46 protein-coding genes and 3 tRNA genes (2 of these 49 cut by a window edge) are annotated in these 57,461 nt (G+C 72.4%); 26 read left to right on the top strand and 23 right to left on the bottom strand.

Annotation, left to right across the window (positions count from 1 at the left end; all coding sequences use genetic code 11):
• The 5 genes from ACF08F_RS16160 to ACF08F_RS16140 all read left to right on the top strand — a co-directional run.
• A protein-coding gene (locus tag ACF08F_RS16160) for a hypothetical protein (RefSeq protein ID WP_392299101.1) crosses the window boundary here: on the top strand, positions 1–509 show its final stretch. The gene continues 703 nt to the left of window position 1, outside the view; only the last 509 of its 1,212 coding nucleotides appear in the window; its start codon lies off the left edge, out of view; the stop codon is at positions 507–509.
• On the top strand, positions 506–1,639 hold the full coding sequence (locus tag ACF08F_RS16155) for a caspase family protein (RefSeq protein WP_392299100.1): 1,134 nt from the start codon (positions 506–508) through the stop codon (positions 1,637–1,639). The genes ACF08F_RS16160 and ACF08F_RS16155 overlap by 4 nt, the downstream gene beginning before the upstream one ends.
• 83 nt (positions 1,640–1,722) lie before the next feature.
• Positions 1,723–1,905: a hypothetical protein gene (locus ACF08F_RS16150; RefSeq protein WP_392299099.1), complete on the top strand. Its 183-nt coding sequence runs from the start codon at positions 1,723–1,725 to the stop codon at positions 1,903–1,905.
• Between the two features lie 21 nt (positions 1,906–1,926).
• Entirely contained in the window at positions 1,927–3,924 is a 1,998-nt protein-coding gene (locus ACF08F_RS16145) for an aKG-HExxH-type peptide beta-hydroxylase (RefSeq protein ID WP_392299098.1), read from the top strand.
• Between the two features lie 191 nt (positions 3,925–4,115).
• A complete protein-coding gene (locus tag ACF08F_RS16140; RefSeq protein WP_392299097.1) occupies positions 4,116–6,173 on the top strand; it encodes a phosphocholine-specific phospholipase C in 2,058 nt (685 codons plus the stop codon).
• Between the two features lie 240 nt (positions 6,174–6,413).
• Here the strand turns inward: ACF08F_RS16140 and ACF08F_RS16135 are convergent, their stop codons facing one another.
• The gene (locus tag ACF08F_RS16135; protein WP_392299096.1) at positions 6,414–7,763 is read right to left on the bottom strand and encodes a hypothetical protein; all 1,350 of its coding nucleotides are present in this window, start codon (positions 7,761–7,763) and stop codon (positions 6,414–6,416) included.
• Between the two features lie 206 nt (positions 7,764–7,969).
• Here ACF08F_RS16135 and ACF08F_RS16130 point away from each other — a divergent pair, with 206 nt between their 5' ends.
• From ACF08F_RS16130 to ACF08F_RS16110, 5 genes are all read left to right on the top strand, one after another.
• Positions 7,970–8,407 (top strand): hypothetical protein, encoded by a 438-nt coding sequence (locus ACF08F_RS16130; protein ID WP_392299095.1) that lies wholly within the window; start codon positions 7,970–7,972, stop codon positions 8,405–8,407.
• Between the two features lie 31 nt (positions 8,408–8,438).
• Positions 8,439–8,765, top strand: a complete 327-nt coding sequence (locus tag ACF08F_RS16125) for a carboxymuconolactone decarboxylase family protein (protein WP_392299094.1) — start codon at positions 8,439–8,441, stop codon at positions 8,763–8,765.
• A gap of 199 nt (positions 8,766–8,964) precedes the next feature.
• Positions 8,965–10,395: a DUF2252 domain-containing protein gene (locus tag ACF08F_RS16120; protein WP_392299093.1), complete on the top strand. Its 1,431-nt coding sequence runs from the start codon at positions 8,965–8,967 to the stop codon at positions 10,393–10,395.
• Positions 10,396–10,514: 119 nt separating this feature from the next.
• On the top strand, positions 10,515–10,931 hold the full coding sequence (locus tag ACF08F_RS16115; RefSeq protein ID WP_392299092.1) for an SHOCT domain-containing protein: 417 nt from the start codon (positions 10,515–10,517) through the stop codon (positions 10,929–10,931).
• Between the two features lie 18 nt (positions 10,932–10,949).
• On the top strand, positions 10,950–11,642 hold the full coding sequence (locus ACF08F_RS16110; protein ID WP_392299091.1) for a GAP family protein: 693 nt from the start codon (positions 10,950–10,952) through the stop codon (positions 11,640–11,642).
• A 37-nt stretch (positions 11,643–11,679) separates the two neighbouring features.
• Here ACF08F_RS16110 and ACF08F_RS16105 read toward each other — a convergent pair whose 3' ends face one another.
• The 5 genes from ACF08F_RS16105 to ACF08F_RS16085 form a co-directional block, all read right to left on the bottom strand.
• The gene (locus ACF08F_RS16105; RefSeq protein WP_392299090.1) at positions 11,680–12,429 is read right to left on the bottom strand and encodes a hypothetical protein; all 750 of its coding nucleotides are present in this window, start codon (positions 12,427–12,429) and stop codon (positions 11,680–11,682) included.
• Positions 12,426–12,980 carry an RNA polymerase sigma factor gene (locus tag ACF08F_RS16100; protein ID WP_392299089.1) on the bottom strand — a complete coding sequence of 185 codons (555 nt, stop codon included), beginning with the start codon at positions 12,978–12,980 and terminating at the stop codon, positions 12,426–12,428. Before ACF08F_RS16100 ends, ACF08F_RS16105 begins: the two co-directional genes overlap by 4 nt.
• A gap of 77 nt (positions 12,981–13,057) precedes the next feature.
• A complete protein-coding gene (locus tag ACF08F_RS16095; protein ID WP_392299088.1) occupies positions 13,058–13,510 on the bottom strand; it encodes a hypothetical protein in 453 nt (150 codons plus the stop codon).
• Between the two features lie 302 nt (positions 13,511–13,812).
• Positions 13,813–14,367, bottom strand: coding sequence for an SMI1/KNR4 family protein (locus ACF08F_RS16090; protein WP_392299087.1), 555 nt, complete (start codon positions 14,365–14,367; stop codon positions 13,813–13,815).
• Positions 14,349–22,943, bottom strand: a complete 8,595-nt coding sequence (locus tag ACF08F_RS16085; RefSeq protein ID WP_392299086.1) for a DNRLRE domain-containing protein — start codon at positions 22,941–22,943, stop codon at positions 14,349–14,351. Before ACF08F_RS16085 ends, ACF08F_RS16090 begins: the two co-directional genes overlap by 19 nt.
• Positions 22,944–23,310: 367 nt before the next feature.
• On the opposite strand from ACF08F_RS16085, the gene ACF08F_RS16080 reads away from it, so the two are divergent.
• Complete coding sequence (locus tag ACF08F_RS16080) at positions 23,311–23,790, top strand: hypothetical protein (protein ID WP_392299085.1); 480 nt, start codon at positions 23,311–23,313, stop codon at positions 23,788–23,790.
• A gap of 143 nt (positions 23,791–23,933) precedes the next feature.
• On the opposite strand, the gene ACF08F_RS16075 is transcribed toward ACF08F_RS16080, so the two are convergent.
• The 3 genes from ACF08F_RS16075 to ACF08F_RS16065 all read right to left on the bottom strand — a co-directional run bounded on the left by ACF08F_RS16075 (position 23,934) and on the right by ACF08F_RS16065 (position 24,326).
• A tRNA-Ile gene (locus ACF08F_RS16075) sits at positions 23,934–24,010 on the bottom strand.
• Positions 24,011–24,175: 165 nt separating this feature from the next.
• A tRNA-Asn gene (locus tag ACF08F_RS16070) sits at positions 24,176–24,248 on the bottom strand.
• 5 nt (positions 24,249–24,253) lie between these two features.
• Positions 24,254–24,326 (bottom strand) — tRNA-Asn (locus ACF08F_RS16065).
• A gap of 135 nt (positions 24,327–24,461) precedes the next feature.
• On the opposite strand from ACF08F_RS16065, the gene ACF08F_RS16060 reads away from it, so the two are divergent.
• From ACF08F_RS16060 to ACF08F_RS16040, 5 genes are all read left to right on the top strand, one after another.
• Entirely contained in the window at positions 24,462–24,773 is a 312-nt protein-coding gene (locus ACF08F_RS16060) for a YtxH domain-containing protein (RefSeq protein ID WP_392299084.1), read from the top strand.
• 37 nt (positions 24,774–24,810) lie between these two features.
• On the top strand, positions 24,811–26,250 hold the full coding sequence (locus ACF08F_RS16055) for an FGGY family carbohydrate kinase (protein ID WP_392299083.1): 1,440 nt from the start codon (positions 24,811–24,813) through the stop codon (positions 26,248–26,250).
• 101 nt (positions 26,251–26,351) lie between these two features.
• A complete protein-coding gene (locus tag ACF08F_RS16050; RefSeq protein ID WP_392299082.1) occupies positions 26,352–28,085 on the top strand; it encodes an ABC transporter ATP-binding protein in 1,734 nt (577 codons plus the stop codon).
• Positions 28,085–30,010 (top strand): ABC transporter ATP-binding protein, encoded by a 1,926-nt coding sequence (locus ACF08F_RS16045; protein ID WP_392299081.1) that lies wholly within the window; start codon positions 28,085–28,087, stop codon positions 30,008–30,010. The genes ACF08F_RS16050 and ACF08F_RS16045 overlap by 1 nt, the downstream gene beginning before the upstream one ends.
• 44 nt (positions 30,011–30,054) lie before the next feature.
• Positions 30,055–31,422 (top strand): TerD family protein, encoded by a 1,368-nt coding sequence (locus ACF08F_RS16040; protein ID WP_392299080.1) that lies wholly within the window; start codon positions 30,055–30,057, stop codon positions 31,420–31,422.
• Between the two features lie 19 nt (positions 31,423–31,441).
• Here ACF08F_RS16040 and ACF08F_RS16035 read toward each other — a convergent pair whose 3' ends face one another.
• The 6 genes from ACF08F_RS16035 to ACF08F_RS16010 form a co-directional block, all read right to left on the bottom strand.
• A complete protein-coding gene (locus ACF08F_RS16035) occupies positions 31,442–32,455 on the bottom strand; it encodes an RNA polymerase sigma factor (protein ID WP_392299079.1) in 1,014 nt (337 codons plus the stop codon).
• 113 nt (positions 32,456–32,568) lie between these two features.
• Positions 32,569–34,458, bottom strand: coding sequence for a DNA primase (dnaG, locus tag ACF08F_RS16030; RefSeq protein ID WP_392299078.1), 1,890 nt, complete (start codon positions 34,456–34,458; stop codon positions 32,569–32,571).
• 29 nt (positions 34,459–34,487) lie between these two features.
• Positions 34,488–35,747 carry an NAD(P)/FAD-dependent oxidoreductase gene (locus tag ACF08F_RS16025; RefSeq protein WP_392299077.1) on the bottom strand — a complete coding sequence of 420 codons (1,260 nt, stop codon included), beginning with the start codon at positions 35,745–35,747 and terminating at the stop codon, positions 34,488–34,490.
• Positions 35,748–35,899: 152 nt separating this feature from the next.
• On the bottom strand, positions 35,900–37,231 hold the full coding sequence (locus ACF08F_RS16020; RefSeq protein ID WP_392299076.1) for a deoxyguanosinetriphosphate triphosphohydrolase: 1,332 nt from the start codon (positions 37,229–37,231) through the stop codon (positions 35,900–35,902).
• A 35-nt stretch (positions 37,232–37,266) separates the two neighbouring features.
• Positions 37,267–38,295 (bottom strand): sirohydrochlorin chelatase, encoded by a 1,029-nt coding sequence (locus tag ACF08F_RS16015; RefSeq protein WP_392299075.1) that lies wholly within the window; start codon positions 38,293–38,295, stop codon positions 37,267–37,269.
• 112 nt (positions 38,296–38,407) lie between these two features.
• Complete coding sequence (locus tag ACF08F_RS16010) at positions 38,408–38,869, bottom strand: GNAT family N-acetyltransferase (RefSeq protein ID WP_392299074.1); 462 nt, start codon at positions 38,867–38,869, stop codon at positions 38,408–38,410.
• A 160-nt stretch (positions 38,870–39,029) separates the two neighbouring features.
• On the opposite strand from ACF08F_RS16010, the gene ACF08F_RS16005 reads away from it, so the two are divergent.
• From ACF08F_RS16005 to ACF08F_RS15995, 3 genes are all read left to right on the top strand, one after another.
• A complete protein-coding gene (locus ACF08F_RS16005) occupies positions 39,030–39,752 on the top strand; it encodes an aquaporin (protein WP_392299073.1) in 723 nt (240 codons plus the stop codon).
• Between the two features lie 39 nt (positions 39,753–39,791).
• Positions 39,792–40,502 (top strand): vancomycin high temperature exclusion protein, encoded by a 711-nt coding sequence (locus tag ACF08F_RS16000; protein WP_392299072.1) that lies wholly within the window; start codon positions 39,792–39,794, stop codon positions 40,500–40,502.
• Between the two features lie 208 nt (positions 40,503–40,710).
• Positions 40,711–42,795: a molybdopterin oxidoreductase family protein gene (locus ACF08F_RS15995; RefSeq protein WP_392299071.1), complete on the top strand. Its 2,085-nt coding sequence runs from the start codon at positions 40,711–40,713 to the stop codon at positions 42,793–42,795.
• On the opposite strand, the gene ACF08F_RS15990 is transcribed toward ACF08F_RS15995, so the two are convergent.
• Genes ACF08F_RS15990 through ACF08F_RS15970 form a run of 5 tightly spaced genes read right to left on the bottom strand, consistent with a single transcriptional unit; the run spans position 42,792 to position 47,933 of the window.
• Positions 42,792–43,298 carry a gamma-glutamylcyclotransferase family protein gene (locus ACF08F_RS15990; protein WP_392299070.1) on the bottom strand — a complete coding sequence of 169 codons (507 nt, stop codon included), beginning with the start codon at positions 43,296–43,298 and terminating at the stop codon, positions 42,792–42,794. The two genes, ACF08F_RS15995 and ACF08F_RS15990, sit on opposite strands and share 4 nt — an antisense overlap.
• The gene (cutA, locus tag ACF08F_RS15985; RefSeq protein WP_392299069.1) at positions 43,295–43,621 is read right to left on the bottom strand and encodes a divalent-cation tolerance protein CutA; all 327 of its coding nucleotides are present in this window, start codon (positions 43,619–43,621) and stop codon (positions 43,295–43,297) included. The genes ACF08F_RS15990 and cutA overlap by 4 nt, the downstream gene beginning before the upstream one ends.
• 20 nt (positions 43,622–43,641) lie before the next feature.
• The gene (locus ACF08F_RS15980) at positions 43,642–45,567 is read right to left on the bottom strand and encodes an ABC transporter ATP-binding protein (protein ID WP_392299068.1); all 1,926 of its coding nucleotides are present in this window, start codon (positions 45,565–45,567) and stop codon (positions 43,642–43,644) included.
• A complete protein-coding gene (locus ACF08F_RS15975) occupies positions 45,564–47,297 on the bottom strand; it encodes an ABC transporter ATP-binding protein (RefSeq protein ID WP_392299067.1) in 1,734 nt (577 codons plus the stop codon). The genes ACF08F_RS15980 and ACF08F_RS15975 overlap by 4 nt, the downstream gene beginning before the upstream one ends.
• Before the next feature lie 12 nt (positions 47,298–47,309).
• Positions 47,310–47,933 carry an NADPH-dependent FMN reductase gene (locus tag ACF08F_RS15970; protein ID WP_392299066.1) on the bottom strand — a complete coding sequence of 208 codons (624 nt, stop codon included), beginning with the start codon at positions 47,931–47,933 and terminating at the stop codon, positions 47,310–47,312.
• A gap of 93 nt (positions 47,934–48,026) precedes the next feature.
• Between ACF08F_RS15970 and ACF08F_RS15965 the strand changes: the two genes are divergently transcribed.
• The 3 genes from ACF08F_RS15965 (at position 48,027) to ACF08F_RS15955 (ending at position 50,515) form a co-directional block, all read left to right on the top strand.
• Entirely contained in the window at positions 48,027–48,809 is a 783-nt protein-coding gene (locus ACF08F_RS15965) for an aminotransferase class IV (RefSeq protein ID WP_392299065.1), read from the top strand.
• Between the two features lie 423 nt (positions 48,810–49,232).
• The gene (locus ACF08F_RS15960) at positions 49,233–49,772 is read left to right on the top strand and encodes a hypothetical protein (protein ID WP_392299125.1); all 540 of its coding nucleotides are present in this window, start codon (positions 49,233–49,235) and stop codon (positions 49,770–49,772) included.
• Positions 49,773–49,897: 125 nt separating this feature from the next.
• Positions 49,898–50,515, top strand: a complete 618-nt coding sequence (locus ACF08F_RS15955) for a class F sortase (protein WP_392299064.1) — start codon at positions 49,898–49,900, stop codon at positions 50,513–50,515.
• Between the two features lie 9 nt (positions 50,516–50,524).
• On the opposite strand, the gene ACF08F_RS15950 is transcribed toward ACF08F_RS15955, so the two are convergent.
• From ACF08F_RS15950 to ACF08F_RS15940, 3 genes are read right to left on the bottom strand one after another with little or no spacing between them, the layout of a single operon-like run.
• Positions 50,525–51,310 carry a sulfite exporter TauE/SafE family protein gene (locus tag ACF08F_RS15950; RefSeq protein ID WP_392299063.1) on the bottom strand — a complete coding sequence of 262 codons (786 nt, stop codon included), beginning with the start codon at positions 51,308–51,310 and terminating at the stop codon, positions 50,525–50,527.
• Positions 51,311–51,347: 37 nt separating this feature from the next.
• Positions 51,348–51,614: a hypothetical protein gene (locus tag ACF08F_RS15945; RefSeq protein ID WP_392299062.1), complete on the bottom strand. Its 267-nt coding sequence runs from the start codon at positions 51,612–51,614 to the stop codon at positions 51,348–51,350.
• A complete protein-coding gene (locus tag ACF08F_RS15940; protein WP_392299061.1) occupies positions 51,607–53,025 on the bottom strand; it encodes a ferric reductase-like transmembrane domain-containing protein in 1,419 nt (472 codons plus the stop codon). Before ACF08F_RS15940 ends, ACF08F_RS15945 begins: the two co-directional genes overlap by 8 nt.
• Before the next feature lie 197 nt (positions 53,026–53,222).
• Between ACF08F_RS15940 and ACF08F_RS15935 the strand changes: the two genes are divergently transcribed.
• The 4 genes in view from ACF08F_RS15935 to ACF08F_RS15920 are tightly spaced (at most 50 nt apart) and all read left to right on the top strand, a layout consistent with a single transcriptional unit that may run on beyond the window.
• The gene (locus ACF08F_RS15935) at positions 53,223–54,464 is read left to right on the top strand and encodes an NAD(P)/FAD-dependent oxidoreductase (protein ID WP_392299060.1); all 1,242 of its coding nucleotides are present in this window, start codon (positions 53,223–53,225) and stop codon (positions 54,462–54,464) included.
• Between the two features lies 1 nt (position 54,465).
• Entirely contained in the window at positions 54,466–57,000 is a 2,535-nt protein-coding gene (nirB, locus tag ACF08F_RS15930; protein ID WP_392299059.1) for a nitrite reductase large subunit NirB, read from the top strand.
• On the top strand, positions 56,997–57,356 hold the full coding sequence (gene nirD / locus ACF08F_RS15925; RefSeq protein ID WP_392299058.1) for a nitrite reductase small subunit NirD: 360 nt from the start codon (positions 56,997–56,999) through the stop codon (positions 57,354–57,356). Before nirB ends, nirD begins: the two co-directional genes overlap by 4 nt.
• 50 nt (positions 57,357–57,406) lie before the next feature.
• Positions 57,407–57,461, top strand: partial view of a TetR/AcrR family transcriptional regulator gene (locus ACF08F_RS15920; RefSeq protein ID WP_392299057.1) — the 5' end (the start) only. 530 nt of this gene lie beyond the right edge of the window; 55 of the gene's 585 nt are visible here — the first part of the coding sequence; its start codon is at positions 57,407–57,409; its stop codon lies beyond the right edge, outside the window.

Raw genomic sequence — 57,461 nt, 5'->3', positions numbered from 1 at the left:
GACGGCTGGCGCTCGGGCTGGCCTCCGCCCAGGTGGTGAAGCGGCGGTCGGCGCTCACCGACGCGGCGCACCCGGCCGCCGGGGACGTCCTGCTCTACCTGTCCCGGGGCGGCGCGATCCGCGAGGTCGTCGCGGAGGCGGTCCGGGCCGCCGAGCCGCCGGTCGTCCTGCTCGCGCACAGCCTCGGCGGCATCGCCTCGCTGGACCTGCTGGTGCTGCGGCGGCTGCCGCAGGTCGAGCTGCTCGTCACCGTCGGCTCGCAGGCCCCGTTCCTGTACGAGCTGGGGGCACTGCCGAGCCTGGAGCACGGCGCTCCGCTGCCCGGGCACGTACCGCCCTGGCTGAACGTGTACGACCGGCGGGACCTGCTCAGCTACGTCGGCGCGGGTGTCTTCCCCGACCGGGTCCGGGACGTGGCCCTCGACAGCCGCCAGCCCTTCCCCCTCGCGCACAGCGCCTACTGGTCCAACCCCGAGTTGTACCGCCTCCTCGCGGCGGAGCTGCCGTGACGGGGGCGCGGCCGGAGCGTACGTACGCCCTCGTCGTCGGCGCGGAGCGGTACGCGGCCGGGCCGTCCTGGGACCTGCCGGGGCCCGCCGCCGACGCCCGCCGCTTCACCGGCTGGCTGCGCGGGCGCGGCGTACCGGCCGGCAACGTCTTCCTGCTGCTCGACCCGCTGCCCGGCGCGGGCGGGCCCGAGGTCGACGTCGCCGCGGGCACCGCCGGGCGGGAGTCCGTGCAGGCGGTGCTGACGCGCCGGCTGCCGGCCCTGGAGGGCGACCTGCTCTGGGTGTTCTGGGGCGGCCACGGCGTCACCGACCCGCAGGGGCACCGCAGGCTCTTCTACGCCGACGCCGGTCCGGACGACCGCCGGAACCTGGACCTGGACGCGTGGCTGACCGCCTTCACCACCGATCTCCTGCCGGGCTTCCGGCGGCAGATCTGGCTGGTGGACTCCTGCCAGACCTTCGTCGAGGACCTCGGCTTCGCCCGCTCCCTGCCCACCGAACTTCCCTCCGGCGGCGAGCGGTTGCCGGGGCGCGAGCAGTTCGTCCTGCTGGCCGCCGGACCGGGGCAGCGGGCGGCCAACGACCCCGTCCGGCAGACGGGGGCGTTCTCCCGGGCCGCCCTGGACGCCCTGACCGCCCTGGACGCCTCGGACGGCGGCACGTGGCCGCCCGACATGAACGCCGTCGCGGACACCGTCCTCGGGCGGTTCACAGGTCAGCCGGCCGGACAGGCCCCCGGCACCGGCCAGCGGCCCACCTCTCTCTGGCACCGGTCCTGGGCGGGCGACGAGCGCCGGCTCGACTTCCCGGCCACTCGACGCCGGGAGGAGCCGGTGCCGGACGCGGGCCTCGCCGAACTCATCGGCCTGCTCGCCGGATGGCCGAGCATGGCGGACCGGGACCACCGGCAGCTCGTGCTCGGGATGCTCTCCCCGGACCTCGCCGGCGCCATCCCCCGCATGGGGGCCCCGCGCCCCGACATCATCAGCATCGTGCGGACCTGCCGGCGCCATCCGGGGGGTCTGGCCGCCCTCGTCGAGGCGCTCGCCCTGCTCGAACCGGGCTCCCTGGAACAGCGCGATCTGAAGGACTGGGCCGACCGCTGGCTGGGGCCGGGAACGGGCGGCTGACCGGTGGATCACGCTCTTCCCGAACCCCCCTGCCTGCGCCATCATGAAAGCAACGGGGTTCACGGCTGTGAGGGGGTTGTCGCATGCACGCGTCCGACGAATTCATGGGATCCGAGTTGATCGATCTCAGCGAGATGCCGCTGTCCTCCCTCCGGTCGCAGAGCCCGGTCCTGCATGCCGAGTCGCTGGAGCGGCTGCTCCGTCAGGTCGAGTGCCCGCGGGTCAACTTCGCCGGGGGGGACGGACAGCCCGGGCGGGCCGACTGACGGTCCCCCGGGAGGAGATCCGTGCAGACCGACGGACGTCACGAACCCGCCCGCAGCCCGCACCATCTCGTTCCCTCGGCGCACTTCGACGCCCTGGCCGCGGGCCGGGGCGACGCCGGTACGGTCCGCTTCCTGCGGACCACCGAGTACAGCAGGCGCCTCCTGCTGCTGCGGGCCCTGCTCGACGGCGTCGCCGAGACGCCCGGCGCGCTCGGTCCGCTGCCGGACGTGGACAGTGTGTGGGAGACGCTGACGGCCGCTCAGGAGCGGTCACCCGAGGTCTTCGGGGAGCTGCTGCTGCATCCGCACGTCGGGGTCTGGCTGGGCCACGGGCTGCGGCGGCTGCGGCGGACGGCCTGGGGGGACGGTCCCCTCTGGACCGACCTCGGGCACGTCTTCGCGGTCTGCGCGGTCGCCGCGCTGCGCACGGGCCTGCCGCTGCGCACCACCGTGCCCCTGCGGGACGGCGGCGTCATGTTCCCCACCCTCGGCCTCGCCCGGCTGCCGGACCGGCCGCGCTGGGGGACGGCGGAGGTGCTGGTGGAGGCGGGTCGGCTGTGTGTCGACCCGTACGGGGCGCGCGTGGGGCCCCCGGACCCGCCGCACTTACGCCCCGGCCCACGCGGGCGCGTCGACCGGCCCGGTCGGGTCGACCCGGCCGTCCCGCTCAGCCCGCCCGGCCCGCTCAGCCCGCTCGACCCGACCGACCCGACCGACCCGACCGATCCGACCGGCCCGCCCGGCCCGCCCGGCCCGCCCGGCCCGCCCGAGGGCGACGTGCCCGGCTGGCAGGGCCCGCACCGGATGCACGGGCGCGTGGCGGGACGGCAGGTCGGGGTCTGGCTGGACGACATCGACCCCTACCGGGACCTGAGCGAGCCGCTCCCCGCGCACCGCCTCTCCCCGGACGAGACCGCCCGCTGGCGGGAGCGGTTCGGCCTGGCGCTGGACGTCCTGGAGGACAGCGACCCGGAGGCGGCCGTGGCGCTCGCGGAGGGCCTGCGCAGCGTGACGCCCGTACGGTCCTCGTCGGCCGGGGGTGTCCTCAGCGCCTCGTCCGGGGACGCCTTCGGCGGTCTGCTGACCTCGCTGCCCCCGGACCCGGTCACCTTCGCCGTCACGCTGGTCCACGAGTTCCAGCACACCAAGCTCGGCGCGCTGCTCCATCTGCTGACGCTGGAGCGGGACGCCGGCGCCGAGCGGCACCACGCCCCCTGGCGGGACGACCCCCGCCCGCTGAGCGGCCTGCTCCAGGGCACGTACGCCTTCCTGGGCATCACCGACTTCTGGTCCCGCCGCCTGGAGCGGGCGCCCGCGGCCGAACGGGCCGCGGCAGAGTTCGAGTTCGCGCTCGCCCTGCGCCAGACGAGCGAGGCCGTCGGGACCCTCGGCGCCGATCCCGCGCTGACCGCCCACGGCCGCCGGTTCGTGCGGGGCATGGCCGCCCGGCTGCCCGCGTGGAGGGCCGACGGGCGGGTCCGGCCGGGCGTCGACGCCATGGCGGGGTTCGCCGCCACGGACCACCGCACCGAGTGGCGCGTCCGGCACCTGGTGCCCGCCCCGGACGCCGTACGCGCCCTGGCGAGGGCCTTCGTCACCGGCGCCGGGCCCGACCTCCGCGGCGCCGGGTCCTCCGTCGTCCCCGAGCTCACGGCCCGCTGGTCCCACGCCCGTACCCGCCTGATCCGGCACGTGCTGGGGGCGCCGGAGGCGGGCGCCGCGCCCTCCGGCCCCTCCGCCGGACCGCCCGCGCCCTCCACGGCCGCCGAGCGCGCCCTGGTCTCCGGCGACCCCGCCGCGGCCGACGCCTACGCCCGCCTCGTGGCCGAGGACCCCGAGGACCCCGAGGCGTGGACCGGACTCGTCCTCGCCGTCGCGCTCGCCGAACCGGCCGCGCGCCCGCTGCTCCGGCGTCCCGAACTCCCCCGGGCCGTCCACCGCGAGCTCCGGGTCATCGGCACGACGGCCGACCCGCGGCGGCTGGCACGCTGGCTCGCGGCCGGTGTCGCCGGGACCTGAAGGAAGGGCCCCGAGACCGGAGGTACGCCCGGGGTGTTCGCCCGCCGTACGGCGGGCAGCCATGAGGCGGCCTTCCGGTCGTGGGTCGCGGGCGCTCTCCTTGGGGCGCTCGCCCGCAGGCTCCGACCGGCCGGCCGCGCGCGCACCCGCACCCCCACCGACCGCTCGCACCCCCCGAGGAGTACTCCCCCATGACCGACATCGATCGCCGCCGGTTCCTCCAACTGACCGGCGGTGCCGCCGCGTTCACCCTGCTCTCCGAGAGCATCGCCCGCGCCGCCGCGATCCCGGCGCAGGGCTCGACCGGCACGATCCAGGACGTCGAGCACATCGTCGTCCTGATGCAGGAGAACCGTTCCTTCGACCACTACTTCGGCGCGATGAAGGGCGTGCGCGGCTTCGGCGACCCGCGCCCGGTGACGCTGCCGAGCGGGAAGTCGGTCTGGAACCAGTCGGCCGGCGGCAAGGTCACGCTGCCCTTCCGTCCGGAGAGCGCGCAGCTCGGCATGGAGTTCCTCCAGGGCCTCAACCATGACTGGGCGGGTGGCCAGAGCGCCTTCAACAAGGGCAAGTACGACAACTGGATACCGGCCAAGACCAAGGCCACGATGGCGTACCTCACCCGTGAGGACATCCCCTTCCACTACGCGCTGGCCGACGCGTTCACGATCTGCGACGCCTACCACTGTTCGTTCATCGGCTCCACCGACCCGAACCGCTACTACCTGTGGAGCGGCCACACCGGCAACGACGGCACGGGCGGCGGCCCGGTCCTCAACAACGCCGAGGCGGGCTACGGCTGGAAGACGTACCCCGAGCGCCTGGAGGCGGCCGGGGTCTCCTGGAAGGTCTACCAGGACACGGGCGACGGCCTGAACGCCGCCGGCTCGTGGGGCTGGATCAACGACGCGTACCGCGGCAACTACGGCGACAACTCGCTCCTCTACTTCAACACCTACCGGAACGCCCAGCCCGGCAACCCGCTGTACGACAAGGCCCGCACGGGCACGAGCGTCAAGAACGGCGACGCCTACCTCGCCGACCTGCGGGCCGACGTCCAGGCCGGCCGGCTTCCGAAGGTCTCGTGGATCGCGGCCCCCGAGGCGTTCTCCGAGCACTCCAACTGGCCGTCCAACTACGGGGCCTGGTACATCGCGCAGGTGCTGGACGCGCTGACCTCGAACCCGGACGTGTGGGCGCGTACGGCCCTGTTCATCACGTACGACGAGAACGACGGCTTCTTCGACCACGTCGTCCCGCCGTACGTCCCGGCCTCGGCGTCCCAGGGCCTGTCGACCACCCCGACGGCCCTGGACCACTTCCCCGGGAAGACGGGATACGTGGCCGGCCCCTACGGCCTCGGCCCGCGCGTCCCGATGATCGTCGTCTCCCCCTGGTCCACCGGCGGCTACACCTGCTCCGAGACCTTCGACCACACCTCGGTCATCCGGTTCATGGAGAGCCGCTTCGGGGTGCAGGAGCCCCAGATCTCCCCCTGGCGGCGCGCGGTCTGCGGCGACCTGACCTCGGCCTTCGACTTCACCCGGGCGAACACCCAGCCGGCCCCGCTCCCGCCGACCGCCGGCTACTACCCGCCGGACCGCGCCCGTCACCCCGACTTCCCGGCCACCGCCCCGGCCTCCGGCACGATGCCCCGCCAGGAGCCGGGCGCCAAGCCCACCCGGCCGCTGCGCTACGCCCCGCACGTGGACGGCGCCGCCGACATCACGGCCGGCACGTACCGCCTGACCTTCGGCAGCGGCCCCTCGGCGGGCGCCCAGTTCTACGTGACCTCGGCCAACCGCACGGACGCCCCCTGGACGTACACGACCGAGGCCGGCAAGTCGCTCTCGGACACCTGGAACACCAAGTACTCCAAGGGCCTCACCGACCTCACGGTCCACGGCCCCAACGGCTTCCTCCGCCACTTCCGCTCCCCCGGCAAGACGGCCGTCCCTGAGGTCACCGCCCGCCACAACGCCACCACGGGCAACCTCGACCTCACCTTCACCAACGCGGGAACGGCCGACGCCCGCCTCACCGTCACCCACGCCTACGCGGGCGGCCCCGCGACGGTCTTCGTCCCGCGCGGCGCCACGGTCACGCACACCGTCGACCTGACCGCCAGCCGCGCCTGGTACGACGTGACGATCACCTCGAACACGTCCGCCGACTACCTCCGGCGCCTCGCGGGGCACGTGGAGACGGGCGCCCCGGGCGTCACGGACCCGGGCATCCTGACGTACTGACCCGGACGCGACCCCGCCCGCCGGCCGGACCACCGGCGGGCGGGCGGGGTGGGCGGCTCGTCCCTAGGGCGTGTTGCGAAAGTCCCGCCTGCCCGACGGCGTCTGGCACGCACGCTCGCCGCGTTGTCGGGATCACCCCGATACATCCAGTATCGGGGTGATCCTCCGCCTTGCGATCGCACGCACCAGACGCCGTCGGGCCCGCCCTTCGGGCGGCCGGCGCTCCTTTCGCAACACGCCCTAGGACGTCGCCCGTTCGGTCTCGTCGGCCTTGTCGTGGTGCACGCGTCCGCCGGCCGCCAGCAGCGCGATGACGGCGAGGAGGACGAGGAGGATGAGCACCAGCAGCAGGACGGTGAGCACCGTCGGGTGGTTCCAGAAGGCGAAGACCAGCGCCAGGACGAGCAGCACCCCGATGGTCAGCCAGCGGCGGTACGTGTTCACCCAGGTGCCCGCCTTCCCGGCGCGCACCCCGTGGCGGTCGCCCCAGGCCGCGGCGGAGTCGGCCGCGCGCTCGGCCGTGCCCTGCACGGCGCGCGGCAGGCGGCCGGAACCGGAGAGCCAGGCGCCGAGGGCCACCAGGATCCCGAGGACGATCGCGGTGCGCAGGCTGACGCGCAGGAAGCGGAGCAGCGTGTCGAAGATCGACGCGGCGGCGGCCGGCGACTGCACCTGCTCGGGGAGGTGGTCGAGGTAGTAGCGGCGGGCGATCACCAGGCCGATGGCGAACACCAGGCAGGCCGCGGCCGCTCCGAGGGTCGTGGTGACCAGGGCCCGTCGGCGGCGACGGGCGAGCAGCACCCCGACGGCGCCGAGCACCACGGTGAGGACGGGCAGCCAGTTGCCGACGACGTCGAGCAGATGGGCCAGGTCCCGGATCTTCTCCAGCTTGTCGGACTGGAAGAGGACCATCTGCTTGTTCACCTCGGGGATCTTCTCCGCCGGGGAGAGGCCGGCGGCCACGAGGTCCTGCTTCACCTGCTCGACGGCGGCTCCCACGTCGAGGGTGACCGTGCCGCCCTTGACCTCCACGGAGCCGCGACCCTGGCCGGTCAGCGCGTGGACCACCGCCGAGTGGGCGAACCGGTTGGCCTCGGTCCAGACCTTCTCGAACCGGTCGCTCTCGACGAAGCGGGTCGCGACCTTGGTGACGGCCTGGTCGACCGCCGAGTCCAGCTGCGGTCCCAGCGACTTGATGGCGTTGCCGACGCGGGGCGGCAGGCCCTGGGACTCCAGCCAGGTGGCGATGTCGGAGGTGACCTGCGCGCCGTCGACCTTGGCGTCGGCGGCCTGGGTGATCCGCGCGACGGCCGCCGCCTCGATCGCCGGGTCGGAGGCGAGCGGCTCGACCGTCGACACGTACCGGTCGTTGTCGAGGACGATGTCGTGCACCCAGACGGTGATCAGGGACACCGGAACGAGGATGCAGGTCAGCGTGATGAGGACGGCCGAGACGGTGCTCATCACGATCCGCCCGGCGAGCGAGCCCTTCCGCCCCGGCGGCGGGGCCTCGGGACCGCCGGACGCGGTGTCGGGCGGCGCCGGAGGCCGGGGCGGCGGCGGCTGAGGCGGCTCAGGCGGTGTGCTCATGACACTCCTGGACGGCTGGGGGAAACGGACTGCATCCCCCATCACTGCACACGGTCGCGGGCGCCGCACTCCGGGTTGCTCCACCGAGGGGCGGGTGCCGGACCGCGGCGGCGGCCGGTCCGGCCGCCGTCGGGCGCATCGCCCCGACGGCGGTGATACTCGGAAGGAACACCGGGCACGGATCGCAAAGTTGCGAGGTGACGTCCATGAGCCAACACACACCTCCCGGAGGACAGAGAAGTACGGCGGGCCATCGCTCCGGGGGCGGCGGGGTCGCCGGCGGGGGCACCGTGTTCGCCGCGGTGCTGCTGTCCCTCGCGGGAGTCCTGGGAATCCTCCAGGGCATCACGGCCATCGCCAACGACGACGTGTACGCCCGCGTCGGCGACTACGTCTTCGAGTTCGACCTGACGGCCTGGGGATGGATCCATCTCGTGCTCGGGGTCGTCATCGTGCTGATCGCGGTGGGCCTCTTCAAGGGCGCGGACTGGGCTCGGGCGGGCGGTATCACCCTGGCCGGCCTCAGCGCGGTCGCCAACTTCCTCTGGCTGCCCTACCAGCCGTGGTGGGCGCTCACCCTGCTGGCGATCGACGTCTTCATCATCTGGGCACTGTGCTCCAGCTGGTCCCACTCGACCGACTGACGGTCCCGACAGCACACAGGAGGGCCGTGACATGGCCACTGCTTCGGAAACCCCTGTTCTGGACACCCTCGCCGCGATGACGGTCGACTCGATCGAACGCTGCGGTCTGGCTCCGGACATGCTCATGATCGCGCGGATGGCCGCGCTCGCCGCCTCGGACGCCCCGCCGATGTCCTACGCGGCCCACATCGAACTCGCCGTCGAGGCCGGCATGACCGCGGAACAGGTGCAGGACGTGCTGGTCGCCATCGCGCCGATCGTGGGCACCGCCCGCGTCATGACCGCGGCGGGCAACATCTCCGCGGCGCTCGGCATCGCGATCGCCGTCGCGGACGCCGAGATGGGGTCGGAGGGCTGAGGCTCCGGCCGAGCACCCACCTGCCCCACCCCACCCACGACACCCACGACACCCACCCAACCCACGACACCCACCCGACAACACCACGCCCGGCGCGACCCACACCGGAGAAGGCCACCGGCCCCCTCCGGTCACCCGGCTCCCGCGCCGGGCGTTCCCACGGCACGGCCGGCGCAAGGGCCGGGCGGAAGGAGTCCCGATGCCCCGGAACGCGACCACGACGCTGCGCGCGGCGCGCCACGCCACGCCGAAGGAACGCGCGGCGCTCGGCAGGAAGGCCCGGCGCCACGCACCGCGGTCGAGCCACGCCGAGTACCGGCCCTCCGCCGACAGGCCCGACCCGCTGACGATCCTGGAGACGCAGTCGTCGACCCGGGTCCCCGAACTCGTACCGATCCGCTACGGCCGGATGACGGAGTCACCGTTCCGCTTCTACCGCGGCGCCGCCGCGATCATGGCCTCCGACCTGGCCGGCACTCCCCGTTCGGGCCTGACGGCCCAGCTGTGCGGAGACGCCCACATGCTGAACTTCCGCCTCCTCGCCTCACCGGAGCGGCGGCTGATGTTCGACATCAACGACTTCGACGAGACGCTCCCGGGACCGTGGGAGTGGGACGTCAAACGGCTGGCGGCGAGCCTCGTCATCGCCGCCCGGGCGAACGGCTTCGACGACGCCGAGCGCGCCCGCATCGTCCGGCGCACGGTCCGCGCCTACCGCGAGGCGATGATCCGCCTCGCGGGCATGCGCACGATCGACGTCTGGTACGCGAAGATCGACGCGGACCGCCTGGAGGCCCTGGCCACGGACCAGCTCCACAGGCGGGGGCGGAAGAAGCTGGCCCGCGCCATGGCGAAGGCGCGCACCCGTGACAGCCTGCAGGCCTTCGACAGGCTCACCGAGACGGTCGGCGGCCGGCCCGTGATCGCGGCGGACCCGCCGTTGCTCGTCCCGGCGGGCGACCTCATGCCCGAGTTCGAACGCAACGCCCTGGAGGAGCAGTTCCGCGACCTGATGAAGCGGTACGGCGCCACCCTGCAGTCCGACCGGCGCACGCTCCTTTCGGGCTACCGGCTGGCGGACGTCGCCCGCAAGGTCGTCGGTGTCGGGAGCGTCGGCACCCGCTGCTGGATCTTCCTGCTCCTCGGCCGGGACGACGAGGACCCCCTCTTCCTCCAGGCCAAGGAGGCGGACACCTCGGTGCTCGCCCCGTACGTCGGCGCGAGCGCGTACCGCAACCAGGGCGAGCGGGTCGTCTCCGGCCAGCGCCTGATGCAGGCCACCAGCGACATCTTCCTCGGCTGGGAGCGCGTGGACGGATTCGACGGCAGGCGGCGCGACTTCTACGTGCGCCAGCTGCGCGACTGGAAGGGCATCGTCGTTCCGGAGCGGATGCGCCCCAAGGACATGGAGGCCTTCGGCGACCTGTGCGGAGTCACGCTGGCGCGGGCGCACGCGCGGTCCGGCGACCGGATCGCGATCGCCGCGTACCTGGGCGGCGGCGAGTCCTTCGACCGTGCGCTCGCCCCGTTCGCGGAGGCGTACGCCGACCAGAACGAGCGCGACCACCAAGCCCTGCTCGACGCCGTGGCCGCGGGCCGGCTGCCCGCGGAGGAGCTGCCCACGGGGTGACGGGTGGCCGACATGCGGTGAACCCGGCCACGGCGCACGCTATAGGTAGTTCGTCCCGGCGGATCAAGGCTTCCTCATTTGGACGGCCGAGGCCCGTCACGACCGGCAGGAGATCGGCAATGAAGGACTCGTTGGTGAACCTGGCAGTGGACTATCCGCTGCTCAACATGTTCTGGACCATGTTGATGATCTTCCTGTGGATCCTCTGGTTCATGCTGCTGTTCCGCATCATCGGCGACATCTTCCGCGACGACGAGCTGGGCGGCTGGGGCAAGGCCGGATGGACCGCGTTCGTCATCCTGCTGCCCTTCCTGGGCGTGTTCGTCTACCTGATCGCCCGCGGGAAGAGCATGGGCGAGCGCGAGCTGGCCCGGGTCCGCCAGAACGAGCAGCAGTTCGCCTCCTACGTGCGGGAGACCGCCGGCACGGGCGGCGGCCACGCGGACGAACTGGCCCGGCTCGCCGAGCTGAAGGACCGCGGCGCGATCACGGACGCAGAGTTCGCCCAGGCCAAGGCGAAGGTCCTCGCCGGCTGACGCGCGGGGCGCGGGCACATGATCCTCGACCTGCTCCTCATCGGGCTGGCCATCACGCTCTACCCGCTGCCGGGGATGGCCTTCGTCCTGGTCGTGTCCGCGCCCCGGGGCGTGTACAAGGGACTGGCCTTCATCCTCGCCTGGCTCGCCTGCCTGGTGGCCGTGATCGCCATGGTCCTGCTCTTCACGGGCGGAACCCCGCCCGCGCCCCGCTCCCCGCCCTCGATCGTGGGCCTCGTGGCCATGCTGGTCATCGGCCTGGGTCTGATCGGGTACGGCGAACACCGACGACGCCGCCACCGCACGGCCGCCACACCCGGATCCGGGTCCGGGTCGGGGTCCGCGCCCGCCGAGGACGAGGCGGGGGATTCGATGAAGTCCCGCATGAGCCGGCCCTCGGCCTGGTCGGCGGCCGGACTCGCCGTCCTCCTGCAGCCCTGGGGCATGGTGAGCGCCGCGGCCGCCACCGTGGTGAAGGCCGACCTCTCCCACGCCGCCTCCTTCCTGGCCCTCTTCGGCTTCTGCCTGCTGGCCACCGCCACGCTGCTGGCCATGGAGCTGTACATGGTGTTCGCGCCCGAGAAGGCGCAGCACGACCTGATGCGCCTGCGCTCCTGGATGTCCCGCCACAAGGACCAGGCGATCGTCCTCGTCTGTCTCCTCCTGGGCATGTGGCTGGTCGGCAGGAGCCTGTACGAACTCACGGGCTGAGGCCCCGGGGTCGTCGTCGACCGCGTGCCCCGTGGGCCTACGGACGCCCGGGGGCCTTCTTCCCCTCGGGGTGACGCGGGTCGTGGTCCCGGTCGTCGCGCGCTGCCCCGCGGAGGTTCTCGTCGCGGGCCTTGGTCCGGTCCGTGAGCCTCTCGCAGTAGGCCGGTACGGCCTCCTCCCCGCCGGCCGCCTCGACCAGGCGCCGCAGGGCGGTCGGATCCCAGGTCCCGCCCGCGCGCACGGCCTTCTGCTCGTACGAACGGCACAGCGCCTCGTGGCTCCTCGCGGCACCCGGAGGTACCCGTTCCGTCCGGTTCGGCCCCGGCACGCCGCCGGCATCGGCCACGGGGGGCGTGGACGGAGCCCGCACCGAGGGCGGCGCGGGCGGCACGGCTCCCTTGCGCGGTGTCGGCACGACCGCGTCGGCGCTCGGCTCGGGGCGGTGCTCCGGCGCGTCGGAAACAGGACTCGGCAGCCCGCCCGTGGCCACGGCCACGCCGCCCAGCGTGAGCCCGGAGACCAGCGCGACCAGCGCCGCCTTCGACCAGCGTCCCCACCGTCGCTCCGCGACCGGCCGCCAGTCGTCACGGCGACGTGTCCGCGGCGCGCCCGTCCCGGAGTGCAGGCCCGCGTCGCGGGCGGCACGGAACGCGGCGACCGCCTGCTGCGCCGCCTCCTCGCCCATCGGCCGGTCCGGACGCAGGGCGGCTCTCAACGCCACCACCACGGCTTCGTCCTCGTGGTCGTCGCCCTCGTGGTCGTCGTCCCGCGCAAGGCCCCGCCTCATCTGTCACCTCCCCGTAGCTGGTTCGCCAGCCGCCTCAGTCCGCGATGCGCAGCGGACCGTACCGCACCAGGGCGCTTGCCCAGTACCCGTGCCGCGGTGGGCCCGTCGAGTCCGACCACCACCCGCAGCAGCACGGCCTCCGCCTGTTCCAGGGGGAGGCCGACGACCATCTCTAACACCTCTCCGGTGGACAGCGCCTCCATGGCCTCGCCCGCCGTGTCCCGCTGCGCGGGCAGCTTCAGCACGTCCTGGTCGAACAGGTCGTGGCGCGGACGGGAGCGCACGCGCCGCAGGTGGTCGAGCGCCCGGTGGCGGGCGATGGTCGCGGTCCAACCGCGGAAGCCCGCGCCGTCACCGCGGAAGCGTCCGAGGTCCCGTGCTATCTCCAGCCAGGCGTCGGAGGCCACGTCCTCGGCGTCCTGGCCGACCATGCCCCGCAGGTAGCCCAGCAGTCCGGGGTGCACGATCCGGTACGCCTCGGCGAACGCCGCCTCGTCACCGCCCTGGGCCCGCTCGACGGCATGCCCCAGCACCACATCGTGAGCCCTCATCGGTGATATCGGTCTTCCTGCGTGACGCCGTCGGGGGACGCGGCGGCTGATGGCGCCGTCAGACCACTCTCGGCCCGCTACCTTACGCGTCCGGCGGCGCACGCCGTGAGCGGGGACGACCGGGCCCGCCCCGGGAACAGGAAGGACAGTTCGTGCAGGGACGCGGAGGCGCCCAGCTCGAAGCGGTTCACGACCGTGCCCAAGGGGTTCCAGGCCCGGCCGTCCGTGCTGCGGATGCCGACCGGCTGCCGGAAGAGCCCGTGGGTCTCCTCGTCGAAGTCGACCCAGCGCGCGCCGTGTCTGCGCACGAAGACCTCCCCGGCGTACGCGCCGAGCCCCCGGAGGGCCTGCTCGGCGGCGGCACGGTCCTCGACGCTCCGCCGCAGCCCGTCCACCACGCGGTCGACGATGCGCAGGCTGGTCACCGAGTAGTCCAGTGGCAGGCGCGACCTCGCCGTCGCGCGGGAGACGAACTCGGCGGCGTACCGACTCATGTCGGAGGCTCGCAGTGTGCGGCTGACGCGGTCCATCGTTCCCACCTCTCGTACGCGAACCGGTGCGGTGACCGGTCCTCCGTGTCGCTCGTGGGGCCACCGGGTTCTTCGTGGCCCCCGAGATCCAGCGGAACGGGGCACCGGATCATCACGGGCTCGCCCTGTGATCACCGCCACACCACGGCCGTCCGCGCCGGGGAGGCCAGGGGAGTTGACCGGGACGACGACCCGGGGAACGCAAGCGGCGGTGCCGCCGACCGTGGAAGAACGGTCGGCGGCACCGCCGGTGGAGCAGATCGGCCCGCGAGCTCCTCACATGCGGGCCACGGGACCGCGCATCAGTCGACGCGGTCGCTCAGGCCCAGTACCCGGGGGGATTCGCCGGGGAAGTCCCCGGGCATGCCGGGGACGCGCAGGGTCCGCCGGTACACGCCGGCCAGGAACTCCACGGCGCCGACGGGGAACTCCGACCAGTCGCCGTTGTCCCCTCGGACGACCACGGGCCACTCGTCCGGGTTCGAGGGGCCCGTCCTCCAGTAGACGCAGTCCCCCGAGTTGGACTGCGCCCAGCCCAGCAGGCCACCGGGCCGGGGGTAGGGGACGTAGTCCCCGGTGTCGCCCATCTCGTACAGGTCCTGGAGGATCTCGTCCTCCCGCGACTCGGACGCCCATGCCAGCTCGGCGCCGGGCCGGGGCACGGACACCGTCAGGAAGTCGCCGATGACCAGGACCGGATAGGCCTCCGCCAGGGAGCGGAAGTCCGACGGCAGCGCGGTCCCCAGGTCCGTTTCGAGGGCGGCCCAGTCCACCGCGCGCCCCGCGGCCACACGCCACGGGGTCATGGCCGGGAGCGCGGTCTCCAGCTCCTCCAGGCTCAGCATGTCGTCTGCCAATCCGTGATGTTCTTCACCACAATGTTCTCGAACAGTACCCCGTCCTCCGTATAGGCGGACATCGTGATGCTGTCCGGTATTCCCGTGGTGTGGCTGTAGTTGACCTTTCCGGTGTACATGACCCACTTCTGAGCGGCCAGCTGCTTCTCCATCTTGATCTCACAGCGCCGCATGCCGCTCTTGTTCATGCGCGAGAACCCGGTGAACAGGTTCTCGTCGACCCAGTCGCCGCCCACCTTGTCGCCGACGATGTGGGTGCGGTCGAAGATGTTGCCCTTGCCCGACCGGGGGGTGTTCTGAGCGGGGTCCGGGAAGCCGTACACGTTCACCGAGCCGGTGTCCCTGTCCGCGAGAGGTGCCTTGAGGTCGCTCGGGCAGATCAGCGCCGTCGCTCCCTGGGCGCGTCCGGCCCCGTCCAGCGGCTGGTACTGGTAGCGGGACGACTTCGAGTCGGAGGCGCACCGCTGGTCGTTGTCCGTGTCCGTGCCCGATCCGTCACCCGGCCGGGGACCCGGACGCGGCTGCGTGGTCGGAGCCGGCGCCGGCTCGTCGTCGGCCTCCGCCATGGCTTCGTCGACGGCGTCGCCGATGGCGTCGATGGTCGCCTCGACCGCGACGGTCACGGCTGCCGCCACGATGGCCGCGCCGACCGCGGCGCCCACGACCGCGGCCACCGGCACCAGGACGGCGAACCAGACGAGGTGTCCGTCGAGTTCGACCAGGCTGGTCGGATTGCCTCCGGTGAAGGCGTACCTGTTCCCGGTGTACGGGTCCATGCCGAGGTTCATGTCGGCGAGGGCGCCGGAGTACATGTCCCGGGTGGTGAAGCGGTTCAGGCCGGGGCTGTAGTCCCGGAAGCCCATGTCGTAGGTGCCGGACTGGGCGTCCCAGCGCTTGGAGTTGTACCGGTAGGGGTTGTGCTCCTCCTTGCCGGGGTTGCCGGCGTCGGGCTTGTCCAGGCCGGTGAACTCGGACGTGTCGTCGCTGCCGTAGGCGGTGTAGCCGTAGGTGGACCGGGTGTTCCCGTTGGCGTCGGTCACCGCGTCGACGTCCGTGCGACGGTTGTAGCTGTAGTAGGAGTCCTCCTTCGTGCCGTCCGCGCTGTGCTTGACCTGGGAGAGCCGCTCGCCCCAGGGGCTGTACTGGTAGGACGCGGTCAGCTGACCCGCGACTTCCTCCCCCAGCACCTCGCTCGACAGACCGAGGTAGCTGAAGCCGGTCTTCTTGCCGTCGACGGTCTTGGACTGGGTGCGGCCGAGGGGGTCGAAGGCGTACGTCGTCGACTTCATCGCTCCGGTCCCGTCCATCTTCTGGGACTCGACGACGTGGTCGAAGCCGTCGTAGACGCTGCGGCCGACGACCTTGCCCGCACTGGTGACCGTCTCCTGGCGGCCGAACGGGTCGTAGGTGTACTGGAACGACGCGCCGCCCACCGAGGCGCTCAGCAGTCGGTTGCGGTCGTAGGAGAACGTGGTGGCCGTCCCCTTGACGTTCTGGCTGACGACGTTGGCGTTGTCGTCGTGGACATAGGTGTCCGTGCCCGCGCCGTTGCCCGTCTTGACCGACCTGGCGAGGCGGTCGGCGGGGTCGTAGGTGTAGTCGGTGGTGGAGTCGAGGTACGCCGCGTGGTTGTCGGCGTTCATCTTCTTCGCCACGTCCTGCGCCACGTTGCCGTGGGCGTCGTACGTGTACGCGTGCGAGGCGACCAGGGAACCGGCGGCCTTCTTCTCGGTGGTGCTCCTGACCGCCCCGTCGAGGTAGTAGGCGTGGTCGACGGTGTTGCCGTTGGCCTTGGTCTCCCGCAGGACCTGACCGCGGTCCGTGTACGTGTACGACGTGACCTTGGGGGACGGATCCGCGGGCGTGTCGCCGACGGAGACCGTGCTGGTCAGATCACGTGTGTCGTAGGTGTACCGCGAGAACTGGTCGGGGTGGGTGACCGAGAGCGGCTGGCCGGTGGAGTCGTAGGTGTAGGTGGTGGCCTTCTTCTCCTGGCCAGCCAGCGTCTCGGTGACCTTCTGGATCTGGTCCAGGCCGGTGTACGCGAGGGCGTACGCGTCGATCTTGGCACCCGGCGTGGTGTCGTCGATCGAGGTCAGGTTGCCGTTGACGTCGTAGCCGTAGGCGAAGGTGCGCTTCTCGTCGTCCGTGTCGGCCGCGTTGTCCCGGACCAGCTTGACGCCGTCGGCGACGACCGCGCCGGTGCCGTTCCGGAACAGCTGGAGCTTGGCCGCGTTGCCCTGGGTGAGGGCGAACGAGCCGAGGCTGACCCAGGTGCCCGCCTGCCTGCTCTGGTCCCGGAGCACGTCCGTGGTCGTGCCGTCGGACTTGGTGAGCGTGTACTTGGCGGCGGTGGCCGCGCCGGCGACCTGCGGGTACCTGACGTAGGCCGTGTAGGTGCCGTCCTTGGGGATGTTCAGCGTCCAGGTGAACGCCTCGGTCCCGGTGCCGGCGGCGTGGACCTGGTGGTCGTAGCCCTGCTGGCCGGTCAGGCTCGCCTTCGTCCAGGTTCCGGTCGCGGAGGTGTTCTGCGTGTCGGAGTTGTCCACGAGGGTGACGCCGCTGCCCACCGGCACACCGTCGTCCGACTTCGACTTCAGCTTGCCGTCCGGGTAGAACGACCACGCCATCGTGCGCTCGGAGGAACCGCCCGCCGAGGTGAGGGTCCGGGCCGTCTGGCGGCCCAGCTCGTTGTAGTCGTACGTGGTGACGATGGACCACGGGTCGGTGGTCGACCTGATCCAGCCGTTGTCGTAGTAGCTGAACGAGGTGTCGTTGCGGACCGTCTGGCCCTCGGACGGCGGCGTCGAGGTCTTCATGACCCGGCCGACCGCGTCGTAGGACGTCTCGGTGTAGACGTTCGGGTCGTTGTAGCGGGCGTCGGCGGGGTCGTACGGCTGGAACTGCTTCACCGGACGGTTCATCGCGTCGTACTCGGTGCGCAGGGTGAAGTCGTCCGTGGCGGCCGTCTCGGTACCGCGCGGCGTGATCACCTTGACGGTGTTGCCGGCCTGGTCGTACTCGTACCGGGTGGTCCGGTAGGTGATGTTCGGGCCGGTGCCGGTGTGCGGAGCCCTGATCTGCGTCTTCTTGGCGCGCTCGTCGTAGGTGATCAGGGTCTCGTTGTTCTCGGCGTCCTTGGTGGAGACGACCAGCGAGTCCTTGTCGTACGTACGCGAGTTGGTCTTGCCCAGCGGGTCGGTGACCGAGACGGCCCGGTGGTTCAGGTCGTACGCGGTCCTGGAGGTGTAGTCGGTGGGGTCGGCGGTCGCGGTCTTCTTCGGGTCGATGACCGTGACGAGGTTGCCGACGCCGTCGTACTCGTAGGAGATCCTGTCACCGGCGGAGTTGACCACCGAGGTGAGCTCGTAGATCTCGTTGTAGTGGTGCGTGGTGACGTGGTCGTCCGGGTTCGCGGTGGTCGCGGTCCCCTTCGGCTGGGTGGTCCGCGTCAGGTGGCCGGTCCGGTCGTACGCGTAGTCGGTCCTGCGCTCCGGGCCGGTGGGCGTGTCCTTCGGGTCCGAGGACGAGAGCATCTGGTCCGCGGCGTCGTACGTCGCCGACATCACCGCACCGTTGGGAGCGGTGGAGGAGACGACGTTGTCGTTGGCGTCGTACACCGGAGCCGGGGTGACGACCATGGCTCCGGACGCCTGGTCCTTGGGCACCGACTTGCCGAGCGGGCGGCCGAAGGTGTCGTACGACTGCGTGGTGCGCTTGCCGAGCGCGTCGGTGACCTCGGTGACCTGCCCGCGCTCGTCGTAGACGAAGGCCGACGTCTTGTTCAGCGCGTCCGTGATGGTGCTCGGGAAGCCGACCGGGCCGAAGCCGCCGTAGGTGGTCGGGTTGCCGTTCGGGTCGGTCGTCCTCGTCGGCTGGCCGAAGGCGTCGTACTCGTAGGACGAGGTGTAGTCACCGGCGGTCGGGGTGGCGACGCCCTTGGGGTCGGTGACCGTCTTCAGGTTGCCGAACGCGTCGTAGCCGAACTGCCAGACGCGGCCCTCCGCGGAGGTCTTGCGGAAGAGGTCGGCCGAGAAGCCGTCCAGCCGGACCTGGTACTCGAACTTCTGCGCGTTCGCCGGGTGGACGCCCGGGGCGCAGTCGGTGGACGGGGGGACGCCGGCCTTGTTGTTCTCCGCGTCGCGCTTCCAGAGCGGGTAGCCCGTCTTCTGGTCGTAGCAGTACGCGGTCCTGGCGCCGTTGGCCTCCTCCAGGTAGGTGACGTTGTTGTCGGCGTCCCACGACATCTTCGTGGTCTGCGCCTTGGCGTTGGTCGTCCGGACCGGACGGCCGAAGTCGTCCGCCACGTAGTCCGTTGCGCGGGACTCGGCGTCGGTGACCTCGGTGGCCGTGAACTTCGCGTTCGCGGCGTCCGCCGCGTAGGCGAAGCCCGTGGCGCCCTGGAGACGGTCGGTGATCGTCTTGGTCCACCAGTGGTACTTCGGGTCGTCACCGGCCTGCGGCGCGTGGTACGCGAGCTGTGTGGCGTTGCCGCGCGGGTCGGTGGCCTTGACCAGCTTGACGTTCTTGTTCCCCTGCGTGGCGTCGTAGGTGAACCTGAAGTCCTTCGGCTGCCCGGAGCCGTCACCGTCGGTGATCTGACCGAGCAGGCCCTTGTCGGTGTAGAAGAAGGCGATCCTGCGGCCGGAGATGTCCGTCATGGACTTCACGTGGTCGTAGATCTTGGAGTTGGTCAGGTTCGAGCCCGTGACCTTCGCGCCCAGGTCGTTGATGTACGGGTAGGACGCGTCTCCCTTCCTGTAGTAGTCGACGGTGAGGGACCGACGGCCGGCCGGGTCCGTGATGTAGGTCAGGAACTTGGTCGGCTTGTTGTTGGACTTCCGCTCCTCGTACGTGAACGTCTGCGTGTTGCCGTTCTTGTCGATCGCGGACGTCATGTAGCCGTCGCAGCCGAACAGGAAGCGGGTGCCGTCCGGGCGCGTGAGCGTCCAGGCGTCCGGGACCGGGTCCTTGGTCGGCTTGCAGTCCAGGCCGGCCTTCATGGTGACCTTGTAGTGGACGCCGGCCGGGGCCTTCCAGCTGCCGTCCGCCTGCTTGCTGAAGACGTGCGTGGTGCCGTCGCCGTCCGGGAGGCGGATCTCCGTCGGGTTCGGGTTGGGGTGGAAGTCCAGTGCCGCGCCGAGGCGGATGGGCCCCGCCGCCTGCATCGACCACCCGTGGCCGGCGACGGTGTCCGAGGTGTCCTGTGAGTTGTAGGCGAAGCGGACGAAGGTGCTCAGGCCACGGCCGGGGTTGGCGAAGGCGTTGTACTGCCAGACGCTGTTACCGGCGGCCAGGTTGTTCATGACCGTGGAACCGGCACCGGTGTTCTTGCCCGTGTAGGAGTAGAACTTCTCCAGGCCGAGGCTGTTGGAGGTGGGGTCCTCGACCGCGACGTTCTGCTTCAGCGGCGGGATGCCGCCGGTGCCGGCGGACAGCCAGCTGCCGTCGGAGGCCTTGCGGACGTCCCAGCCGAGCACGTACTCGTTGCGCTTGTTGCCGGAGTCCGAGTTGACCGGGGTGGCGACCTTGGCCTGGATCGTGGCGGACTTGCCCGGCAGGAGGGCGGGGACCGCGGTGGACAGCTGGTTGCCGCCCGTCGTGACGTCCGTGCCGTCGGGGAGCTTCCAGGTGTAGGACAGCTCGCGCTCACCGGCGGCCCACGCCGTGGAGGTGGTGTTGGTGACCGTGAACTCCACCGTGTACGTGGTGTTCGGGGTCATCCGGGCCGGGGTGGTCGGCGCGTAGTACGTGTCCTCGGTGGTCGAGTCGACGTAGATGACCTGCATGTACGGCCGCAGCTGCGGGTCGGAGGCCTCGGCCGACAGGAACAGGGTGCGTTCCTGCGGGCCGGTGGTGGTCTCGTCCTTCAGCTTGACCAGGACGCCCTTGTTGCCGGTGGGGGTCTTGACCCAGGACTGCATGAGTCCGGTGGCGTCCCACCAGTGGCGGCCGACCTCGTCGGTGATCTGCGGGACGGTGTCGGAGACGGTGGCGGAGAAGTCGCCGCCCGCGGTGGTCCAGGGGGTGGTCGAGTTCGCGTTGTTCCACGTGGCCTGGGTCTCGGTGAAGTCCCTTGTCAGGGCGTGGAGCTCGTAGATCGCACCGTTGGTCGTGCCGGTGGTCTCCGCGCCCCACAGGTACATCTTGTTCTCCAGCACCGTGGCGGTGGTGGGGATGGATGTGGTGGGGAACTTGAGGGCCGCGCGGGTCTTGCCGTACGTGCCGGAGTTGTTGCCGACGCTCAGCCAGGTCTGGGCCTTGCCGGAGACCAGGCCGTCGTGGTTGACGGTCGGCTGCTGCGAGGAGAGCGTGGTGTCGACCTGGCCGGCCTGGATGATCCGCATCGTGCGGCCGGCCTTGGGGATGCCCACGATGCGGGTCGGCGAACCGAGCAGCTGACCGTTCGTGGTCCTGACGGCGAGCTGGTAGTAGTACGACTTCCCGATCTCGCTGGAGCTGGAGTCCGGGGTCGGCACCGCCGTGGTGTCCGTGTACGCGGTCGTGCCCGTCGGGATCGGGGCGATCAGCGTCGCCGCGGACGGGGTGAAGGCCTGCTGCGTGGAGCGGTGCAGCTGGTACTCCACGATGTCCAGGCCGGTGTCACCGCTGGTGTTGGCGTACGCGGGCCACGAGAGCTCCGGGCCGGTGGAGTGGACCACGGTCGGCGAGTTCAGCGAGGTGCCGACTGCGCCGTAGGTCACCGTCAGGCGCGGGTACGTGGAGGTCTCGCCGCCGTAGGTGTTGCCGTCGGCGGCCTCGTAGCGCGGGCCGCCCAGCGGGGCGGTGCCCGACTCGTCCTTGGCCTTGAGCACGAACCCGTGGTTGACGGCCGTGCCCGAGACCCACTTCTGGACGGTGTCGGCGACCGGGAAGTCGTGCCACTTGTTGTAGTCCCAGGCGGCCTTGGTGATCTCGGCCGGATTCACCAGCCGCACCGAGTCGGCCAGGGTACGGGTCGTGGCCGAGCCCGTGTCACCGAGGACGATCTTCCCGGCGGTGCCCTTGGCGAAGCTCAGCTCCGCCGCGTCGAGGGTCTTCCACACGCCGCCGGTGCCGGTCTGGTTGACCGTGTAGTTCTTGGTGCCGCCGTTGTGGGTGACGGTGTACGGGGCGGCCGTGGCCGCGTCCGCCGCGGCCGGGTAGTGCGCGTCCACCCGGTAGGTGTCGGTCTCCGGGACCCTCGGCTGCCAGGTGTACGACTCGCCCGTGAGCGCGTTCTTGTTGGAGGCGTAGTCGTCGCCGGTCGCCGCACCACCGGTCGTGGTGCCCCGCGGCCACTCGCCGACCGCCGCCGTGCCGGCGTCACCGTCGTCCAGGGACACCGTGGTGCCGGACAGTTCGCCGACCAGCGCGTTGGTGTTGGTCCAGTTCGCGGGCGTCGCGCCCGCCTCGCTCCACGCCCCGGTGGCCCGGTGCGCCTCCAGCACGACGGCGTTGGCGTTGGTGGTGTGCGACTGGTCGTAGTACAGACTCAGCCGGGCCGCGTCGACCTTCACCCCCGCCGGGAGCTCGCTCAGCGGGAACTTGATCAGCGAGCGGGCGACGCCGGTGTCCGTCTTGCCGACCGACAGCTTCCAGGTGTTGTTGAAGTTCACCCCGGGCTGGTCCGAGAGGACCATGGTGTCCTCGGAAACCGAGGCGATCGGCGTGATCGTGATCGTCGGGTCGATGACGACCGGGTACTGCCGCTCCTTCGCCGCGAGCCACGTGGCGTCCGGCGTGACGGTGAGCTTCCAGCCCTTGCCGTCGGTGTCCCGGACCAGCTTCTGGCTGACCCTGGTGCTGTACGTGCCGCCGGTGACCGACTGCGGATCCTTCTTGGCGTCCGTCATGTACGGGGCAGGGATCACCATGACGGGAGTGCCCGGGGCCTCGCCGAAGAAGGCGATCGACCCGTCCTTGCGGGTCTCCGGCCGCAGACCGCCTTCGGTGTCCAGGGTGAAGGTGAACGACACGGGACCGGCCGGGCGTTCGGCCAGGACGATGTCCTCCTTCACCTGACCGTTGCCCACCCGGTACGACAGGTCCGCGCCGGCGACGGCGTCCTTGTAGACGACCCGGTCGCCCTTCACCTCGGGCTTCAGACCACCGGCTCCGGCGAGACCGAAGGAGACCGCCCCACCGCCCTCCGCCTCGAAGCGCATGAACCTGCCGGCGTCGGAGCCGAACCAGCTCTTGCCGGCGTTCGTGGTGTTGGCGAAGTCGAAGCCCTTGTCCCGGGTGGCGCGCACCGTGGTCTCGACCGGCTTCCAGGACGCCCCGGAGCGGTACGAGGTCGGTACGGCCGTCAGCTCGGCCTCGACCCGGCCGTCCGAAAGCTGCCAGAACCGCGCCTGCGAGGTGCGCTTGCCGGTCAGCTCCTTGACCCGCTTAGCCTTCGGGAGCTTCTCCCCCTTCGGCAGCTTCTGCCGGCTGGGGATCTCCAGGTTCCCGCCGGCCGGGGGCTCGACCTTCCCCTGCTCGTCGTCCGAGAACCAGCCGGCAACGGTGTCGAAGACGCCCTTCTCGTCGCCGCTGTCCGCCGCTGACCGGGGAGCCGCATAGGCGATCTGCGGCAATAGCGTACTCGCCATCGCCGACACGACCAGACAGGAGAGGTATCTCCTGTACTGAACTTTCACATCAATACCTTTCGGTGTCGGCGCACTCGCATATCGGCACACGAAATGGGCACGCCGAACGAGCCGGCGCGGAGGTTTCCGCCCAGCTTGGAGCAATGCGGAGTGATCGCACGGAAGAGACGAACCGCGAGGTCACAGCCTTGCAGCGGGCTTTCTAACCATCCTTGTGAGGCCCGGTCAAACCTGGCGACATAAAGGGACATTCGAAGGCCTGAAGGGGTGTGGTTCGCCCGATTCCTCCACTCGCTCGCAATCGACCGAAGGCCTGGTGTATAACCACCCGATTCAGCTGCCGAACAACCGAAAGCCGGGCTCTCTCATGTCGTCGAATGAACTCGCGGAAAACACGGTGCGGGAGGAGGGCGAACACGGGAACGCGGGCGCTCCGCCGTCCCGACGGGGCCCGCTGGTCGCCGCCACCGCCCTGCTCGCCTGCCTCGGGCTCGTCGGCTACGGCATGCTCGACACCGCCGAGGCGCCCCGACGGCCGCGCGCCGTACCGACGGCCGAGGTGACGTACGAGGTCACGGGAACGGGGACCGCCGAGATCTCCTACCTCGCCCGCAGCGAGGACGGCACGGCCACGGTGGAGACGGCCGTCACACTCCCCTGGAAGAAGTCGGTCCGCGCACCCCTCGGCAGGACCCCGACCGTCGCCGTCGTCCTCGACGGAGAGGGCGGACAGGCGACCTGCACCCTGGCGATCCACGGCAGACACGTCCAGCGCGCCACCGCCCTGGGCGACTACGGCCGCGCCACCTGCACCGGCACCCTGCCCGCCGCCCCCCACGAGGCCTGACGCACCCGACCCCCCACAGACGCCCGGCCACGGCATCCGGGTGACGTCGGCGTGTCGCTACGGAATCCCGTGCGGGGCGGGGTGCACCGTGGAAACGAAGAAGCCCGTGGCCGCAGGTGAATCCTTCCTGCGACCACGGGCTGTGGTGGGGCGGGTGGGACTCGAACCCACGGCCGACGGATTATGAGTCCGCTGCTCTAACCGGCTGAGCTACCGCCCCTCACGGTGACGCGCGTACATGTGTGCGCGCCGTCTGCCGCAGCATAGCCGCTCATACGATCTCCTGCTCCGGAAGATCGGCTCTGCTGACCATGAAGACCTCGTCCGGGGCCACATGGTTCCCCGAGACGCGAAAAAGGACCCCGAAGGGTCCTCTTCCGTCCTGCTCCCCCGACTGGACTCGAACCAGTAACCTGCCGGTTAACAGCCGGCTGCTCTGCCAATTGAGCTACAGGGGATCGCGCTCCCCCGACTGGACTCGAACCAGTAACCTGCCGGTTAACAGCCGGCTGCTCTGCCAATTGAGCTACAGGGGATTGCTGCGTTGCACCGAACGGACCCAGTCCGGGTGACCGGGAGGGCGCTCGCTCGCTGCGAGACATACATTAGCGCAAGCAGGGGGGTGCTCCGCCAATCGGTATCCCCAGGGCCTCCAGGGAAGGATCGCAGCCGTGCGGTACAAGCTGACGTTCGTCGTGGGTCTCGCCCTCGGTTACGTGATCGGCACGCGGGCCGGACGCGAGCGCTACGAGCAGATGAAGAAGTCCGCGAGGGACCTCGCGCAGAACCCCGCCGTCCGCAACGCCGCCGAGTCGGCGGCCCAGACCGGGCGCCAGGTCGCGGGCAAGGCGATGCACGCCGTGGGCGACACGGTGGGCGACCGGCTGCCGTCCTCGGTGACCGACCGGGTCCACGCGCTGCGCAACCGCGGCCGGAGCAACGGCCTCGTCGAGGACGACGACTGGGGCACCAGCAACACCTGATGCCGCACGGGCCCCTCGTGCGGCAGAATCACGTGCCATGGGGATAGTCGCCGGACTGGACAGCTCTGCCGGATTCACACGCATCGTCGTCTGCGACGCCGACACGGGCGCCGTGCTGCGCCAGGGGTACGCCCCGCACCAGGGCGATCCGAAGGCCGCCGAGGTCGATCCGCAGACCTGGCTGCTCTCGCTCGGCGAGGCCGCCACCGGCGGACTGCTGGAGGGCGTGCAGGCCATCGGCGTCTCCGCCCAGCAGCACGGCCTCGTGCCGCTGGACGCGCAGGGCGCCCTCGTGCGGCCCGCGCTCGTCGGCAACGACAAGCGGGCGCAGGTCGCCGCCGCCGATCTCGTCGAGTCCCTGGGCGGGCGCCAGGCGTGGGCCGAGGCCGTCGGCTGTGTGCCGGGCGCCGGGCAGCCGGTCGCCAAGCTGCGCTGGCTGGCCCGCACGGAACCGGAGAACGCCCAGCGGACCGCGCTGGTCCTCCAGCCGCACGACTGGCTGGTCTGGCAGCTCCTCGGCCGCCCGGCGCGGCGCACCACCGACCGCGGCGCCGCCTCCGGCACCGGCTACTGGTCGGCCGGCACGGCCGCGTACCGCCCCGACCTCGTGGAGCTCGCGCTCGGCCACCAGGCCGTGCTGCCCGAGGTCCTCGGCCCGGCCGAGGCCGCCGGCACCACTCCCGAGGGTCTCCTCATCTCCGCGGGCACGGGCGAGACCATGGCCGCCGCGCTCGGCCTCGGCCTCGGGCTCGGCGACGCGGTCGTCTCGCTCGGCGCCTCCGGCTCGGTGATGGCCGTGCACCACGAGGCCCTCGCCGACCCGAGCGGCATGATCACCTCCTTCGCCGACGCCGCCGGCCTGCACCTGCCCGTCGTCTCCACCTCCAATGCCGTAAGGGCCCTGCGCGGGACCGCGGAGATGCTGGGGCTGGAGTCGCTCGACGAGCTGTCGGCCCTCGCGCTGAAGTCCACGCCCGGCTCCTCCGGGCTCGTCCTGCTGCCCTACCTGGAGGGCGAGCGGACCCCGGACCTGCCGCACTCCGCGGGCACGCTCAGCGGACTGCGGCGCGAGTCGATGAAGCCCGAGCACCTCGCGCGGGCCGCGTTCGAGGGGATGCTCTGCGCGCTCGCCGACGCCATGGACGTCCTGCGCGGGCGGGGCGTCGAGGTGCGCCGGGTCTTCCTGCTCGGCGCGGCCGCCGCGCTGCCGGCCGTCCAGGCGCTCGCGCCCTCGCTGTTCGGCGCGCAGGTCGTCGTCCCCCAGCCGGCCGACTACGCGGCGCTCGGCGCCGCCCGGCAGGCCGCCTGGGCGCTCGGGGTCGCCCGGGGCACCCACTCGCCGTCCGCTCCCCCCGCCTGGCAGGGGGCCGCCGCCCAGGTCCTGGAGGCCGGCGACCAGCTGGCGGTGGGCCAGGCCGTGCGGCAGCAGTACGTGGCCACGCGGGAGCAGGTGCATCCCGGGGCGTTCGGTGCGTAGCGCCGAGGCCGAAACACGTTCTTCGTAAAGTCTTCGCCAGGGCTCGGGCCGCACCCCGAATCCGAGTCGTCTCGCACAGGGGCGCGGGCGATAGTGGTCCCGTGCTCATAAGACTTCTCCGAACCCACCTGCGGCCCTACCGAAAACCCATCGCGCTGCTCGTCCTGCTCCAGTTCCTGCAGACCTGCGCGAGCCTCTACCTGCCGACCCTGAACGCCGACATCATCGACAACGGTGTCGTCAACGGGGACACCGGCTACATCCTGCGTTTCGGCGCGCTGATGGTCGGCGTCTCCGTCATGCAGGTCGTGTGCAACATCGGCGCGGTCTACTACGGCGCGCGGACGGCGTCCGCCCTGGGGCGGGACGTCCGCGGCGCGATCTTCGACCGGGTGCAGTCCTTCTCCGCCCGGGAGCTCGGGCACTTCGGCGCGCCCTCGCTGATCACCCGTACGACCAATGACGTGCAGCAGGTCCAGATGCTGGTCCTGATGGCGTTCACCCTGATGGTCTCGGCGCCGATCATGTGTGTCGGCGGCATCGTGATGGCGCTCGGCCAGGACGTGCCGCTGTCGGCCGTGCTGCTCGCGGTGGTGCCGGTCCTCGGTGTCTCGGTGACCCTGATCGTGCGGAGGATGCGGCCGCTCTTCCGGACGATGCAGGAGCGCCTCGACACGGTGAACCGGGTGCTGCGCGAGCAGATCACCGGCAACCGCGTCATCCGCGCCTTCGTGAAGGACGGGTACGAGGAGGAGCGCTTCCGGCGGGCCAACGCCGATCTGACGGACGTCTCGATGGCGACCGGGCGGCTGATGGCGCTGATGTTCCCGGTCGTGATGACCGTCGTGAACGTCTCCAGCGTGGCCGTCGTCTGGTTCGGGGCGCACCGCATCGACAGCGGCGGGATGGAGATCGGCGCGCTGACCGCCTTTCTCGCCTATCTGATGCAGATCGTGATGGCCGTCATGATGGCCACCTTCATGTTCATGATGGTGCCGCGGGCCGAGGTGTGCGCCGAGCGCATCGAGGAGGTCCTCGCGACCGAGTCCAGCGTCGTGCCGCCGGCCGAGCCGGTGACGACCCTCGACCGGCGCGGGCACCTGGAGGTCAGGAGCGCGGACTTCCGGTACCCGGGCGCCGAGGAGTCGGTCCTGAAGGACGTCGGGCTCGTCGCCCGACCCGGGGAGACCACCGCGATCATCGGGTCCACCGGCAGCGGCAAGTCGACGCTCCTCGGGCTCGTCCCGCGGCTCTTCGACGCGACCGGCGGCGAGGTCCTCGTCGACGGCGTCGACGTGCGGAAGCTCGACCCCGTCCTGATGGCGCGGACCGTGAGCCTGGTGCCGCAGAAGCCGTACCTGTTCTCCGGGACGGTGGCGACGAACCTGCGGTACGGGAAGCCGGACGCGACCGACGAGGAGCTCTGGCACGCCCTGGAGGTGGCGCAGGCCGCGGACTTTGTACGGAAGCTGGAGAACGGGCTGAACGCGCCGATCGCGCAGGGCGGCACGAACGTCTCCGGCGGCCAGCGGCAGCGGCTCGCGATCGCGCGGACGCTGGTGCAGAAGCCGGAGATCTACCTCTTCGACGACTCCTTCTCCGCCCTGGACTACGAGACCGACGCCCTGCTGCGCGAGGCGCTCCGGCGGGAGACGGCCGACTCGACGGTGGTGATCGTCGCCCAGCGGGTGGCGACCATCCGGGACGCCGACCGGATCGTCGTCCTGGACGAGGGCCGGGTCGTCGGCACCGGCCGGCACGGCGAGCTGATGGCGGGGAACGAGACGTACCGGGAGATCGTGCTCTCCCAGCTGACCGAGGCGGAGGCAGCCTGATGGCCGGTCCTGGCGGACGCATGATGGCCGGTGGCGGCCCCGACCAGCGGTCGATGAACTTCAAGGGCTCGGGCAGGCGGCTGCTGACGCAGCTGGCGCCGGAGCGCGCCACGCTCTGGGTGATGCTGCTCGCCACCATGCTGTCGGTGGCGGCCTCGGTGGTCGGGCCGAAGATCCTCGGCAAGGCGACCGACCTCGTCTTCGCGGGGGTCGTCGGGCGGCAGTTCGAGGACGGTACAAAGGCGGAGGCGATCGACCGGGTCCGCGCGGGCGGCGACTCCGGCATGGCCGACATGCTGTCCGGGGTCGACTTCACCCCCGGGCAGGGCATCGACTTCGGCGCGGTCGGCGAGGTCCTGCTCTGGGTCCTCGCGATCTACGTGGCGGCGGGCCTGCTGATGCTGGTCTCGACCCGCCTGTCGATCAAGGTGATCAACCGGACGGTCTTCCGCATGCGGGAGGACGTCCAGACGAAGCTGGCGCGACTGCCGCTGTCGTACTTCGACAAGGCGAAGCGCGGCGAGGTGCTGTCCCGGGCGACCAACGACATCGACAACATCTCGCAGACGCTCCAGCAGTCGATGGGCCAGCTGATCAACTCGCTGCTCACGATCGTCGGCGTCCTCGCGATGATGTTCTGGATCTCGCCGCTGCTCGCCCTGGTGGCGCTGGTGACGGTGCCGGTCTCGGTCCTCGTCGCGGCGCGGATCGGCAAGCGCTCGCAGCCGCACTTCGTGCAGCAGTGGAAGTCCACGGGCACGCTCAACGCGCACGTCGAGGAGATGTACACCGGGCACAACCTGGTGAAGGTCTTCGGCCGGCAGGAGGAGTCCGCGAGGGACTTCCGCGAGCAGAACGAGGCGCTGTACGAGGCCGGGTTCAAGGCGCAGTTCAACAGCGGCGTGATGCAGCCGGTGATGTTCTTCGTCTCGAACATCAACTACGTCCTGGTGGCGGTCGTCGGCGGTCTGCGGGTGGCGAGCGGCACGCTCTCCATCGGTGACGTGCAGGCCTTCATCCAGTACTCGCGCCAGTTCTCGATGCCGCTGACGCAGGTCGCGTCGATGGCGAACCTGGTGCAGTCGGGCGTGGCCTCGGCGGAGCGGATCTTCGAGCTCCTCGACGCGGAGGAGCAGGAGCCGGACGCCCCGCGGAGCGAGCACCCGGCGGACCTCAAGGGCAAGGTCGCCCTGGAGGGGGTGTCCTTCCGGTACGAGGCGGACAAGCCGCTCATCGAGGACCTGTCGCTCACGGTGGAGCCGGGCCAGACGGTCGCGATCGTCGGCCCGACGGGCGCCGGCAAGACGACCCTGGTGAACCTGCTGATGCGGTTCTACGAGGTGACGGGCGGCCGGATCACCCTGGACGGGACGGACATAGCGCGGATGTCCCGCGAGGACCTGCGGAGGGGCATCGGCATGGTGCTCCAGGACACGTGGCTCTTCGGCGGCACCATCGCGGACAACATCGCGTACGGCACGACGCGGAAGGTGACCCGGGAGGAGATCGAGGAGGCGGCGCGGGCCGCGCACGCCGACCGGTTCGTCCGTACGCTCCCCGAGGGGTACGACACGGTCATCGACGACGACGGGACCGGGGTCAGCGCGGGCGAGAAGCAGCTGATCACCATCGCCCGGGCGTTCCTGTCGGACCCGGTGATCCTCGTCCTCGACGAGGCGACCAGTTCCGTCGACACCCGTACCGAGGTGCTGATCCAGAAGGCGATGGCCCGACTGGCCCACGGGCGCACGTCGTTCGTCATCGCGCACCGGCTCTCCACGATCCGGGACGCGGACGTGATCCTGGTGATGGAGAGCGGTTCGATCGTCGAACAGGGCACGCACAAGGAGCTGTTGGCATCCGGCGGGGCCTATGCCCGGCTGTACGCGGCCCAGTTCGCGCAGGCGGTCGCCGAGGTCGACTGACCCGGCTCCGACCGGGGTGTGACCCGTGCCGCATGATGTGCGGTATGGGTCACAGAACCGAGAGTTCCTGGGTGCCTTCGGTCACCCTGTTGGTCGGCATCGGAGACACGGACATAGCGGCGCTGCTGCTCGGCGCGGACGGCCGGGTCCGCGGAGACGCGGACATGGTCTTCGAGGGGCAGCCCGTTCACCCGTCCGGTGCGGTGAAGCACACGAAGAAGGCGCTGTCCCTCGCGCTGCACGAGGTGGAGCCGGAGGTGGAGCGCATCGTGATCGCCGGTGCGGCGACCTCCGGCTCGCTGGCGGCGATGGCCCCGGACAGGGCGGTGGTCGTCGCCTGGCTGATCGCGCGTCCGGACGACGCGGAGGCCGTCGTGTACGGCGAGTTCTTCCGCGAGTCGGGAGGCTGGAAGTTCACCGGGATCGGCAAGGGGTACGCCTCCGGGCTCGCGGAGCTCGTCACGGCGTACGGCGTCGAGGTCGAGGCCGAGGCCGAGAAGGAAGTGGAGCAGCCGGTCGCGGCTCCTGCCGACGGGCCCGTCCCGCTGACCGGCGTGGCCAAGGCGCCGGGCCGGACGCCGAGTCGGCCACTGGCCCAGTCACCGTGGCAGGCACTCGTGGCCCCGAGCGCGCCGGCCCGAAAGGCCGGGGAAGCCGGCGGCACGCCCGCCCCGACGGCGTCGCCCGCCGTCACCACCGCCCCCGCCCCGACGGCGTCGCCCGCCCCCACCGCCGCCCCCGTCCCCACACCGTGGCCCGCCCCCGCACCGTCGCCCGTCCCCACCGCGTACCCGCCCGTCGAGCGGGCGTACGAGCTCGTCGAGGGCTGGGAGTTCGGGCCGGTCTTCGAGCCCTTCACGGCCTCCGGCAAGGGCGGCGAGGCGGTCACCGTGGACGGCCGCGTCCCGCCCGGTCCCGTCCTGGTCGAGGCCGCGCACGAGGGCGAGGGCTATGTCGGCGTCTTTTCGCTGAACAAGTTCAACAAGGACGACGACCACCTCTTCAGCACCACCCTCCCGCACTTCACGGGGAGTTCGGTCATCCGGGCCCCCGGGGACCGCCCTCTGCGGCTGCGCGTCGAAGCGCGCAACCGCTGGGCCCTGCGCGTGAGCCCCGTCGCCGCCGCCCGGCGTCTGACGGGCACGCTGCGCGGGTACGGCCCCGAGGCCCTGCTGTTCACGGGCGGCGCGGCCGACCTCCGGGTGCACTTCGAAGGCAAGGAGGACGGCAGCGGGTACGTCGGCATGTGGTGCCACGAGGTCGCCGGGCGCACGACGCTCCTGACCCACCCCGCCCTGATGATGAATGCCACCGGTCCGCTGGTGCACACCGTCCCGATCCCGCCGGGGCCGCTGCTGCTGCTCTTCAGCGCGGACGGGCCGTGGACGCTCACGGTGCGGGAGATCGGCTAGGACAGGCCTAGGACCTGTCCTAGTCGAGGTAGCCGCGCAGCTGGTCCGCGTAGGCGTGGTCCCGGAGTTTGCTGAGGGTCTTGGACTCGATCTGGCGGATGCGTTCGCGCGTCACGCCGAAGATGCGTCCTATCTCCTCCAGGGTGCGGGGCCTGCCGTCGTCGAGGCCGTAGCGGAGCTGGACGACCTTGCGTTCGCGTTCCCCGAGGGTGGAGAGCACGTCCTCCAGGTGGCGGCGGAGGAGCAGGAAGGCGGCGGACTCGACGGGTGAGGCGGCGTCGCCGTCCTCGATGAGGTCGCCGAGCGCGACGTCCTCCTCCTCGCCGACGGGGGCGTGCAGGGAGACGGGTTCCTGGGCGAGGCGGAGGACCTCGCCGACCCGCTCGGGGGCGAGGTCGAGCTGGGCGGCGACCTCCTCGGCGGTGGGTTCGTAGCCCCGCTCCTGGAGCATGCGGCGCTGGACGCGGATGACCCGGTTGATGAGTTCGACGACGTGGACGGGGACGCGGATGGTCCGGGCCTGGTCGGCGAGGGCCCGGGACATGGCCTGGCGGATCCACCAGGTCGCGTACGTGGAGAACTTGTAGCCGCGCGCGTAGTCGAACTTCTCGACGGCCCGGATGAGACCGAGGTTCCCCTCCTGGACGAGGTCCAGCATGGTGAGGCCCCGGCCGACGTACCGCTTGGCGACGGAGACGACGAGGCGGAGGTTGGCCTCGATGAGCCTGCGCTTGGCGATGCGGCCGAGGACGACGAGCCGGTCGAGGTCGCCCGCGAGGGCGCTGTCGAGGTCGGGGGTGGTGGCGAGCTTCTCCTCGGCGAAGAGGCCGGCCTCGACGCGCCGGGCCAGTTCGACCTCCTCCTCGGCGCTGAGGAGGGGGATGCGGCCGATCTCGCGCAGGTACTGGCGGAACAGGTCGGAGGAGGGTCCGTTGCCGCCGGGGTCGGCGCGGCGGCGCTGCGGTGGGACCTCCGGGGCCTCGGGGAGTTCGGCCGGCTCGTCCTGTTCGGTGGTCTGGATCTCGGTCTGCACGGCGGGCGACCTCCAGGAGGGGCGGAACGGCACCGTCGTCCAGTGTGGGGTACGACACATCGCCGCCACGAGGGGCGTGCGGTGACTTTTTGAGACCGTGAGGTCACCCGACGTTAGAGTGCGCCCGCGCCGTGCGTCTTGAGGTTCGTCTTGTACTGCTGGAGGACGAAGACCTCCTGCTGCGCGGCGGCCTGCTGCTCCGGGGGCACCGCGCCGAGGCGCTTGAGGGCGGAGTTCAGCTGGTCGATGCGGCGGTCGACGGCCCGGAGCCGGACGGCGACGAGCTGTTCGGCCGCGTAGACCTCGTCGGCGGCCTTCGCGGCGAAGATCGCCTCCACGGCGAGTTCGGTGACGAGGGAGCGGACCGTGTCGTTGGGCGCGGCCTCGCGGACGGCGTCGAGGTAGTCGGAGGGGGCGTCGGTGGCGCCGCCGGCGTCGTGGACGCACTGGCGGACGGCCGCGTAGGGCGGGGCCGTGAACTCGTCGACCCCGTAGGCGTCGAAGAAGGGCGAGACGAGTTCGGGGCGCTGGAGGGCGAGCTTGAGGAGCTCGCGCTCGGTGCGGTGGGCGGGGCTGCGCAGGTTGAGCGCGGGGCCGGGGGGTGCCACCGGTGCCTGGATCTGGGGGGTCTCGCGGCGCGGCCGGTCGGGCGTCTGGCCGCGGCCGCCGCGGTCGCGCTGCCACTGGGCGACCCGGCTCACGCGCTGCACGACGAACCGCTCGTCCATGATCCCGAGCATGCCGGCGAGCTGGACGGCGACGCCGTGCCGTACGGCGAGGTTCTTGAGCTTGGCGACGATCGGGGCGGCCTCGTCCAGGGCGGCGCCCTGTCCTCCGGGGGTGTCGAGGTCGTACCGGGCGACGATCTGGCGGAGCGCGAACTCGAAGAGCGGGGTGCGGGGCTGGACGAGTTCGGCGACGGCCTCGTCGCCCTTGGCGAGCCGCAGTTCGCAGGGGTCCATGCCCTCGGGGGCGATGGCGATGTACGTCTCGGCGGCGAACTTCTGGTCGTCCTCGAAGGCGCGGAGGGCGGCCTTCTGGCCGGCGGCGTCGCCGTCGAAGGTGAAGATGACGCGGGCCGAGCCGTTGTCCATCAGGAGGCGGCGGAGGATCTTGATGTGGTCGCCGCCGAAGGCGGTGCCGCAGGTGGCGATGGCGGTGGTGACGCCGGCGAGGTGGCAGGCCATGACGTCGGTGTAGCCCTCGACGACGACGGCGCGGCTGACCTTGGCGATGTCCTTCTTGGCCAGGTCGATGCCGTAGAGCACCTGGGACTTCTTGTAGATCGGCGTCTCGGGCGTGTTGAGGTACTTGGGGCCGTTGTCGTCGTCGCGGAGCTTGCGCGCGCCGAAGCCGACGACGTCGCCGCCGACGTCCCTGATGGGCCACATGAGGCGGCCGCGGAAGCGGTCGATGGGGCCGCGGCGGCCGTCCTGGGAGAGGCCGGAGAGGATCAGTTCCTTGTCGGAGAAGCCCTTGCCGCGGAGGAAGCGGGTGAGGTGGTCCCAGCCGGCCGGCGAGTAGCCGACGCCGAAGTGGGCGGCGGCTGCCTGGTCGAAGCCGCGCTCGGCGAGGAACTTGCGGCCGATCTCGGCCTCGGGCGAGTCGAGTTGGTCGATGTAGAACTGGGTGGCGACCTTGTGCGCCTCGACGAGGCGGATGCGCTCCCCGCGCTGGTGGCCGGGGTTGTAGCCGCCTTCCTCGTACCGCAGGGTGATGCCCGCCTTCGCGGCGAGGCGCTCGACCGTCTCCGAGAAGGAGAGGTGGTCGATCTTCATCACGAAGGCGATGGTGTCGCCGCCCTCCTGGCAGCCGAAGCAGTGGAACAGTCCCTTGCTGGGGCTGACCTGGAAGGAGGGCGACTTCTCGTCGTGGAAGGGGCAGAGGCCTTTGAGGTTTCCGCCGCCCGCGTTGCGCAGCTGGAGGTACTCGGACACGACGGCGTCGATCGGGACCGCGTCCCGTACCGCCTTCACGTCGTCATCGTTGATCCTGCCTGCCACGCATGAAGTCTACGTGCGGGCGAGAGTGATCAGATCAGGTTCTCCAGGGGTACGGAGGGGTCGGCGAGGGCCTCGGGGTCCACCGTGCCCTTGGAGCGGATGAGCTGCTGGATCGGCTCTGTGACGTCCCACACATTCACGTTCATGCCGGCGAGGACCCGGCCCTCCTTCAGCCAGAAGGCGATGAACTCGCGCTTCCCGGTGTCGCCGCGGACCACGACCTGGTCGTACGTGCCCGGGGGCGCCCAGCCGGAGTACTCCATGCCGAGGTCGTACTGGTCGGAGAAGAAGTAGGGCACCCGGTCGTAGGAGACGAGCTGCCCGAGCATGGCGCGGGCGGCGGCCGGGCCGCCGTTGAGGGCGTTGGCCCAGTGCTCGACGCGGAGCCGGGTGTGGAGCGAGGGGTGGTGGGCGGCGGCCACGTCCCCGGCGGCGTAGATGTCGGGGTCGGAGGTGCGCAGCGACGCGTCGACGGCGATGCCGCCGCCGTCGGCCCGGTCGACGAGGGCGAGCCCGGAGTTCTCGGCGAGGGCGGTGCGGGGGGCGGCGCCGATCGCGGCGAGCACGGCGTGCGCGGGGTGCTCCTCGCCGTCGTCGGTGCGGACGGCGAGGACCATGCCGTCCTGGCCGACGATCTCGGTGAGCTTCACGCCGAAGTGGAAGCGGACGCCGTGGTCGCTGTGGAGGTCGGCGAAGAGCTGGCCGAGTTCGGGGCCGAGGACGCGGTGGAGCGGGGTGGGCTCGTACTCGACGACGGTGACCTCGGCTCCGTAGCCGCGGGCGGCGGCGGCGACCTCCAGGCCGATCCAGCCGGCGCCGGCGATCACCAGGTGGCCGTTGTCCCGGCCGAGGGCGGCGAGGACCTGGCGGAGCCGGTCGGCGTGGGCGAGCCGGCGCAGGTGGTGGACGCCGGCGAGCTCGGTGCCGGGGACGTCGAGGCGGCGCGGCTCGGCGCCGGTGGCGAGGAGCAGCTTGTCGTAGCGGATGACGGTGCCGTCGCCGAGGCGGACCGTGCGGGCCTCGCGGTCGACGGCGGTGACGGCCTGGCCGAGGTGGAGCTCGATGTCGTGCGCCGCGTACCAGGCGGCCTCGTGGACGAAGACCGAGTCCCGCTCCTTGGCGCCGGTGAGATAGCCCTTGGAGAGGGGTGGGCGCTCGTAGGGGTGGTCGCGTTCGTCGCCGATGAGGATCACCCGGCCGTTGAACCCCTCGGAGCGCAGCGTCTCCGCCGCCTTGGCCCCTGCCAGTCCTCCGCCGACGATGACAAAGGTCTGATCTGCGTCGACCACGTCGATTCCTCCTCGTTGCGACCGGTTCCAACCTACGCCCCCGGGCGTTCGTCCGGCCGTACCGCCTCGGGGCGTGCATGCGAGCGTCCCGCACGGAGCCGGGGGACGGAAGAGGACCTGGGGGTGTCCTGCCGGTGACGCACCCCCGCCCCCTACGCGTGGTGGGGGCGGAGGCGGTGGTGGAGGGCGCGGGCGGAGGCGTCGGTGAGGTTGGCGATCTGGTCGACGATGACGCGCTTGCGGGCGCGGTCGTCGGGGGCCTTGTCGAAGGCGGCCCGGAACTGCGGTTCGAGGCCGTCGGGGGCGCGGGCGACGAGGGCCTCGGCGAGTTCGGCGACGACGACGCGCTGGTCGGCGCGGAGGACCTCCTGCTCGGCGCGCTGCATCACGTACCGGTCGGCGACGGCCTTGAGGACGGCGCATTCGTTGCGCGTCTCGCGGGGGACGACGAGCTCGGCGGCGTACCGGCTGAGGGGGCCGGTGCCCCAGGTCTCGCGGGTGGCTCCCTCGGCGGCGAGGCAGAAGCGGCCGATGAGCTGGCTGGTGGCGTCCTTGAGGCGGGCCTGGGCGACGGCCGAGCCGTCGTATCCGTGGGGCCACCACTCCTGGTCGACGAGCCGGTCGAGGGCCTCGGCGAGCTCCTGCGGGTCGGTGTCCTCGGGGACGTACCGGCCGATGGCGACGGTCCAGATGTCGGCGCGCTCGGGCTCGGCGAGGAGCATGTTGGGGTCGATGTGTCCGGCGTGCAGGCCGTCCTCGAAGTCGTGGACCGAGTAGGCCACGTCGTCGGACCAGTCCATCACCTGGGCCTCGAAGCACTTGCGGTCGGCGGGGGCGCCCTGCCGGATCCAGGCGAAGACGGGCAGGTCGTCCTCGTACACGCCGAACTTGGGCGAGCCGGGGTCCTCGGGGTGGCCGCCGCGCGGCCAGGGGTACTTGGTGGCGGCGTCGAGCGAGGCGCGGGTGAGGTTGAGGCCGACGCTGACGGGCTCCCCGTCGGCGTCCTTCACGAAGCGCTTGGGCTCGATGCGGGTGAGGAGGCGGAGCGACTGGGCGTTCCCCTCGAAGCCGCCGCAGTCCTTGGCGACGTCGTTGAGCGCCTGCTCGCCGTTGTGCCCGAAGGGCGGGTGGCCCATGTCGTGGGAGAGGCAGGCGGCCTCGACGAGGTCGGGGTCGCAGCCGAGGGCGGCGCCGAGCTCGCGGCCGACCTGGGCGCACTCCAGGGAGTGGGTGAGGCGGGTGCGGGGGCTGGCGTCCCAGGCGTGGCTGCGGGTGCCGGGGGTGACGACCTGGGTCTTGCCGGCGAGCCTGCGCAGCGCGGCGGAGTGCAGGACGCGGGCGCGGTCGCGCTGGAAGGCGGTGCGGCCCGGTCGTTTGTCGGGCTCGGCGGCCCAGCGCTCGGTCGCGGCGACGTCGTAGCCGGGGGTGTCGGTGACGGTGTCGGTGATGTCCGCGCTGTCCTTGGTGTCCTCGATGCCTGCCATGGATCGAAGGTAACCGGAGGGACCGACAGAAGAGCTCAGATGGCGGCGAGTTCCCGCACGGGGGTGGTGGTGCGGGCCGTGCGGGCCCGGTCGTAGCGGTGGAGGACGAGGCGGGCGAGGGCCGGGTGGGCGCCGAGCGGGGCGGCGGCGAGCCAGGGGGCGTGGGCGGCGGCGCGGGTCGCGAAGAGGCCTGGGGCGGTGAAGCAGGAGGCGACGGCGACGCGGTGGCGGCCCCGGGCGGCGAGCGCGCGGACGGCCTCGGGGACGGTGGGGGCGGCGGCGGAGGCGTACGCGGGGACGACGGGGACCCCGCCGAGCCGTTCGCCGAGGAGGGCGGCGATCCGGCGGATCTCGGCGCCGGACCGGGGGTCGCGGGAGCCGGCGGAGGCGAGGACGACGCCGGTGGCGCGGGAGGTGCCGTCCTCGGGGGTCCAGCCGGCCTCGGCGAGCCGGCCGGCGAGGGCCTCGACGAGGAGGGGGTGCGCGCCGAGCGGCCGGGCGATCCGGGCCCGGAGGGCGGGTGCGGCGGCGAGGGCGGCGGGCAGGTCGTGGGTGACGTGGTGGCCGGGGGCGAAGAGCAGGGGTACGAGGACGGCGTCGCGGCCTTCGGCGGCGAGCCCGGCGAGGGTCTCGTCGAGCAGCGGGGCGTTCAGTTCGATGTGCGCGAGGCGCACGTCGAGCCCGGGGCGCAGCTCGCGGACGCGGTCGAGGAGCCGGCCGAGGGTGGCGCGGGCGCGGGGGTCGCGGCTGCCGTGGCCGACGGCGACGAGGGTGGGTGCGGGGCCGGGCGGGGCGGGTGTCGGGCCGTGCGAAGCCGGTGCGGGGCCGGGCGGGGCGGGTGTCGGGCCGTGCGAAGCCGGTGCGGGGCCGGGCGGGGCGGGTGTCGGGCCGGGCGGGGCGGGCGCGACGAGGGTGGGTGCGTTCATGGGTTGGCGTGCCTCCTCGTCGTACTTCCGGTGCCGACGGCCGTCCGGACGCACCTGGGCGAGCTGCGCCCCGAGCTGCTCGGTGATCCTGCCGAGCAGCTCGGCGGCGCTGTCGAACGTGCTGTCCGGCTCCGTCATGCACCGATCGTGGAGGCGGCACGTTGCCTGCCCGTTGCGCGGGGGTCACGACTTCTTTCCGTGACCTCACGCGGACGGCCCGCCCGGTGTCAGGGCCGGTCGCGGCGGCTCGTCACTCCCCCGGAGTCCACACGTACCGGACGTCCGGCTCGCGTTCCTCGTTCCGCTCCCCGTCGGTGTGCTCGGCGGCGACGAAGCCGTGCCGTTCGTAGAAGCGCCGCGCCGGGGCGTTGACCTGGAACGTCCAGAGGGTCAGCCCGGCCGCGCTCCGCTGCTTGGCCAGCTCCACGAGGCGGTCGCCGATGCCGTGGCCGCGCCACGGCGGATCGATGTAGAGCTGATCCAGGTCACCGTCGTCCAGCACCATCATGGCGACGACCGTCTCCTCGACGGTCGCCACCCAGGTCTCCTGGCCGGGCACCACGATCTCCCGGAGCCAGTACCTGACCTCGTCGTCGGTGTGTGCGCGGCGCACGCTCGGCAGCGCCGCCGCATAGGAACGGAGCCACACTTCGGCCACCGCCGCGGCATCGGACTCGGCCGCGCGGCGGACGTCAAGGTCGTCGATCTTCACAGGGGCGCATGCTGGCAGACCCGCGCCTGCACCGCATGCGATTTTCCCCGGAGGAACACGGAAGTCGGGGGCGCGCAGGCAGGGCGCGCAGGCGGGGCGCGCGGATGATACGCGCCTCCCCCTCTTCTCCGGTTCCGAATCACGGAATATCTTTTCCGCCATGAGAATATCTCCGCCCTCTCTCCCCCGTCGCACCGCCGCCGAGTTCATCGGCACCGCCGCCCTCGTCGCCGTCGTCGTCGGCTCCGGCATCCGCGCCGACGCCCTCAGCCAGGACATCGGCGTCCGTCTGCTCGCCAACGCCGCCGCCTCCGCCCTCGGTCTCGGTCTGCTCATCGCCCTCATCGGCCCGCTCTCCGGCGCCCACTTCAACCCCGTCGTCACCCTCTCCGAGTGGTGGTCCCACCGCCACCGGCGCGGCGGGCGCGAGGCCCTCGCCTACATCGGCGCCCAGCTCGCCGGGGCCGTCACCGGCGCCCTCCTCGCCGAGGCGATGTTCGGGCGGGCGCCCGGCGCCTGGGCCACCGAGCCGCGCGGGGCGCTCCACCTCCTCCTCGGCGAGGCCGTCGCCACCGCCGGGCTCGTCCTCGTCGTGCAGGGCCTGCGCCACATCGGCCGCCCCGGGCTCGCCCCGGTCGCGGTCGCCGGATACATCGGGGCGGCGATCTGGTTCACCTCCTCCGGCTCCTTCGCCAATCCGGCCGCCACCCTCGGCCGCTCCTTCTCCGACTCCTTCACCGGGATCGCCCCCGGCTCGGTGCCCGCCTTCGCCGCCGCCCAGCTCCTCGGCATGGTCATCGGCCTGGCGCTCGCCGGTGTGCTGTACGGAACACTCCGGGCGTCCGGCGAACCGAACCCCGCCGAAGCGCGTCGGACGGGGTGACAGACCGCCACCGCTCCACGCCCCCACGGAGGTTTCCGCATGACGGCACGGCTCACCCGGCTGATGCCCCGCACCACCTGGGCCCGGCGCCGCACCGTCCAGGCCGTCATGCTGGGCGTGGTGCTCGCGCTCGCCCCCGTCACCTGGATGCACACCGCCGCCGCCGGGAAGCTCCGCACCACCGCGGACGTGCCGGCCCGGGACGTCGCCGTCGTGTTCGGCGCCGGGCTGTGGAACGGGCGCCCCACCCCGTACCTCGCGCACCGGCTCGACACCGCCGCCGAGCTGTACCGCGAGGGCAAGGTCCGGGTCCTGCTCGTCACCGGCGACAACAGCAGGACCGCGTACGACGAGCCCAGCGCGATGCGCGCCTACCTCACCGAGCGCGGGGTGCCCGACGGCCGGATCGTCAGCGACTACGCCGGCTTCGACACCTGGGACTCCTGCGTCCGCGCCAAGAAGGTCTTCGGCGTCGACCGCGCCGTCCTCGTCACCCAGGACTTCCACATCAAGCGGGCCGTCGCGCTGTGCGGCCGCGCGGGCGTCGACGCGTACGGCGTCGGGGTCCCCGAACCCCGTGACGGCACCTGGTACTACGGCACCACGCGGGAGCTCTTCGCCGCGAGCAAGGCCGCGCTCGACGCGGGCCTGCGCCCCGACCCGCGGTTCCTCGGCCCGGAGGAGACCGGCGTCACCGAGGCCCTCGCCTCCCCGGACCGCGCGCTCGCCACACCTCCTCAGCAGCCCTGAGCCCGGCCTCGCCACACCTCCTGAACAGCCCTGAGCCCGGCCTCGCCACACCTCCTGAACAACCCTGAGCCCGGCCTCGCCGCACCTCAGGAGCAGCCCCGAGCCGGGCCTCGCCTCACTCCCGCGCCTCCCCCGGGCTGAGCGGAGAGCACCGCGCCCGTAATACGGGGCGCCGCCCCGCGTAACACTCCTGACTCACGCTGGCGGCATGTCCGACGCCACCGCCGTCCCGACCCACTGCCCCTACTGCGCCCTGCAGTGCGGCATGTCGCTCCGCCCCACCGGCGCCCCGGAGCTGCCCGCCGAGGTGGTCGAGCGGACCGACTTCCCCGTCAACCGGGGCGCCCTGTGCGGCAAGGGCCGCACCGCCCCCTCCGTTCTCTCCTCCCGGGTCCGGCTCACCGAGCCCCTGGTCCGATGCCCTGACTCGGGGGATCTGCGGCCCGCGACCTGGGAGGAGGCGCTCGCCGCCGTCGCCGACGGACTGCACAGGACCCGCGCCGACCACGGTGCCGATGCCGTGGGGGTCTTCGGCGGCGGCGGGCTCACCAACGAGAAGGCCTACACGCTGGGGAAGTTCGCCCGGCTCGTGCTCGGCACCTCGCAGATCGACTACAACGGCCGCTTCTGCATGTCGTCCGCGGCCGCCGCGCACCAGCGGGCCTTCGGCCTCGACCGGGGGCTCCCCTTCCCGCTGGACGACATCCCGCGGACCGGCTGCGTGATCCTCGTCGGCTCCAACCTCGCCGAGACCATGCCGCCCGCCCTGCGCTACCTCACCGAGCTGCGGGAGAACGGCGGGAAGCTGATCGTCGTCGACCCGCGCCGCACCCGCACCGCCGAGCAGGCCGACCTCCACCTCGCGCCGCGCCCCGGCACCGACCTGGCGCTCGCCCTCGGCATGCTCCACCTCGTGGTGGCCGAGGGGCGCGTGGACGAGGAGTTCGTGGCGGCGCGCACCGACGGCTGGGCGGCGGCCCGGGCCGGGGCCATGTCCCACTGGCCCGAGCAGGTCGAGCGGATCACCGGCGTCTCCGTGCCGGAGCTCCGGGAGGCCGTCGCCATGTTCTGCGAGGCCGGCAGCGGCATGGTGCTGACCGCGCGCGGCCCCGAGCAGCAGTCCAAGGGCACGGACACCGTCGGCGCCTGGATCAACCTCTGCCTCGCCACCGGCAGGGCGGGCCGGCCGCTGAGCGGCTACGGCTGCCTCACCGGCCAGGGCAACGGCCAGGGCGGCCGCGAGCACGGCCAGAAGGCCGACCAGCTGCCCGGCTACCGCAAGCTCGACGACCCGGCCGCCCGCGCGCACGTCGCCGGGGTGTGGGGCGTGGACCCCGCGTCGCTGCCGGGGCCGGGGCGGAGCGCGTACGAGCTCCTCGACGCGCTCGGCGGCGAGGTGCGGGCCCTGCTCCTCATGGGCTCCAACCCGGTCGTCTCCGCGCCGCGCGCCGCGCACGTCGAGGGGCGGCTGCGCTCGCTCGACTTCCTCGCCGTCGCGGACGTCGTCCTCTCCGAGACGGCGGCGCTCGCGGACGTCGTCCTGCCGGTCACCCAGTGGGCCGAGGAGACCGGCACCATGACCAACCTGGAGGGCAGGGTGCTGCTGCGGCGCCGCGCCCTCACCCCGCCCGAGGGCGTACGCAGCGACCTGGAGGTGCTGCACGGGCTCGCCGGGCTGCTCGGCTGGGAGAAGGGCTTCCCGACGGACGCCGAGGAGGTCTTCGAGGAGCTGCGGCGGGCCTCCGCCGGCGGCCCCGCCGACTACGCGGGCATCGACTACCGGCGCATCGAGGAGGAGCAGGGCGTCTTCTGGCCCTGCCCCGACGAGGACCACGCCGGTACGCCCCGGCTCTTCCTGGACCGGTTCGCGACGCCCGACGGGCGGGCCCGGTTCGTGCCGGTGGTGCACCGGGCGGCGGCGGAGGAGACCGACGCCGAGTACCCGGTCGTCCTCACCACGGGCCGGGTGGTGTCCCAGTACCAGTCGGGCGCGCAGACCCGGCGGGTGGACGAGCTGAACGCGGCGGCGCCCGGGCCCTTCGTGGAGCTGCACCCTCGGCTCGCCGAGCGGCTCGGGGTGGCCGAGGGCGAGCGGCTCGCGGTGGTCTCGCGGCGGGGCCGGGCCGTCGCCCCGGCCCGGATCACGACCGCGATCCGGCCGGACACCGTCTTCATGCCGTTCCACTGGGCGGGCGAGGGCCGGGCGAACACGCTGGTCAATCCGGCGCTCGACCCGGTCTCCCGGATGCCCGAGTTCAAGGTGTGCGCGGTGCGTCTGGAGCGGGACGGCTAGGGCGTGTTGCGAAAGTAGCGCCGGCCGCCCGAAGGGCGGGTCGGGCAGGCGGGACTTTCGCAACACGCCCTAGGCCCTGTCCCGCGGCCCCGGCCATGATCCGCCGGACAGGGTCTGAACCAGTCGCCGGTGGGGATGAGCGGGCCGAGCGGTGTCCCGGCGGCCGCGAGGTAGGTCCAGGCGCGGACGGACCCGCCGTCGCGGAGCCGGACCGCCTCGACGGCGGCCCGCTCGTACCCGGCGTCGCCCTCCATCCGGTCCAGCGCCCCGAGCAGTTCGCCGTACGCGTCGGGCGCCGCCGTGACGAGGGTGCCCGCGACCGTGCCCTCGCCCTGGACCGCGTACGGGTAGCCGGGGCCGTCGTACAGGAGGGCGCCCGGGAGCCGGGCCGCCTCCTCGGCGACCGTCCGGCCGAGGAGGAGCCGGTCGTGGTTGTACGCGCCGGGGCGCAGCGTCCCGTACACGAAGAACGGCAGGGGTATGGAGTCCGCCGGGGCGGTCACGGGTTCGCCACCTCCCGGCCGAGCCACGCCAGGTAGGCGGAGGAGGCCCGGACGACGGGGGTGGCGATGATCTCCGGCGTCTCGTAGTCGTGCGCGTCGAGGAGATAGGCCTCCAGGTCCTCGTAGCGGGCCTCGGTGGTCTTGAGGACCACCTGCCACTCCTCGGCGGTCTCGATGGCCCGCCGCCAGTGGTAGACGGAGGTGACGGGCCCGGAGACCTGGGCGCAGGCGGCGAGCTTGGCCTCGACGGCCCCGCGCGCGAGCGTCTCGGCCTTCTCGGGGCTGTCGGTGGTCGTGAGGACGGTGAGGGCGAGAGTGGTCACGCCCTCACCGTACTGAGCCTTCACGCTCCGGCGAACTGGGCTTCGTACAGCCGGGCGTACGCGCCTCCGGCGGCGAGCAGTTCCTCGTGGGTGCCCTGCTCGGCGATCGAGCCGCTGTCCATGACCAGGATCGTGTCCGCGTCCCGGATCGTGGAGAGCCGGTGGGCGACGACGAAGCTGGTGCGGCCGGCGCGGAGGGACGACATGGCCTGCTGGACGAGGAGCTCGGTGCGGGTGTCGACGGAGCTGGTGGCCTCGTCGAGGACGAGGATCACCGGCTCGGAGAGGAACGCCCTGGCGAGCGTGACCAGCTGCTTCTCGCCGGCGCTGAGGCCGCCCCCGTCCTCGTCGAGGACGGTGTCGTACCCGTCGGGGAGGGTCCGGACGAAGCGGTCGGCGTGCGCGGCCCGGGCGGCCTCGACGATCCGCTCCCGGGAGACCTCGCCGGGCAGGCCGTAGGCGATGTTGTCGGCGATGGTGCCGCCGAAGAGCCAGGTGTCCTGGAGGACCATGCCGATCCCGGCCCGGAGCTCCTCGCGGGACATCTTCGCGATGTCCGTGCCGTCCAGGGTGATCCGGCCGCCGGTGACCTCGTGGAACCGCATGAGGAGGTTGACGAGGGTCGTCTTGCCGGCGCCCGTCGGGCCGACGATCGCGACGGTCCGGCCCGGTTCGACGGTGAGCGACAGGTCCTCGACGAGCGGCTTGTCGGGCTCGTAGCGGAAGGCGACCTTCTCGAAGGAGACCCGGCCCCTGACCTGCGCGGGGCGCTGCGGCTTCGACGGGTCCGGGGCCTCCTCCTCGGCGTCGAGGAGGTCGAAGACCCGCTCGGCGGAGGCCACCCCGGACTGGAGGAGGTTGGCCATGGCGGCGACCTGGTTGATCGGGCCGTTGAAGTCGTACGAGTACTGGATGAAGGCCTGCACGTCCCCGACGGTCAGGGTGCCGCTCGCCACCCGCAGGCCGCCGACCACCGCGAGGACGACGTAGTTGAGGTTGCCGACGAAGGTCAGCGCGGGCTGGATGAAGCCGGACACGAACTGGGCGCGGAAGCTCGCCCGGTACAGCTCCTCGCCGAGCTCGTCGAAGCGTTCCACGGCCTCGGCGCGGCGGCCGAAGGCGACGACCTCGGTGTGGCCGGTGATCATCTCCTCGACGTGGCTGCCGAGCCGGCCGGTGACCGCCCACTGCTTGACGAACTGCGGCTGGGCGCGCTTTCCGACGAAGCCGGCGACGACGACCGAGACGGGCACGGTGGCGAGGGCGACGAGGGCGAGGACCGGGGAGATCCAGAACATCATCGCGAGGACGCCGATGAGGCTGAGCAGGGCGCGGACCATCTGGCTGAAAGCCTGCTGGAGGGTCTGGACGATGTTGTCGATGTCGTTCGTGGTGCGGGAGAGGACCTCGCCGCGCGGCTGGCGGTCGAAGTAGGCGAGGGGCAGCCGGGCCAGTTTGTGCTGGGTCTGCTCGCGCATGCGCCGGCCGGCCCGCTGGACGACGGTGGTGGCGATCCGCAGCTGGAACCAGGTGAAGAGGGACGAGCCGGCGACGATCACGACGGAGAGGGCGAGGATCCGTCCGACGGCCGCGAAGTCGACCCCGGCCGGGCCGGTGGCGCCGGTGATGACGAGGTCGGTGGCGCGGCCGAGGAGGAGGGGGCTGAGGACGCCGAGGCCGACGGCCGTGGCGCCGACGGCGAGGACGGCGAGCAGGCGGGCCCGGTCGGGGGCGAGGGTGCGCAGGAGGCGGAGGCCGGAGGCGCGGAAGGCCAGGGAGCGTTCGAGGGCGGGGGTGGGGAGGCCGGGGCCGGCGGTGCGCTCCCTCGGGGGGCCGCTGCGGGCGGGGGCGGTGGGCCGGTCCGGGGCGGCGGTGGCGCCGGAGGTGGGGCGGTCGCGTCCGGTGCCGCCGTCGTTCCCGGTCCGGGGTTCCGTGGCCGTGCTCATGCGGCTTCCTCCTCGGTGAGCTGGGAGAGGACGATCTCCCGGTAGGTGGCGCTGTCCCGCATGAGGGACTCGTGGGTGCCGGTGCCGGCGGTCCGGCCCCGGTCGAGGACGACGATCCGGTCGGCGTGCCGGATGGTGGAGACCCGCTGGGCGACGATCACCACGGTCGCGTCGGCCGTCTCCCGGCGGAGCGCCTCGCGGAGCCGGGCGTCGGTGCGGGCGTCGAGCGCCGAGAAGGAGTCGTCGAAGAGGTAGAGACGGGGGCGGGCGACGAGGACCCGGGCGATGGCGAGCCGCTGCCGCTGGCCGCCGGAGAAGTTGCCGCCGCCCTGGGTGACCGGGGCGTCCAGGCCGTCGTCGAGGGCCCGGACGAAGTCGGCGGCCTGGGCGGTCTCCAGGGCGTGCCAGAGCTCCTCGTCGGTCGCGTCGGGCTTTCCGTACCGGAGGTTCGTCGCGATCGTGCCGGAGAAGAGGTAGGGCTTCTGGGAGACGAGGCCGACGGTCCTGGCCATCAGGGCGGGGTCGAGCTGCCGCACGTCGACGCCGTCGACGAGGACCTCGCCGCCGGTGGCGTCGAAGAGCCGGGGCACGAGGCCGAGGAGCGTCGACTTGCCGCTGCCGGTGGAGCCGATGATCGCGGTGGTCTCGCCGGGGCGGGCGACGAGGTCGACGTCCTTGAGGACCGGCTCCTCGGCGCCGGGGTACCGGAAGTCGACCCCGGTGAGGTCGAGGCGGCCAGGGCCCCGGAGGGTGCGGACGGGTTCGGCGGGCGGGGTGACGGAGAGCGGGGTGTCGAGGACCTCGCGGATGCGCTCGGCGCCGACCTCGGCGCGCGGCATGTGCATGAGGAGGAAGAGAACCATCATCACGGACATGGAGGTCTGGAGCAGGTAGCCGAGGAAGGCGACGAGCCCGCCGGGCTGGAGGGCGCCGCTGTCGATGCGGTGGGCGCCGACGTACACGAGGAGGACGGTCGTCAGCTGCCAGACGATGAGCACGGTCGGGAACATCAGCGCCTGGAGCCGGCCGGCCCGGAGGCCGACGGAGAGGAGCTCGTCGTTGGCGGCGCCGAAGCGTTCCCGCTCGTGCCGGTCGCGGACGAAGGCGCGGACCACGCGGACGCCGGTGATCTGCTCGCGCAGCACGCGGTTGACCCGGTCGACGCGCTCCTGCATGCCCCGGAAGAGGGGCCGCATCCGCAGGACGACGGTGCCGACGGCGCCGGTCATGACGGGCACGAAGAGGAGCAGGACGAGGGCGAGCGGCACGTCCTGGCGGAGCGCCATGGCGAGTCCGCCGACGCAGAGCAGGGGTGCGGCGACCAGCATCGTCAGGACGAGGACGGTGAACGTCTGGACCTGCTGGACGTCGTTGGTCGTCCGGGTGATGAGGGAGGCGGTGCCGAAGCGGCCCCGCTCCTGGGCGGAGAAGTCCTGGACGCGGCGGAAGACCTCGGAGCGCAGGTCGCGGGCGACCCCCATGGCGATCCTGGCGCCGGTGTAGGTGGCGGCGGCGGCCGCCGCGGCCTGGAGGAGGGTGACGCCGAGCATCGTGGCGCCCCCGCCGAGGACACGGTCGGTGTCCCCGCGGAGGACGCCCTCGTCGATGACTCCGGCGTTGAGGGCGGGCAGGGCGAGCGAGGCGAGGGACTGGACGAGCTGGAGGAGGACGAGGAGGGCGAGGAGGGCCCGGTAGGGCCTGAGGCGGGGAGCGAGGAGTCTGAGCAGCACGGTGACGGTCCCTCACGCGGCGTACGGACGGATGGACTTGGCGTCCTTGAGGGCGAGTGCCCACCAGGCGAGCTGGTCGAGGAGGACCTTGGCCGCGCCCTCGGCCGCGGCGGGGTCCTTGTGACGCCCCTCGTCGTCGAAGAGCCCCCAGGCGGAGTGGAAGGAGACGCTGTCGCGGACGGTGACGGCGTGCAGCTCGGCGAAGACCTGGCGGAGCTGCTCGACGGCCCGCAGGCCGCCGGAGATGCCGCCGTAGGAGACAAAGCCGACGGGCTTGGCCTGCCACTCGGTGAAGTGCCAGTCCATGAGGTTCTTGAGGGAGGCGGGGAAGGAGTGGTTGTACTCGGGGGTGAGGACGAGGAAGGCGTCGGCCTCGGCCAGCACCGGGGAGACCTTGGCGAGTTCGGCGCGGACGGCCGGGGAGGGGTTGCGGGAGAGCGAGGTGGGGAGGTCGATCTCGGCGAGGTCGACGACCGTCACGGTGAAGTCCTCGCGCTCGGCGAGCCGGGAGCGGAGCCAGCCGGTGACGACGGGGGCGAAGCGGCCTTCGCGGTCGCTGGCGACGATCAGGGCGAGGTTCAGCGGGGCGTTCGGGTCCGAAGGGACGGCGGGCCGGGTGGAGTTCGTGATGTCCATGTCGAAGATCGTGGTACCTCAAGTTTGGTTGAGGTCAAGCGCCGGATTCCGGGACTTCCTGGAAGGCCTTTTCCGGGACGTACGGTGAAGGGCATGACGACTCCGCCCGTGCCGCCCGCCCCGCCCGTCCACGTCGAGGTCGACGGGGCCCCGGCGGCCGACCCCGAGCTCCTCGCGACCCTCGTGAGCGGCTTCGGGCACTTCACGGCGATGCAGGTGCGGGACGGGCGCGTGAAGGGCCTCGGCCTCCACCTCGGACGGCTCGACCGCGCCACCCGCGAGCTCTTCGGCGAGGAGCTCCCCGGCGACCGGGTCCGCGCCCTGCTCGCCGGGGCCGTCGAGGCCTCCGGACGGCGGGACTGCTCGGCCCGGGTGTACGTGCACGACGGCGTCCGCCTCACGGTCGTCGTCCGCGAGCCGGCCCCGGACGGGCCGGGGGCGCCGCAGCGCCTGATGAGCGTCGACTACCTGCGTCCGGCGGCGCACCTCAAGCACCTGGGCGGTTTCGGCCAGAGCTACCACGGGGAGGCGGCCCGGCGCGCCGGCTACGACGAGGCCCTGCTGACCTCCTCCGGCGGTGACGTCGCGGAGGGCGCGGTCACCAACATCGCGTTCTGGGACGGCACTTCGGTCGTCTGGCCGTCGGCGCCGAGTCTGCGGGGGATCACGATGGCCCTCCTCGAAGGGCCGCTCGGCTCGGTACGGCGGCCGGTGACGCTCGCGGACCTGGGCGCGTACCGCGCGGCCTTCGTGACGAACTCCCGCGGCATCGCCCCGGTTTCGGGCATCGACACGGTCGACTACGCGGTGGACGAGGAGCTGATGGCGAGGGTCCACGCGGCGTACGCGGCGGTGGAGTGGGACGCGCTCCGGTAGGGCGGGGGCGACGGCAGGGCGGGGGCGACCCGGCAGGGCGGAGGGCGAACCGGCCAGGACGGAGGGTGCCCCGGCAGGGCGGAAGGTGCTCGGCAGGGCGGAGGGTGCCGGTCCGGCAGGTCAGGGCCGGTGATCCGGTCGGGTTCCGACGGCCCCACGGTCGAGCTCCGACGGCCCGGCGAGCGCGACACGCCGTGTCACCCGTTCGGCACGGATCGTCAGCCGGCGCCAGCCAACCCGCACTGACCTGCGAAAACGTCGAGAATCCAGCCGACACACCGCACCGGACGGCGCAATCCTGATGCCCCATCAGCAGGCGGGGGGCGCGGGACCCCTCTTATCTCGGTCACAGAAGGTCCGTTCCGGGAAGTCCCTCCCGGGAGGACCCCCGGCATGACCGCTCGCGCGCCTCCGGAGGACCCCATGCGCACCCTTGCCCGCCTGTTCACCGGTACCGCGCTGACAGCGGCCGCGATCGGGGCCTTCGCCGCCCCCGCGGCGTACGCCGGCAACGAGAACGACCGCGAGAACAACAACGACCACAGCTACCAGTCGCTGGAGATCTACCCGTCCTCCGCCACCCCGGGCACGCACGTCACGGTCAACACCCTGGCCTGCGGCAAGCACGGCCGTGGCGTCGGCGACGCGAACTCGCTGGGAGCCGGTGACTTCAAGCTGGAGCCGAGCACGCACAAGGAGGTCGCGGTCGGCCAGTTCCGGGTGCCGGAGCACGCCAAGCCCGGGACCTACGGCATCAGCGTGGCCTGCGACAACGGCAAGACGGCCCGGGGAGACCTGACCGTCAAGCACCGGAATCCCAGCGGCCACGTCCAGACCGGCGTCGGGGGCAGCATCGGCCCCGACTCCGCCCAGGTCACGGCGGGCGTGGCGGTGCTGGCCGCGGCTGCCGTGGGCGGTGTCTGGCTCCTGCGCCGCCGGGCGAGCGGCGCGCAGGGGCACTGAGACCCGCCCGCCCTGCTCCCGCCGCGTGCCCGCACGGGCCGGCGGGAGCAGGGCCGTATCGCCACCACCGGCGCGGGAGGCGCGTGCCGGAACCCCGTCGAGGAACCGCAGGTGAGGGAAACCAGGTGAGCAACAGGAGCAAGGGCTGGGGCATAGCCGTGGCCGCCTGCGTCGGGCTCTGGCTCGTCCAGAACGGCTCGCAGGACGTCACCCCGCCCGTACCGTCCGCCGCCCAGGCGTTCGCGGCCGGGCCGAGCGTGCACACCGACGCCGCCGCCGACCCGCTGCCGCCCTCGGCGCCCGTGCGGCTCCGGATCCCCGAGACCGACGTCGACACCCCGATGACGGACCTCGGTCTGGCGGCGGACGGCTCGCTCGACGTGCCGCCCGCCGGGGACCGGAACCTCGCCGGCTGGTACGCGGACGGCATCACGCCCGGCGCCAAGGGCACGGCGATCGTCGCGGGACACGTCGACAACGCCCAGGGGCCCGCCGTCTTCTACACGCTGGGCGCTCTGAAGAAGGGCCACCGGATCGAGGTGGACCGGCAGGACGGCCGTACCGCCGTCTTCACGGTCGACGCGGTCGAGGTGTACACCAACAAGGACTTCCCGGACAAGAAGGTGTACGGGGAGACGGACCGCGCCGAGATCCGGGTCATCACCTGCGGCGGCGGCTTCTCGAAGAAGAACGGCTACCAGGGGAACGTGGTCGCCTTCGGCCACCTCATCGGCGTGCGCTGACGGAGCCCGTCAGGCCCACTGGTCGAAGGCCAGCTTCGCGACCAGCGAGAAGACCACGACCAGCAGGACGCCCCGGACGAACTCGGCGCCCTTGCTCAGCGCCATCCGCGCCCCGACCATGCCGCCCACCAGGTTGAAGACGGCCATGACGGCCGCCAGCTGCCAGTACACGCTGCCCTGGTGGGCGAACATGGCGAGGGCGCCCGCGTTCGTGCAGACGTTGACGATCTTCGCGGTGGCGGAGGCGGTCACCAGGTCCAGGTGGAGCACGGCGGTCAGCGCGAGGACCAGGAAGGTGCCGGTGCCCGGCCCGAACAGGCCGTCGTAGAAGCCGATGCCACCGCCGACGACCACGATCGCGGTCACGATCCGGGCCCGGGTCAGCGGCGCCCGGTCCTCCCCCGCGGCCTTCGCGCCGAAAGAGGGCCGCAGCATCACGAAGGCCGCCACGGCGAGCAGCACCACCATGATCACCGGACGCAGGACCTCGCTGCTGATCCCGGCGGCGAAGAAGGCCCCGGCCATGGAGCCGGCGAGCGCCGCGAGCCCGATCCGTACCGCCGTCCAGACCTGTACGGGTGCCTTGCGGACATAGGTGACGGCGGCCCCGGTGGTGCCCACGATCGCGACGGCCTTGTTGGTGCCGAGGATGTGCGCGGCCGGGACGTGCGGCAGCCCGAGCAGCAGCGCGGGGAGCAGGAGCAGTCCCCCGCCGCCCACCACGGCGTCGATCCAGCCTGCCACGAGCGCGGCCAGGCACAGCAGGACGAGGGTGGTCAGCGTGATCTCGGGCATGGCCGAGAGCCTAGGGAGACGATCGTTGCCCCGTCCATCAATCCTGTGATCGTTGAGCAAGGTCTGAGCTTGCGGCGCCCGGTTCACGGTCGGGCGCGGGCGGGGCGGCCGGGGCGACGCCGGCCGTGAGCAGGGTCGCGGCGAGCGCGCCGACGCCCAGGAGCGCGGCGGCGAGGCGGCGCCGGGCCTGCTCCTCGCCGACGGCCCGGGGACGGACTCCGCCGACGGGGGCGGGACGGTGTCCGCCGACGGCCGCCGGACGGACTGCGCCGAAGGTCGCCCGGCAGGCCTTGTGTCTAGCCATGGTCGAAGTCCTCGCTGTGGATGCGGGAGACGGGCACCCCGGCCCGGCTCAGGGATTCGGTCGCGGCCCGGGCCATCGCGGGCGGGCCGCACAGGTACACGTCGTGCGCGGCGAGATCCGGTACGAGCTCACGCAGGGCGCGCGGCGCGAGCGGGTCGAAGGAGCCGTCCGAGGGGCCGAGGAGGTAGTGGAGGGCGGCCCCCCGTTCGCGGGCGATGGCCTCCAGCTCGGCGCGCAGGACGAGGCCGCCCTCGTCGGAGGCCCGGTAGAGGAGGGTGAGGTCGCCGGGGGCTCCGGGCAGGGTCTCGAAGAGGGCGCGCATCGGGGTGATGCCGACGCCGCCGGCGAGCAGCAGGACCTTGCGGCGGGTGCGGCGGTGGGCGGTGAGCGCGCCGAAGGGGCCGGAGGCGAGGACCCGCGTCCCGGGGCGGAGGCGCCGGATCCGGCGGGTGTGGTCGCCGAGCGCCTTGACGGTGATCCGCAGGGTGTCGTCGCGGACGGGCGCGGAGAGGGAGAAGGGCAGGGCGGTCGCCCAGAGTCCGCGCCGGAGGAAGCGCCAGCGGAAGAACTGGCCGGGTTCGGCGCGCAGCCGGGCCACTCCCCTGCCCTGGACGAGGACGGAGACGACGCCGGGGCCCTCGTCGCGGACCTCGGCGACCCGCAGCACGTGCCGGAGGGCGGCCCGGACGGGGACGACGATCCGGTACCAGACGAGGAGGACGCCGACGGTCGCGTGGGCCATCGACCAGAGCCAGACGGTGATGAGGCTCCCGGTGACGTCGGGGCCGGCGAGCTGGTGGACGAAGCCGAGCGCGGCGGCGAGGAGGGCGCCCAGATGGACGGCCCGCCAGGTCTCGTGCCGGAGGCGGCGGCGGACCGCCCGGGCCGAGGTGACGCCGACGGCGGCGAAGAGGGCGGTGCCTGCGGTGGCGGCGGCGATCGCCCCGTAGGAGAGGAGCTCCCCGGTGGCGGTGACGAGGTCGGTGTGGGTGTGGACGGCGTACCCGCAGAGCGCGAGGACGGCGTGGGCGGCGACGAGACCGAGGACGTGCCGGCCGCCGCGGGAGTGCCAGCGGGCGAGCCGGTCGGCGCCGACGCCGTGCTCGACGGCCGGGACGCGGGCCATCAGCAGGAGGAGGACGAGGACGCCGTACCCGGCGAGGAGGCCGGTGAGGTGGGCGCCGGTCGCGAAGAAGGCGTCGAGGCGGGCGGACGGCCGGGCCTGGACGCCCCACAGGAGGGCGACCGCTCCGGCACCGGCGAGGATCCCGGTCCGCAGCCGCTCGGGGGCGAGCCTGAGCGCCGGGACGGGCCGCGGGGCGGGGGCCGGCGGCGCGGCGGCGGGAGCCGGCTGGCCGGGGAGCGGCACGTAGAGGGGGTGGTGGCTGGCCTCGGTGGTCACATCCGGCACCTTAGGTCCGCCCGTATACGGGAATCCGCGGCTCGGCCCCGTCCCCCGGATCCTTAAGGCGGGCTTGAGCCGAGGCTCACTGCGGGTTAATCCCGCCGGGGCCTCACAGCGCTCCGGACCGGGGGCGGAGATCAGCGTTCCGTACGGGAAACAGTCGGGATGCCGCCGGGTAACACCGGCCGCGCACGCTTCCCGGTATGAGTACACGGATCGTGGTGGTCGGGGGCGGAACGGCGGGCGCCCGGCTCGCCCAGCGCCTGCCCGTCACCCTCCTCGGCGAGGAGTCGCACGCCCCGTACAACCGGGTGCTGCTGGCCGACGTCCTCGCCGGGCGGTACGCCTCCGAGGTCATCGCCCTGCCCGGGACCCGGGAGCCGGTGCGGCTCGGGGTGCGGGCGGTGCGGATCGACCGGGCGGCGCGGACGGTGGAGTGCGCGGACGGCTCCCTCGTCGGCTACGACCGGCTGGTCCTGGCGACGGGCTCCAACCCGGTGCTGCCGCCGCTGCGCGGACTGCGCGGGGCGGCGCTGCCGGCGGGCGTCCACCCCTTCCGCACGCTCGACGACTGCCTGGAGCTGCGCTCCGTGGTCCGGCCCGGGGTGCGGGCGGTGGTCATCGGCGGCGGGCTCCTCGGGGTCTCGGCGGCCCGGGCGCTCGCGTCGCTGGGCGCGGAGGTCGTCCTGACCCAGCAGGGCGAGCGGCTGATGGAGCGCCAGCTGGACGCCCAGGCCTCGGCGCTGCTGCGCGAGCACGTGGAGTCCCTCGGCGTCGAGGTGCACACGGAGTGCCGGGTGAGCGGCCTGAAGCAGCGGGACGGGGCGGTGACGGCGGTCGAACTGGCCGACGGCTTCGTCCTCGACGCCCAGGTCGTGGTCCTGGCCTGCGGGGTCCGGCCCCGGGTCGCCCTCGCCCGGGAGGCGGGTCTCGACGTCGCCACCGGCATCGTGGTCGACGACGAACTCCGCACCTCCGACCCGTACATCCACGCGATCGGCGACTGCGCGGAGCACGCGGGCCGGGTGTACGGCCTGGCGGGCCCGGCCCTGGAACAGGCCGACGTCCTGGCGGACGTGCTGCTCACCGAAGCGCCCGCCCCCACCCGTTCCGCCCCTGCGGCGCGTAGGCCCACAACGGACCCCGGCCCCCGCTACACCGGCACCCGCGCCCTCACCCGGCTCACTCTCGGCGGCGCGCAGCCGCTCGACCTCGCCGCCTTCGGCGAGGCGACGGCCCGGCCGGGCGACGACATCGTCCAGCTGACCGACGCGAGCCGGGGCGCCTACCGCAAGGTCGTCGTCCGCGGTGACCGGCTCGTCGGGGGCGTCCTCCTCGGCGATCTGGCCGCGGTCGGCGCGCTCGCCCGGGCCTGGGAGGGCGATGAGGCCCTCCCCGACGAGGCCCCCCTGCTGCACCTGCTCACCCACGACGGAGGCTCCTGACATGAGCGCTGACATGACGACCGCGACCACCCCCACGATCGTCCTGGTCGGCCACGGAATGGTCGGCCAACGCTTCCTGGAGGCGCTCGCCGACCGCGGCGTCACCGAGCGGGCCCGGATCGTGGTCCTCTGCGAGGAGCCGCGCCCGGCCTACGACCGCGTCCAGCTGACCTCGTACTTCTCCGGCAAGACCCCGGACGACCTGTCGATGGTCGAGGCCGGCTTCCTGGAGAAGCACGGCATCGAGCTGTACCTCGGCGACCCGGCGGAGTCGGTGGACCGGGCGGCCCGTACGGTCACCGCCCGCTCCGGGCAGGTCTTCGCGTACGACACGCTCGTCCTCGCCACCGGCTCGTACCCCTTCGTCCCGCCGGTCCCCGGCAAGGACGCCCGCGGCTGCTTCGTCTACCGCACGATCGAGGACCTGCTCGCGATCGAGGAGTACGCGAAGACGGCGACGACCGGCGCGGTCGTCGGCGGCGGGCTGCTCGGCCTGGAGGCGGCGGGCGCGCTCAAGGGGCTCGGACTCGACACGCACGTCGTGGAGTTCGCGCCGCGCCTGATGCCGGTGCAGGTCGACGAGGGCGGCGGCGCGGCCCTGCTCCGCACGATCGAGCGGATGGGCCTGAGCGTCCACACGGGGACGGGCACGCAGGAGGTCGTGACGACGGACGGCGCCGTGACCGGGATGAAGCTCTCGGACGGCTCCGAACTGGCCACGGACATGGTCGTGTTCTCGGCCGGCGTCCGGCCCCGGGACCAGCTGGCCCGGGACTGCGGCCTGGACGTCGGCGAGCGCGGCGGCATCGCGGTCGACGAGCGGTGCCGCACGTCCGACCCTGCGGTCTTCGCGATCGGCGAGTGCGCGCTCGCCTCGGACGGCCGGGTGTACGGCCTGGTGGCACCGGGCTACGAGATGGCGCAGACGGTGGCGGCGACGATCGCGGACGAGGCCGGGGACGGCGACGGCTTCACCGGCGCCGACATGTCGACGAAGCTGAAGCTCCTCGGCGTGGACGTGGCCTCCTTCGGCGACGCGCACGGCGCGACCGAGGGCTGCCTCGACGTCGTCTACTCCGACTCCCGCTCGGGCGTCTACAAGAAGCTGGTGATCGACGGCGAGGGCCGCCTCCTCGGCGGCGTCCTGGTCGGCGACGCCGAGCAGTACGGCCTCCTGCGGCCGCTGACCGGCACCGTACCGCCCGTCTCCGCGGAGCAGTTGGTGCTCCCGGCGGGCGCGGGCGCGCCGGTGGCGCTCGGCCCCTCGGCGCTGCCGGACGACGCGGTCATCTGCTCCTGCCACAACGTCACGAAGCACGCGATCGGCCAGTGCGCATCGCTCGCCGAGGTGAAGAAGTGCACCAAGGCCGGTACGGGCTGCGGCAGTTGCGTCAAGGTGATCGAGAAGCTGCTGCCGGCCCCCACCGACAAGGGCCTGTGCCGCGACTTCTCGTACACCCGCAGCGAGCTGTACGAGATCGCCCGCACGCTCCGGATCACCTCCTTCGCCGCGCTGCTCGACTCGCACGGCCGGGAGGAGGCGAAGGGCGGGGAGGGCTGCGAGGTCTGCAAGCCGACCGTCGGATCCATCCTGGCCTCCCTCAACAACGGCTACATCCTCGACGGCGAGCAGGCCTCCCTCCAGGACACCAACGACCACTTCCTCGCCAACATGCAGCGCAACGGCTCGTACTCGGTCGTGCCGCGCATCCCCGGCGGGGAGATCACCCCGGACGGGCTGATCCTGATCGGCGAGGTGGCCCGCGACTTCGGGCTCTACACGAAGATCACGGGCGGTCAGCGGATCGACATGTTCGGCGCCCGGGTCGAGCAGCTGCCGGCGATCTGGACCCGGCTCGTCGACGCGGGCTTCGAGTCGGGGCACGCGTACGGCAAGTCGCTGCGCACCGTGAAGTCCTGCGTGGGGCAGACCTGGTGCCGCTACGGCGTGCAGGACTCGGTGAAGATGGCGATCCAGCTGGAGCTGCGGTACCGGGGCCTGCGCTCCCCGCACAAGCTCAAGTCGGCGGTCTCGGGCTGCGCGCGCGAGTGCGCGGAGGCCCAGTCGAAGGACTTCGGGATCATCGCCACGGCGAACGGCTGGAACCTGTACGTCGGCGGGAACGGCGGCGCGACCCCGCGCCACGCGGACCTGCTCGCGCAGGACCTCTCGGACGCCGAACTCGTCCGCCTGATCGACCGGTTCCTGATGTTCTACATCCGGACGGCGGACCGACTGGAGCGGACGTCGACCTGGCTGGAGCGCCTGGAGGGCGGGCTCGACCACCTCAAGGACGTGGTGGTGCACGACTCGCTCGGGCTGTGCGCGGAGCTGGAGGCGCTGATGGCGGCCCATGTCGCGGACTACCAGGACGAGTGGGCGCAGACGCTGGACGACCCGGACCGGCTGCGTCGCTTCGTCTCCTTCGTGAACGCGCCGGAGGCGCCGGACCCGTCGGTGCGGTTCACGCCGGAGCGCGACCAGATCAAGCCGGATCTCACGTTCCTCACCCTGGAAGGGGTCACCTCCCGATGACGACGCTCCCGATGACGACGCTCACCACCACGACGCTCGAACTGTCCCCCTCCCCCGGCTCCTGGATGACGGTCTGCGAGGAGTCCCGGCTGACCCCGGGCCGGGGCGTGGCGGCGCTGCTGCCGGACGGCCGGCAGGCGGCGGTCTTCCGGGACCGGGCGGGGCGGACGTACGCGATCGACAACCGCGACCCGTTCACCGGGGCGCAGGTGCTGTCCCGGGGGCTCGTCGGCTCGGTGGACGGGCGACCGTTCGTGGCCTCGCCGCTCCTGAAGCAGCGCTTCGACCTGGAGACGGGCCGCTGCCTGGACGACGAGGAGGTCGCAGTGGCGGTCTATCCGGTCCGCAGCATCTGACACGAGCAGATTACTTGACCGAGCGTTCCAGACAGGCGTACGTTCTGTTCGTGGCCAGGACCAAGGAATTCGATCCCGACGCCGCGCTCCGGGCCGCTCTCGACC

Origin of the sequence: Streptomyces sp. NPDC015130 (assembly GCF_043080005.1) — a bacterium.
In the GTDB taxonomy this organism is placed as follows: Bacteria; Actinomycetota; Actinomycetes; order Streptomycetales; family Streptomycetaceae; genus Streptomyces.
The sequence above is the reverse complement of the archived record's forward strand: the minus strand, read 5'-3'. Positions and strand labels throughout refer to the sequence as shown.

What these genes read in the sequence shown, in the direction of transcription:
- ACF08F_RS16150 (WP_392299099.1), top strand. Translation starts at nt 1,723, where the DNA reads ATGCACGCGTCCGACGAATTCATGGGATCCGAGTTGATCGATCTCAGC.
- ACF08F_RS16140 (WP_392299097.1), top strand. Translation starts at nt 4,116, where the DNA reads ATGACCGACATCGATCGCCGCCGGTTCCTCCAACTGACCGGCGGTGCC.
- ACF08F_RS16135 (WP_392299096.1), bottom strand. Translation starts at nt 7,763, where the DNA reads ATGAGCACACCGCCTGAGCCGCCTCAGCCGCCGCCGCCCCGGCCTCCG.
- ACF08F_RS16130 (WP_392299095.1), top strand. Translation starts at nt 7,970, where the DNA reads ATGAGCCAACACACACCTCCCGGAGGACAGAGAAGTACGGCGGGCCAT.
- ACF08F_RS16125 (WP_392299094.1), top strand. Translation starts at nt 8,439, where the DNA reads ATGGCCACTGCTTCGGAAACCCCTGTTCTGGACACCCTCGCCGCGATG.
- ACF08F_RS16120 (WP_392299093.1), top strand. Translation starts at nt 8,965, where the DNA reads ATGCCCCGGAACGCGACCACGACGCTGCGCGCGGCGCGCCACGCCACG.
- ACF08F_RS16115 (WP_392299092.1), top strand. Translation starts at nt 10,515, where the DNA reads ATGAAGGACTCGTTGGTGAACCTGGCAGTGGACTATCCGCTGCTCAAC.
- ACF08F_RS16110 (WP_392299091.1), top strand. Translation starts at nt 10,950, where the DNA reads ATGATCCTCGACCTGCTCCTCATCGGGCTGGCCATCACGCTCTACCCG.
- ACF08F_RS16105 (WP_392299090.1), bottom strand. Translation starts at nt 12,429, where the DNA reads ATGAGGCGGGGCCTTGCGCGGGACGACGACCACGAGGGCGACGACCAC.
- ACF08F_RS16100 (WP_392299089.1), bottom strand. Translation starts at nt 12,980, where the DNA reads ATGAGGGCTCACGATGTGGTGCTGGGGCATGCCGTCGAGCGGGCCCAG.
- ACF08F_RS16095 (WP_392299088.1), bottom strand. Translation starts at nt 13,510, where the DNA reads ATGGACCGCGTCAGCCGCACACTGCGAGCCTCCGACATGAGTCGGTAC.
- ACF08F_RS16085 (WP_392299086.1), bottom strand. Translation starts at nt 22,943, where the DNA reads ATGGCGAGTACGCTATTGCCGCAGATCGCCTATGCGGCTCCCCGGTCA.
- ACF08F_RS16080 (WP_392299085.1), top strand. Translation starts at nt 23,311, where the DNA reads ATGTCGTCGAATGAACTCGCGGAAAACACGGTGCGGGAGGAGGGCGAA.
- ACF08F_RS16055 (WP_392299083.1), top strand. Translation starts at nt 24,811, where the DNA reads ATGGGGATAGTCGCCGGACTGGACAGCTCTGCCGGATTCACACGCATC.
- ACF08F_RS16045 (WP_392299081.1), top strand. Translation starts at nt 28,085, where the DNA reads ATGGCCGGTCCTGGCGGACGCATGATGGCCGGTGGCGGCCCCGACCAG.
- ACF08F_RS16040 (WP_392299080.1), top strand. Translation starts at nt 30,055, where the DNA reads ATGGGTCACAGAACCGAGAGTTCCTGGGTGCCTTCGGTCACCCTGTTG.
- ACF08F_RS16020 (WP_392299076.1), bottom strand. Translation starts at nt 37,231, where the DNA reads ATGGCAGGCATCGAGGACACCAAGGACAGCGCGGACATCACCGACACC.
- ACF08F_RS16015 (WP_392299075.1), bottom strand. Translation starts at nt 38,295, where the DNA reads ATGACGGAGCCGGACAGCACGTTCGACAGCGCCGCCGAGCTGCTCGGC.
- ACF08F_RS16005 (WP_392299073.1), top strand. Translation starts at nt 39,030, where the DNA reads ATGAGAATATCTCCGCCCTCTCTCCCCCGTCGCACCGCCGCCGAGTTC.
- ACF08F_RS16000 (WP_392299072.1), top strand. Translation starts at nt 39,792, where the DNA reads ATGACGGCACGGCTCACCCGGCTGATGCCCCGCACCACCTGGGCCCGG.
- ACF08F_RS15995 (WP_392299071.1), top strand. Translation starts at nt 40,711, where the DNA reads ATGTCCGACGCCACCGCCGTCCCGACCCACTGCCCCTACTGCGCCCTG.
- ACF08F_RS15980 (WP_392299068.1), bottom strand. Translation starts at nt 45,567, where the DNA reads ATGAGCACGGCCACGGAACCCCGGACCGGGAACGACGGCGGCACCGGA.
- ACF08F_RS15970 (WP_392299066.1), bottom strand. Translation starts at nt 47,933, where the DNA reads ATGGACATCACGAACTCCACCCGGCCCGCCGTCCCTTCGGACCCGAAC.
- ACF08F_RS15965 (WP_392299065.1), top strand. Translation starts at nt 48,027, where the DNA reads ATGACGACTCCGCCCGTGCCGCCCGCCCCGCCCGTCCACGTCGAGGTC.
- ACF08F_RS15960 (WP_392299125.1), top strand. Translation starts at nt 49,233, where the DNA reads ATGCGCACCCTTGCCCGCCTGTTCACCGGTACCGCGCTGACAGCGGCC.
- ACF08F_RS15950 (WP_392299063.1), bottom strand. Translation starts at nt 51,310, where the DNA reads ATGCCCGAGATCACGCTGACCACCCTCGTCCTGCTGTGCCTGGCCGCG.
- ACF08F_RS15945 (WP_392299062.1), bottom strand. Translation starts at nt 51,614, where the DNA reads ATGGCTAGACACAAGGCCTGCCGGGCGACCTTCGGCGCAGTCCGTCCG.
- ACF08F_RS15935 (WP_392299060.1), top strand. Translation starts at nt 53,223, where the DNA reads ATGAGTACACGGATCGTGGTGGTCGGGGGCGGAACGGCGGGCGCCCGG.
- nirB (WP_392299059.1), top strand. Translation starts at nt 54,466, where the DNA reads ATGAGCGCTGACATGACGACCGCGACCACCCCCACGATCGTCCTGGTC.
- nirD (WP_392299058.1), top strand. Translation starts at nt 56,997, where the DNA reads ATGACGACGCTCCCGATGACGACGCTCACCACCACGACGCTCGAACTG.